This is a genomic window from Paenibacillus sp. SSG-1 (assembly GCF_002224835.1).
In the GTDB taxonomy this organism is placed as follows: Bacteria; Bacillota; Bacilli; order Paenibacillales; family Paenibacillaceae; genus Paenibacillus_AQ; species Paenibacillus_AQ favisporus.
This window is the reverse complement of sequence record NZ_MBRK01000001.1, coordinates 6,752,077-6,794,386: the sequence shown is the minus strand read 5'-3', so window position 1 is coordinate 6,794,386 and position 42,310 is coordinate 6,752,077. Positions and strand designations below refer to the sequence as shown.

Annotated in this window: 33 protein-coding genes and 1 pseudogene; 5 read left to right on the top strand and 29 right to left on the bottom strand. The window is 56.6% G+C overall.

Annotated elements, in window-relative coordinates; genetic code table 11:
• The 17 genes from BCV73_RS30905 to BCV73_RS30825 form a co-directional block, all read right to left on the bottom strand.
• Nucleotides 1–1,352, bottom strand: a 1,352-nt coding sequence (locus BCV73_RS30905) for a DEAD/DEAH box helicase (protein ID WP_481855814.1), incomplete at its 3' end; no start/stop codon positions are given.
• Nucleotides 1,353–1,556: 204 nt separating this feature from the next.
• Nucleotides 1,557–3,227, bottom strand: a complete 1,671-nt coding sequence (locus tag BCV73_RS30900; RefSeq protein WP_089549681.1) for an ABC1 kinase family protein — start codon at nucleotides 3,225–3,227, stop codon at nucleotides 1,557–1,559.
• A 1-nt stretch (nucleotide 3,228) separates the two neighbouring features.
• Nucleotides 3,229–3,558, bottom strand: a complete 330-nt coding sequence (locus BCV73_RS30895) for a phasin family protein (protein ID WP_076171846.1) — start codon at nucleotides 3,556–3,558, stop codon at nucleotides 3,229–3,231.
• A gap of 73 nt (nucleotides 3,559–3,631) precedes the next feature.
• Nucleotides 3,632–4,270 (bottom strand): ThuA domain-containing protein, encoded by a 639-nt coding sequence (locus BCV73_RS30890; protein ID WP_076171848.1) that lies wholly within the window; start codon nucleotides 4,268–4,270, stop codon nucleotides 3,632–3,634.
• 138 nt (nucleotides 4,271–4,408) lie between these two features.
• Nucleotides 4,409–5,221 carry a uroporphyrinogen-III synthase gene (locus BCV73_RS30885; protein ID WP_089549680.1) on the bottom strand — a complete coding sequence of 271 codons (813 nt, stop codon included), beginning with the start codon at nucleotides 5,219–5,221 and terminating at the stop codon, nucleotides 4,409–4,411.
• Between the two features lie 88 nt (nucleotides 5,222–5,309).
• Nucleotides 5,310–5,852, bottom strand: a complete 543-nt coding sequence (locus BCV73_RS30880) for a DUF2062 domain-containing protein (RefSeq protein WP_076171852.1) — start codon at nucleotides 5,850–5,852, stop codon at nucleotides 5,310–5,312.
• A 142-nt stretch (nucleotides 5,853–5,994) separates the two neighbouring features.
• On the bottom strand, nucleotides 5,995–7,086 hold the full coding sequence (locus tag BCV73_RS30875; protein WP_089549679.1) for a GerAB/ArcD/ProY family transporter: 1,092 nt from the start codon (nucleotides 7,084–7,086) through the stop codon (nucleotides 5,995–5,997).
• A gap of 30 nt (nucleotides 7,087–7,116) precedes the next feature.
• Nucleotides 7,117–7,332: a hypothetical protein gene (locus BCV73_RS30870; protein WP_089549678.1), complete on the bottom strand. Its 216-nt coding sequence runs from the start codon at nucleotides 7,330–7,332 to the stop codon at nucleotides 7,117–7,119.
• On the bottom strand, nucleotides 7,325–8,512 hold the full coding sequence (locus BCV73_RS30865) for a Ger(x)C family spore germination protein (RefSeq protein WP_076172527.1): 1,188 nt from the start codon (nucleotides 8,510–8,512) through the stop codon (nucleotides 7,325–7,327). The genes BCV73_RS30870 and BCV73_RS30865 overlap by 8 nt, the downstream gene beginning before the upstream one ends.
• 7 nt (nucleotides 8,513–8,519) lie before the next feature.
• Nucleotides 8,520–10,091 (bottom strand): spore germination protein, encoded by a 1,572-nt coding sequence (locus tag BCV73_RS30860; RefSeq protein WP_076172530.1) that lies wholly within the window; start codon nucleotides 10,089–10,091, stop codon nucleotides 8,520–8,522.
• A gap of 193 nt (nucleotides 10,092–10,284) precedes the next feature.
• Nucleotides 10,285–12,243 (bottom strand): methyl-accepting chemotaxis protein, encoded by a 1,959-nt coding sequence (locus BCV73_RS30855; protein WP_089549676.1) that lies wholly within the window; start codon nucleotides 12,241–12,243, stop codon nucleotides 10,285–10,287.
• Between the two features lie 359 nt (nucleotides 12,244–12,602).
• Nucleotides 12,603–13,019 (bottom strand): MerR family transcriptional regulator, encoded by a 417-nt coding sequence (locus BCV73_RS30850; RefSeq protein ID WP_076171861.1) that lies wholly within the window; start codon nucleotides 13,017–13,019, stop codon nucleotides 12,603–12,605.
• Nucleotides 13,020–13,169: 150 nt separating this feature from the next.
• Nucleotides 13,170–13,577, bottom strand: coding sequence for a ribbon-helix-helix protein, CopG family (locus tag BCV73_RS30845; RefSeq protein WP_089549675.1), 408 nt, complete (start codon nucleotides 13,575–13,577; stop codon nucleotides 13,170–13,172).
• 131 nt (nucleotides 13,578–13,708) lie between these two features.
• Entirely contained in the window at nucleotides 13,709–15,076 is a 1,368-nt protein-coding gene (locus BCV73_RS30840) for a glycoside-pentoside-hexuronide (GPH):cation symporter (RefSeq protein WP_076171865.1), read from the bottom strand.
• Between the two features lie 257 nt (nucleotides 15,077–15,333).
• Entirely contained in the window at nucleotides 15,334–17,619 is a 2,286-nt protein-coding gene (locus BCV73_RS30835; RefSeq protein ID WP_089549674.1) for a beta-glucosidase family protein, read from the bottom strand.
• Nucleotides 17,620–17,924: 305 nt separating this feature from the next.
• A complete protein-coding gene (locus BCV73_RS30830) occupies nucleotides 17,925–20,435 on the bottom strand; it encodes a GH39 family glycosyl hydrolase (RefSeq protein WP_089549673.1) in 2,511 nt (836 codons plus the stop codon).
• Nucleotides 20,436–20,676: 241 nt separating this feature from the next.
• Nucleotides 20,677–21,618, bottom strand: a complete 942-nt coding sequence (locus BCV73_RS30825; protein WP_089549672.1) for an aldo/keto reductase family protein — start codon at nucleotides 21,616–21,618, stop codon at nucleotides 20,677–20,679.
• A 212-nt stretch (nucleotides 21,619–21,830) separates the two neighbouring features.
• On the opposite strand from BCV73_RS30825, the gene BCV73_RS30820 reads away from it, so the two are divergent.
• Nucleotides 21,831–23,378: an FAD-dependent oxidoreductase gene (locus tag BCV73_RS30820; RefSeq protein ID WP_089549671.1), complete on the top strand. Its 1,548-nt coding sequence runs from the start codon at nucleotides 21,831–21,833 to the stop codon at nucleotides 23,376–23,378.
• Between the two features lie 41 nt (nucleotides 23,379–23,419).
• Nucleotides 23,420–23,740 (top strand): antibiotic biosynthesis monooxygenase, encoded by a 321-nt coding sequence (locus BCV73_RS30815; protein ID WP_089549670.1) that lies wholly within the window; start codon nucleotides 23,420–23,422, stop codon nucleotides 23,738–23,740.
• A gap of 150 nt (nucleotides 23,741–23,890) precedes the next feature.
• On the opposite strand, the gene BCV73_RS30810 is transcribed toward BCV73_RS30815, so the two are convergent.
• The 3 genes from BCV73_RS30810 to BCV73_RS30800 form a co-directional block, all read right to left on the bottom strand.
• Nucleotides 23,891–24,361: a hypothetical protein gene (locus BCV73_RS30810; RefSeq protein WP_076171877.1), complete on the bottom strand. Its 471-nt coding sequence runs from the start codon at nucleotides 24,359–24,361 to the stop codon at nucleotides 23,891–23,893.
• A gap of 122 nt (nucleotides 24,362–24,483) precedes the next feature.
• Nucleotides 24,484–25,608, bottom strand: coding sequence for a nitric oxide synthase oxygenase (locus tag BCV73_RS30805; RefSeq protein WP_076171878.1), 1,125 nt, complete (start codon nucleotides 25,606–25,608; stop codon nucleotides 24,484–24,486).
• Nucleotides 25,609–25,811: 203 nt separating this feature from the next.
• On the bottom strand, nucleotides 25,812–28,031 hold the full coding sequence (locus BCV73_RS30800; RefSeq protein WP_089549669.1) for an MMPL family transporter: 2,220 nt from the start codon (nucleotides 28,029–28,031) through the stop codon (nucleotides 25,812–25,814).
• A gap of 374 nt (nucleotides 28,032–28,405) precedes the next feature.
• Here BCV73_RS30800 and BCV73_RS30795 point away from each other — a divergent pair, with 374 nt between their 5' ends.
• A complete protein-coding gene (locus BCV73_RS30795) occupies nucleotides 28,406–28,966 on the top strand; it encodes a TetR/AcrR family transcriptional regulator (protein ID WP_240913409.1) in 561 nt (186 codons plus the stop codon).
• Between the two features lie 74 nt (nucleotides 28,967–29,040).
• On the opposite strand, the gene BCV73_RS30790 is transcribed toward BCV73_RS30795, so the two are convergent.
• From BCV73_RS30790 to cidR, 6 genes are all read right to left on the bottom strand, one after another.
• Nucleotides 29,041–30,015, bottom strand: a complete 975-nt coding sequence (locus BCV73_RS30790) for a DNA-3-methyladenine glycosylase family protein (protein WP_089549667.1) — start codon at nucleotides 30,013–30,015, stop codon at nucleotides 29,041–29,043.
• Between the two features lie 216 nt (nucleotides 30,016–30,231).
• Nucleotides 30,232–32,112 (bottom strand): ABC transporter ATP-binding protein, encoded by a 1,881-nt coding sequence (locus tag BCV73_RS30785; RefSeq protein WP_089549666.1) that lies wholly within the window; start codon nucleotides 32,110–32,112, stop codon nucleotides 30,232–30,234.
• Complete coding sequence (locus tag BCV73_RS30780) at nucleotides 32,109–33,836, bottom strand: ABC transporter ATP-binding protein (protein WP_089549665.1); 1,728 nt, start codon at nucleotides 33,834–33,836, stop codon at nucleotides 32,109–32,111. Before BCV73_RS30780 ends, BCV73_RS30785 begins: the two co-directional genes overlap by 4 nt.
• The gene (locus tag BCV73_RS30775) at nucleotides 33,830–34,372 is read right to left on the bottom strand and encodes a MarR family winged helix-turn-helix transcriptional regulator (RefSeq protein WP_089549664.1); all 543 of its coding nucleotides are present in this window, start codon (nucleotides 34,370–34,372) and stop codon (nucleotides 33,830–33,832) included. The genes BCV73_RS30780 and BCV73_RS30775 overlap by 7 nt, the downstream gene beginning before the upstream one ends.
• 157 nt (nucleotides 34,373–34,529) lie before the next feature.
• Complete coding sequence (locus tag BCV73_RS30770) at nucleotides 34,530–35,900, bottom strand: MATE family efflux transporter (RefSeq protein WP_089549663.1); 1,371 nt, start codon at nucleotides 35,898–35,900, stop codon at nucleotides 34,530–34,532.
• 276 nt (nucleotides 35,901–36,176) lie between these two features.
• Nucleotides 36,177–37,070: a cidABC operon transcriptional activator CidR gene (gene cidR, locus BCV73_RS30765; protein WP_089549662.1), complete on the bottom strand. Its 894-nt coding sequence runs from the start codon at nucleotides 37,068–37,070 to the stop codon at nucleotides 36,177–36,179.
• A 199-nt stretch (nucleotides 37,071–37,269) separates the two neighbouring features.
• Here cidR and BCV73_RS30760 point away from each other — a divergent pair, with 199 nt between their 5' ends.
• A complete protein-coding gene (locus BCV73_RS30760; protein ID WP_089549661.1) occupies nucleotides 37,270–37,641 on the top strand; it encodes a CidA/LrgA family protein in 372 nt (123 codons plus the stop codon).
• On the top strand, nucleotides 37,641–38,315 hold the full coding sequence (locus tag BCV73_RS30755) for a CidB/LrgB family autolysis modulator (protein ID WP_089549660.1): 675 nt from the start codon (nucleotides 37,641–37,643) through the stop codon (nucleotides 38,313–38,315). The genes BCV73_RS30760 and BCV73_RS30755 overlap by 1 nt, the downstream gene beginning before the upstream one ends.
• A gap of 4 nt (nucleotides 38,316–38,319) precedes the next feature.
• Here the strand turns inward: BCV73_RS30755 and BCV73_RS30750 are convergent, their stop codons facing one another.
• The 3 genes and pseudogenes from BCV73_RS30750 to BCV73_RS36005 form a co-directional block, all read right to left on the bottom strand.
• Nucleotides 38,320–39,294 carry a Gfo/Idh/MocA family protein gene (locus tag BCV73_RS30750; protein WP_089549659.1) on the bottom strand — a complete coding sequence of 325 codons (975 nt, stop codon included), beginning with the start codon at nucleotides 39,292–39,294 and terminating at the stop codon, nucleotides 38,320–38,322.
• Between the two features lie 174 nt (nucleotides 39,295–39,468).
• Entirely contained in the window at nucleotides 39,469–41,784 is a 2,316-nt protein-coding gene (locus BCV73_RS30745; protein WP_089549658.1) for an ATP-dependent DNA helicase, read from the bottom strand.
• A 162-nt stretch (nucleotides 41,785–41,946) separates the two neighbouring features.
• Nucleotides 41,947–42,310 (bottom strand): annotated as a pseudogene (locus BCV73_RS36005) (methyl-accepting chemotaxis protein); the annotation flags it as partial.

The window sequence follows — 42,310 nt, the reverse complement described above, 5'->3', positions numbered from 1 at the left end:
CCAGTGCGGGAGCGGCCGGCACCTGCACCGCCTGCGCCGGCTTCGCTTCCGGCGTAGGCGCCGCGCGCCCGCTTGGCCTCGCCGCGGGCGCCTCTGCCTTCACCGCCCGTGCGTGCGGGGCGGTCATCCCGGCGCGGGCGGCCTTCGCCGCGCCCGCCGTCTCTGCCGCCGCGTCCGCGGTCGTCACGCTCCGCATGGATGGAGCGCGCCTTGGTCCCTGCGGCAGTGATGCCGGCGCCCTTGTCATACCGGCGCCGTTCAATATTGTACTGGATGTGCTGCTCGATGTTTGCCAGCTCGCCTTTGTCTTTGGGGGCGACCAGCGTGATGGCCATGCCCTTTTCCCCGGCCCGGCCCGTACGGCCGATCCGGTGGATATAACTCTCCACGTCATGCGGAATATCGTAGTTAAACACGTGCGTGACGCCTTCCACGTCAAGCCCGCGGGCCGCCACGTCCGTCGCGACCAGCAGCTGCAGCTTCGCCTCGCGGAACCGCTTCATGACCGCTTCGCGCTTCGCCTGCGACAGGTCGCCGTGCAGCTCGTCCGAGTTGTAGCCTTGTTCGAGCAGCGCCTCGTTCAGCGTCGACGCCCGCCGCTTGGTGCGGCAGAATATGATCGCCAGAAACGGTCGGTACGTGTCGATCATGGACATCAGCGCCTCTTGCTTCGTCCGGTCCGTCACTTCCACGACGATCTGCCGGATATGGTCCAGCGGCACCGGCGATTTCTCCCCTTTGATCACTACGTCCTCCGCGTCCCGGGTATAGGCTGCCGCAAGCCGCTTGACCTCGGCAGGCATCGTGGCCGAGAACAGCATCGTCTGGCGCTTGTAGGGCAGCGCCTGAATCAGCGTCTCGACCTCGTCCAGGAAGCCCATGTGCAGCATTTGGTCGGCTTCGTCCAGCACGAGCATTTTGACGCGCCCGAGCTCCAGCGTACCGCGCCGGAGGTGATCCAGCAGCCGGCCCGGCGTTCCGATGATCAGCTGGCGTCCCCCTTCGAGCTTCCGCAGCTGCTTCTCGACGTCCTGTCCGCCGTAAACGGCCAGAATCCGGATATCGGTCCCTGCCGCCAGCTTGCGCGCCTCCTCGGTAATTTGCAGCGCCAGCTCGCGTGTAGGCGCAACGACAAGCGCCTGCGGGTACAGCTGTGTCGGGTCTATTTTTTGCAGCATCGGCAGCATAAAGGCCAGCGTCTTGCCGGTTCCTGTACGTGCCCTCGCAATCACGTCGCTACCTGCAAGCAGGAGCGGGATCGTCTCCGTTTGCACCGGTGTCGGGATGGCAATACCGTTCGCCCTCAGTGTATTGACCAATGATTCGTTAACGCCCAAACTTGAAAACTTCAACAAAAATGCACCTCATTCATTAAGTTCCGCCTTTAGCGGGATATATAGTGGATTAACTCGGTTCAGACGCTTGTACTTCTATATCTTAAAAAGGAGGACCGCCACGTGACCCGTGCAGGGCCGCCGGACTGACCTCCCTTAAAGGATGAAATGAAAAACGCATGAATAACAATGTATGGATCATAATGGCGGCAATACAGGCAGCTAAAACCTGCCGGATTTGAATATGGAAAACAGCAGCCACAGCACCATCAACAGCGCCACAATAAAACCGGTTCCGATCACCGGAAAATGCCACAGTACCGAAGATTGCTGATTCAGGGAAGAACCGATGATCAGCCCGACCATGATGATGCTGAAGGCAAGCAGCACGATGCTGAAAGACAGCCGGTTGCTGATCTGGTCGAGCTTCCTCATCAGGGCTTCCATCTCCGGAACGCTGATCTCAACCTTCAGCTTGCCCTTGCTGATTAACGATGAAATCTGCCTTGCCTGGTCCGGCAGGTCGAACAGCGCCCCCGCCAGCCCCGCCGCTCCGCCCAGCAGCTTCTTGCGCAGATTGCGGGTGCTGAAGCGGTCCTTGATCAGCTTCCGTCCAAACGGCTCCGCCATGTCGATGATGCTGAGCGTAGGGTCCAGCTTCTCGATGACGCCTTCCATCGTCAGCAGCGCCTTGCCGAGCAGCGTCAGATCAGGCGGAATCATCACTTTGTGACGCTGGGCGACCGCGAACAGATCGTTCAGCGCCGTCCCCATGCTGATTTCGGAAAAAGGAATATTATAGTACTGCTCCCGCAGACTGTTCAGATCCCTGCGCAGCTCGCGAATATCGCCGTCTTCCGGCATCATGCCCAGCCTCAGCACGGCGCGGACCATGCTGTCGGTGTTTTTCCGCATCAGGGCGATGATCAGCGAAGACAGATGATCCTTCATCTCCTCGCTAAGCCGTCCCACCATACCGAAATCCAGATAGGCAAGGCTGCCGTCCTTGCGCACGAGCAGATTGCCCGGATGCGGATCGGCGTGGAAAAAGCCTTCGATGAAAATCTGGTGCAGCATGCTCTCCACGAGCTTCTCGGCCGTTTCCTTCAAATCGTATCCCTTCGCCACAAGCTCCTCCTGATGGCTTAAAGAGATGCCCCGGACGTATTCCATCGTCATGACGCGTGAAGATGTATACTGCCAAAATATTCGCGGGATGCACACGGTATCATCGTTCTGAAACTGCAGTGCGATCTTTTCCGCGTTGCGGCCTTCCTGGGTATAATCCAGCTCAGCCCGCATGGAGCTCGCAAACTCTTCCACCAGGCGGGCGATCTGGTACTGCTTGACCCACACCCAGCGCTTCTCCGCTAGCGCGGTCAGGTCCCTGAGGATTTCCAGGTCTCTGACCACCATCTGCAGAGCGCCCGGACGCTGGACCTTAACCGCTACATCCTCGCCGGTCTTGAGCTTGGCGAGGTGAACCTGTCCAATGGAAGCAGCCGCGATCGGCGACTCCTCAAACCAGGAGAAAATATCCTCGATGGCATCGTCCAGCTCCTGCTCGATAATGCCCTTGGCCGACTCGGACGAGAAGGGCGGAACCTGATCCTGAAGCTTGATCAGCTCCTGGATTATCGGCTCCGGCAATAGGTCCGCCCGGGTGCTGGCCAGCTGACCCAGCTTGACGAATGTCGGCCCGAGGTCTTCCAGAACCAGCCGGATCCGTTCCCCCAGCGTCTTGCTCTGCGGCGTCTCATGGGTGATCCACCGTCTTGGGATAGACAGCATCTGGAACAGGCCCAGCTCCTCCACGATATAACCAAAGCCATGACGCATAAGCGCCATGGCGATCTCCCGGTAACGACCGGTATGTCTGATGCGCAGTGCCATCTTATTCCGCGGCCGGTCCGGAACGCTCTGCTTCGAGCTCCGCCACCCTCTTCTCCAATGTTGCAATGCGCTGTTCCAGACTGACGATATCCTGATCGGAAGGAACGTGAATGTCCGTTAATACACGCCGAACCTGGTCTTGAATCCACGTTTTAAATTGGGACTGCTCCTCCTCGCCGCGTTCCACCAGCCGGTTGACCAAATCTTTGGATTCCGACGGCGCCAGCTCGCCCCGTTTGACCAGATCGTCCACGATCTTCTCGACTTTCTCTTTGCTCACTATGGTAAGGCCCCATCCCAATGAAATTGCTTTTTTAAACAGATCACTCATGGTTATTCCTCCCAAAGCTATAGTCAATATATTATACCCCCAAATGATGGGTCATATAAACCCGGGAACCGCATTAACCCGGAAGATGCGCTGCCCACTGCGCTGCCTGCAGAATAAGCCGGCGGATCTGCGGATGGAGGAATGTCGGCTCGTGATGCCCCGGCATCAGAAAGGCGACTCTTCCCATACCGTAGCTATGCTTCCAGGCCGCCGGATGCCACGTTCCTTCCAGTTCGTATTCCAGCAGGACGGTTCTTTCGCCAAACGGGTCAAAATCAATCTGGTACGGCTCTTCGTCGAGTTCAAAAGGCTCGATGCCTTTCGTAACCTGGTCCTCTGCGCTCACCCGGAACGACAGCGGCTGGTACGGCGGATGACCGTTAAAACGGCCGCCGGCCAGCTGGGCCAGCTCATAGCGCCGGTTGCCGATAGACAGGCCGTTGTGGATGACAAGCAGGCCTCCTCCCTGGCTCACGTAAGACAGCAAACCCGCTGTCTGCTGCGGAGACACCTTCTCGTCCCACAAGTCGAAATAGCATATGCAAAGGTCAAACGGCTTCAAATGCTCCTCGAGCAGCAAATTTTTGTTTTCGCTGCATTGAACCGAAATGACATCGTTCAAAATATGGCTGATCTGCGCGTCTACCCCCTGCAAAGGGTGAAATTTCGGATGCGTGTAATCACCGAGTAAAATGCTTTTTTTCTTGTTCATTATGTTCCTCCTTGCTCGCTCTCGTTCCCTATAGCATTCCACACTTTCTGGAAAAAACCTTTAATTCCTTTCGTTTTGATGAAGGAAAAAGGGATGCAGCCAGCCGCATCCCCCGTCTGTATAGACATGTCCTTTCCTTCAATTTCGAACAAAATACCTTCCCAGTTCCACCATCATGCTGCCCATCCGCTCATCTTCCTCCGGCGAGCAGACGCGTTCGATGCCTTCTTCCCGCAGCGCCTGGGCCGTAATTTTGCCGACAGCCGCCGCGACCACCGGTCCGGAGAAAGCCGATACCAGCTTCAGGAGCTCACCCTTCGCCCGGGCGTACTCGATCAGGTTGCGCACCTGCGGCCCACTGGTGAACGCCACGGCGTCAAGCTCCGCCGCCGTAATTTCGGCGAGCAGCCGTGCAAGCTCCGCTTCCTCCGGAGCAATATGCTGATACGGCAGCACTTCCCGTACCTGGGCCCCCTGTTCCTGCAGCCAGGCCGTCAGCTTCGGGGCCGGATCGCCGTGCAGCTGTAGAATGACGTCCGCCCCTTGAAACGGATAAGACGCCAGCCCCCGGATCAGACCGGCCGTGCTCCCATCGTCGTCCCGTACGATCGGGATAAGCCCTCTCTTCTTCAGGGCATTCACCGTCTTGTACCCGCGGGCGGCAATGGACGAGCCCTGCAGCGCTTCGAGCAGTGCAGCGCCAGCCCCCATCTCCTCCGCCACCTGATCGATGGCGTCGAGCCCCATGCCCGTCGTCAATATGACCCAGGCGGGTGGATTGGCGATCCAGGCTTCAATATCCTTGCGCAGCTTCACATCGTCGAGGAATACCGTTCCCTGTGCGGGACGAATCAGCGGAATGCCTCCCATATTCTCCACAAGTTTGGCCATTTCGGCCGCTTTGCGGGGACCGGTTAACGCAATTTTTTTACCTGCCAAATTCCGAGCCATGCATCCTTCTCCTCATCAGGGTTCATGGAACCCGCCACTGTTTTATTAAACAGTATACTTGAAATTCCGCCCAAGGAGATGAAAAGATTCACAGACTTTTGACGGCAGCGGCGTTCTGGCGCTTGGCCAGGCGGTGCCTTTTACGCTGGTTATACAAGAATCGAACGACAAAAAAGGAAATGACGCCAAGCACCAGGCCGAACACCGACATGCCGATCAGCACGTGAAGACCGCCCTGCAGCAGATGCTTAAATATGGTAAAATCGCCGGACAGCAGGTTTCTCCAAGCATGCTCCTGGACCGGAATATCCACCATTTTTTTCGGGAAAAACCATTCTCCGATTTTCTTGGCAAAAGGGAGGAGGACGATAGGAAGGAAAGTGAGCTTGCCAATGACATTGCCTATAATAGCTGCCGGAAGCGAGCCGCCGGCCAACCTTACCGTAGGGTAAAAAATCAAATACACCAGAGATCCGGTGGAAATGACGATCATCTCGAGCCCGAACCCGAGTGCAAATCCGAGCGACACTTTGCGTGCTCCGCCCGGGGAACGGAACAGCTTGATCATGTTCAGCTTGATTTTCCGGTAAAACTTATGAAAAATGTTGTGCTTTCTCGATTTAGTTGTCATGTAATCACCCTTCAGGTATGCCTAGCAGGCAGGACATCCCCTTCAGCCGCAGGCTTCAGGGCCGCCCGTTCCTTCTATTGTATCACTTTTATCCCCTCTAATCTAACCGAAAGAGTCTGTTTTATTTTTATCGGCAGAAGGATCAGGTAGCGTCCTCCCGGGGTTCCTGCATCCGCGGTTTTCGATGGGGCCGATGGAACAAAAAGATGAAGAGCGGCAGCACGATGACAAACACCAGGGCCACGACCGTCCACTCCCTGTCGAACCGGAACACTTCGATCGAATTAGGATAGATCCAGAATGCTGTGACCGCGGCGAACAACCCGATGGGCGAGGTCATCATTTTTCCGGAAATCTGCGGGAACATTGTTTTTAATCCGTAACAAATGATGAACAAGCTGGTGGCGATATTCAGCAGAACCGCCGGAAACCAGAGGCCAACGAGCGGCATGTCGAACCGGTCGAGGAAATCCGTTATTTTAATCTGCCGGGACATTTCGTAAGACGGATACATCAGGCTTTCGGCAATGGGTATGCCTACCAGCAGCGAAATCATAATGACGATCAGCAGCAGCAGCCCTGTCGACAGGAGCAAAGCGTACATCCCGTCACGGATCCGGTAATCTTTGCTTGAGAAGATGAACGGGAGCGCCAAGATCTGGCCCAGATAAGAAAAGACGACCCAGCTCCCTTTGCCGACGCCCGCCCAATCGACATAAAAGTAAGGCTTGATATAGTTGAAATCAAAATCCTTGGCAACGATAAACGGTATGATGAGGACCACCGTTGTCATCATCGGCCCATACAGGTCGGCAATGCCCATCACCGTCTGCACGCCCCCTCTGGCAATAAAAATCACCGTCGCCGTAATCGCAATAGAAATGATGAAGATCGGCGTGAGCGGCAGCAGGACGACATTGGTAAAGTCGGCAACCATGCGGATATCCCTGGCCAGGATGATAAAGAAAAATATCAGGTACAGGATGGTAAGCACTCTTCCGATCACTTTATGCCGTCCGTTCAGCGATTGGAACAGGTCCTTCCCGGGGAACCGCTTGGCGCTTTTGGACAGCAGCAGAAACATCAGCGCAACGACGAGTCCTGCCGGAAAAAAGGACAGGTAGGCGTGCTGCTTGGCATAATTGGCCAGCTCACTCGGTACGTGGATTAATGTGGTGTTCAAAATATAGGTGATCCCGAGCATCCTAAACTGCCGGTTCGTCACTTTATTCACAGCCCTGCCTCCTTTATTGCGATTTCACATTCAAAAAGGAACGAATTTGTCGAGATAATGTCCCGCCAGTACCGATCCGTACACGACGTGGCCAAACTGCAGGCAGTAGGCCCATATTCCGAACCCGCCTGCGAGCAGAATATAGGCCAACCAGCGGTTAATCCCCGGAATTTCGCGCATGACCTTCCGATCGACCAGGATCACCAATATAGCGGCCAAGATATACAGCCCCAGAAGCTTAATCATTCCTGATTTCCTTTCTGCCGAAGGGCTTGCCGACGGCTCCGATATTCTCGATATGAAGCTCAGGTTTTACGATAACCCTGACCTCGGGATATGCTTTCTTCCAATTGCCCTTAAATCTCTGCCAAGCCTTAGGGTCATTCTCGTAGATCGACCTGCCGAATCCCAAAATATCCGAATTGTATTTATGCTGCAGAGAACGCATGGCGAGCTGCACTTTATCGACAATCTCCTCGCTGGCCCGGCGCTCCAGGTCCCGGAGGCTATGCTCATCGCTGATAATGCTGTTTGAATCATTTTCGTACACGGCGCCCTTGGCGTAAATTTCGATGGTCATCGTGATATCGTTGCCGCGGACAACCGGTTTCAGCTTGGCCTCATTTTCACTGAAACGGATGGAAATGTGGCCCTTGCCTCCGGGCCCGTCGACGATAATGTCCGGTGAGGGGGCCTGGTTCATGGCCAGATTGATGATTTTGCCTTCCTGCCCTTCCAGGGCTCCCACGAACTTGTCCTCGTCAAACAGGGCCAGGCCCGTAACCTGGATATTATTTTTGGAAGTGCCCACGCCCGGCGGCACCGCTTCTTGAATAGACAGGTACGGAAGAGCCACGTCCACGCCATCCGTCATGAGTGTGTTAACCAGCTGTTTCAGCGAATCGGGCCTTTTTGTGAATTCGTTGATCAGCTCCCGGATCATCTCGCTGGAGAATTGCTCCATCGGCGCTGCGGCGTCCAAAATTTTGTACGCCGATCCGCTTGTCACCGCCACCAGCGATGACAGGCGATTCTGAGGAATCCGGGCAAATTGGTCCAGCATCGGTGCAATGCCGTCCCTGGCGAAATCCTCGCCGATAAGCAGCACGCGCCGGTGGGAGAAGGAAAGGTTCCGGGAGTTGCCGGCCTGGATTTCCATGTTGGCGCTGCGCAGCGTAATGCCCGTTTTCGATTCCAGGTAGTAGGACTTTCCGCCGCTGGTGCCTCCGCCTCCGCCTTTGCTGCCTGCCCCGCCTAAATTCCCCGGCAGGGCGATCTGGAGGGCACTTCGGTACATCCCGTTTTCCTTGTCGACGGAAGATCCGATGACGAAGGCAACGTCGTTGATTTCTTTACGGTCCCAGCAGCCGGCCAGCGCGAGCGGGCTCAGGAGCAATAGACCGGCTACCGCCCATTTCTTGATCATGTCCATATCACCACACCTTGTTTGATTGCGGGGTACCGTTGATCTCCTTCTTCTCACGCACCCGGTCTTTCTTCGATGCCCAGGATGGGCGCCGCTTCATCTTCCACCATGGGGCGCGAACGAACACGTCCTTGTTATCCTGAACATGGAAAGGGCTGACGCCGGACATATACGGCACGCCAAAGGAGGTCAATTGGGTCACGTGGACCAGAATCCAGACCGTACCCAGCACGATGCCGAACAATCCGAGCACCCCGGCCAGAATCATCAGCGGAAACCGCAGCAGGCGGACCGTGATGGCCAGGTTGAACCGCGGAATCGTAAAGGAGGCGATCCCTGTCATCGACACGATAATGACCATCGGGGCCGATACGATGCCGGCCTCGACCGCTGCCTGACCGATAACGAGCGCCCCCAGGATGCTGACCGCCTGGCCGACGGTTTTCGGGAGCCTTACGCCAGCCTCGCGCAAGGCCTCAAAGGAAATCTCCATAATGAGCGCCTCGACGAGCGCAGGAAACGGTATTGCCTCCCGGGCAGCCGCGATGCTGAGCACCAGAGTCGAAGGAAGCATGTCCTGATGATAGGTCGTCGTAGCAATATACAATGCAGGTAAAAAGAGGGCGATAAACACGAATAAATACCGGATCCACCGGATGAAGTTCGTGATGAAGTACCGCTCGTAGTAGTCCTCGCTCGCCTGCATCAGTTGGAAAAAAGTCACCGGACCGATGAGAACGAACGGCGTACCGTCCGTGAATATGGCAAAACGTCCCTCCAGCAGCTGGGCCGCTGCGGTGTCGGGGCGCTCGGTGTACTGGAGCTGGGGAAAAGGCGAATACGGATGATCCTCGATCATTTCCTCGATATACCCGGATTCCAGTATTCCGTCGATTTCAATGTCCTTGAGCCGCTTCTCGACGTCCCGGATCATCTTGGGATTCGCCAGTCCCTCGATGTATGAAATGACCACATCCGTTTTGGTCTCTGTCCCGAGAACGATGCTCTTCATCTTCAGCCTCGGGGACTTAATTTTGAAACGCAGCAGCGCTGTATTGACGCGAAGCATCTCCGTGAATCCTTCGCGCGGCCCGCGGATGACCGCTTCGGTCTCCGGCTCGGATACGGTTCGGCGCAATCCGCCCTTTACATTGAACAGGTGGGCTTCCGAATACCCGTCCACCAGGATGACCGCGCTGGAATTCATCAGCCCCTCGATGACATCCCCCCACATGGTGGCGCTGTTGACCTGGGACAGGGATACGCGCGTATTTTCCAATGGTTCCAGATCAGGGTCTTGCTCCTTGCTCTCGTCCCCCTCATTCTTCAAGCGCACCAATCCCTGGATAATGGGCTGAATCATATGGATCTGGAGTTCTTCGGAGAACACGATCCCTTCCACATATACGAGCAGGCCCTCAACGCCCGGGGCAACCTCCATGCTCCGGTAGACCATGTCCGAGCAGTCATCGAAGATATCCTTCAGCATCTCTGTATTGACTTTCAGATCCTTCTGGATCGGCACTTTATCCAACGAAGGAGACGGCAGACCCAGTGCCCTGCCTGTTGGAAGGGCCATGCGCGGCTTATCCGGTGTTGCACCGCCTTTTTTCATCTCCACTAGTCACCTCGATTTCCGCTCCTTGCCAGCAAGAAGGAATTTAACCGTAGGTTGTGCCAGAATTGGATAAATTATGTGGATGGCTCGGGGAATGTACAAAAAAGGCGCCACCCGCTTGCAGCTTCGGGTGGCGCCTGCCTATTCATCGCCGTTAGATTTTAAATTGTGCAACCTGCTCGAGCAGCTGCTCAGCCAGCTTGTTCAGACTGGCCGCCGAAGAGGCAATCTCCTCAATGGAGGCAAGCTGTTCCTGGGCGGAAGCCGATACGGCCTGTGTGTTGCCTGCGGCTGCTTCGGAATACCCCTGAATGAGCCGAATCGACTGTTCGACGCTTTCGCCGCTCTGCGCAAGCGAGCGCGACGCCTCGGCGGCCGAGGCGATGTCCGCGCTGGCTCCTTTGACGGCCTTGCGGATCCGCGTGAACGACCGTCCTGTCAAATCCACCGCTTCGATGCCCTCGGACACCCTCGTCTTCGCGTCGTTCATGGCGGACAGAATCCGTGTCATCTCGCCCTTCATGCCGCTGACGAGCGCCTCGATCCGCTGGGCCGATTGCTCCGACTGCTCCGACAGTTTCCGCACCTCGATCGCGACGACCGCGAAGCCCCGTCCATGCTCTCCGGCCCTGGCCGCCTCGATCGACGCGTTCAGCGCCAAGAGATGGGTCTGCTGGGCAATGCCTGTGATCAAATTGACGATTTCGCCGATTTGGGCCGTACGCTCGTTCATCGTATCCACAATGCCGTCGAGATCGCTGACCGTCTCGTGGATGCTCTGGATTTTGTCCGTGACGCTGATCACGGCCGCGTTGCCTTCTTCCGCCGACTGGGTCGTCCGCTGCATCGTCTGCATGACATCGTCCATGTTGGCCCGAATCCGCTCGGACTCCTTGGACATGACCTCCATGCTCACCATGCTCCGCTCCACACTGCGAAGCTGCTGCTCACTTCCGGCGGCAACCTCCTGGATGGCTTCGGTCACATGCTCGATCGCTTTGGTCGTCTGATCAGCGCCTGCAGCCAGCCCCTTGGCGGACGCGTTCACGTGATCCGTGATTTCCTGGACACTGACGATCATCGTGCGGAGATTGTCCACCATCGTCTGGAAATGACGGCTGAGATTGCCGATCTCATCCCTCTTCGCCGTGTCCAGATCCTCCCGCAAATCCCCCTTGCTGATCCGCTCGGTCGCCAAGGTGAGCGCAGAAATCGGCTTAATGATCGAGCGGATATTGAACAGGATGATGGCCAGGGCGGCCAGAATGGATATCGAAATAACCAGGATCACCGTGTTGCGGATGCCGCTGACGGCACCGGCCACCTCTTTGTCGTACATCGTTCCGGCTATTTTCCACCCGGTGAGCTCGTTCGTCGTGAAGGACGCCCGCTTCTTCTCATTTTCGTATGTATAGCTGAATGTTCCTTCTTGGCCGGCAAACAGATGCTTGGTCACCACCTCTTCCGCGGGTTCCCCCGTCTTGTCCGGATGCACCACATAGTTTTTTGCCGTATCGACGATCACAATGTATCCGTCCTTGCCCAGCTTCATTTGGGTCAGGCTGCGAATCGTATCCAGATTGAGCTCGATCGACATGACGCCTTTGCCTGATGGGAGCATTTGGGCGATGGAAGCGGACATTTGGCCGTTGGCCGCTTTAAACACAGGCGAGATGGTCGCGCCCTTCCCCTGCTTGATCGCCCGGATATACCAGTCCTGCTTGCGGACGTCGTACCGTTCCGGCAGCGGGTCCTCGGAGGCCCGGACGAAATCGCCGCTATCCGTGCCCAGCAATATATCCTTGACCTCCTTATGCAGAATGAGATACTGCCTCAGCTGAGCCTTGAGCTCTCCTCCCTTGCCGGTGGGATCGCTTTCAGCACTGGCGACATAAGGCTGCTGAATCAGGTAAGCGAGATCATCCACCTTGGCCTGGATGTTCTGCGTGATGATCCGGTCAGCGGATTCGCTGCTCTCCAGAGCGTTGGTCATCAGCGTTCCCTCAATTTTCCCCTTGGCCGACTGGTAAGACAGCATTCCGATCATGACGCTGGGAATGATCAGCACGACGAGATACGATACCAGCAACTTTCGTTTAATGGACAGCGACATTCGTTTCACTAGCACTTTCCTTTCTACTGGGTAATCTGTATCTCCCACCCTCAAACTTGTTACTTGAGTCACGGTCTATATGAGCACATTATCATAGATTGTTCTCGCTCATCCCCATAACATTTCTACATATATCCATTTTCTTTAAAAATTTTGAACTTATCAATAGGTAATAAGAACTAGTAAGGGCATTTCTCAGGCGTCATTCATCCGAGAGAGTTCAAGGCATTTTCTCCGATGGATGCGCCGTTTTGCACAAAAAAACAGCCTGGTGCTTTGCACCCAGACTGCTTGCCGGCTTGCTGCTGATTATTGACTCCCGGTAAATAAAGTCATCGCTGTTTGCCTCTGAAGGCAGACTATCGTTTTAGCGCGTTCGTAATCCGTTCCTGCAGCGCCACGAGCTCTTCCCGAACGCGGGCGATCTCCTGGATTTTGACGTCCAGCAGGCCGATCTGCTTGGTAACCGCTTCTCCCATTTGCTCCAGCTCAGCCGTGCGCTGGTCGTCGTCGGACGAGGACGAAAACTTGCTGCGGTGGAGCTCCACCTGCTCATGAATCTGCAAATACTCTTGAATCTCCTGCAGAGAGAAGCCGAGCACCTTGCGGGCTAACACGATATTTTTCAAATGCTGCACGTCATCTTCTGTATATAAACGCATGCCTCCGTCCGAGCGCTCGGGTGATTTGATCAGGCCGATTTCCTCATAGTAGCGGATCGTGCGCTTGGTCAGGCCGGTTTCCTTCGCCACATCGTCAATTTTAAGCCAGTCCATTCCGTTCCTCCCATTCAAGGTTCTCCCCCAAGTATATCGTTCTCCCTAGCAGAATGCCAATGCGCAGACAGCGGCAGGCGGGGGACTCGGGGCAAATGAGAAAACAATCGAAACGCCGTCAGGCGCTCATGAATAGGGGGCAGAAAAGCACTAAACGCTGTCCTTCGGTTTTTCTCCGATCAAACCAAGCAAAAACATTTGGGAATAAGCAAACCCGCCATGAAGCTTCTGCACAATCGCGGGAACGGTCAGATCATGTTCCAGATACATCGAGAGGATGCGGTGCGTGAATTGTTTTTGATCCGTTAGAGAGAACTCCTGAAGCTGCTTTACAAAGTCCTTATCGATCTGCTCCCTCCCTCCTAAGTCCTGCTGCAGCCGATAACCCGCCACATACAAATCAGCCGCCGTTTCTTCGTCGGTTTTGCGGTGCTCGGCGACATAATCGGCAATCCAGTCCCTGACCAGGGTGGAAGTATCCTTATGATTATCCTTTGCCGCCTGCTGAAAGCTTTCTTTCAGCTCTTTCGGGAGACGGATATGCAAACTTGAATCCATTGGTCGTTCCTCCTATTTTGGCATCCATATACGTACGATTTTATACATAATGTATACACATTGTCAACACAAATGGCAAAAGCAGGGCAGCCAACCCTAAGATTGACTGCCTTGTCCAGCTGCATCGTAATTTAAGCCTGCTGCGCTTTGCGCTGCTCCAGCTCCTGAATGATTTCGGCGTATTTGCGGTCCGTCAAATTATAGAAGAAGATCAGGACCATCGCGCCCAGCGTCAGAATGGCCGGAGCCAGCGTGAGCGAAAAGGCGATGCCGTGCAGCGCGGTAACCGTCTGTGCCTGGTTAGCCACATACCCGGTCAGCGTAAGCAGAATACCAGAGAGCGAGCCGGCAAGCGCCGTCGCGACCTTCTGGGCGAAACTGAAGGAAGCGTAGCTGATACCTTCGGCCCGAACCCCGGTTTTCCATTCGCCGTAGTCAACCGAGTCTGCGGCCATCGTCCAGCCGACGACCCACGGCACGGTGAGAGTCAAGCCGATCAAAGCCGAGAAGATAAAGATCAGCGTAATGCTGCTGTAGCTCGTAAAGTACAGACACACGCTGCCGACGATCGTGATCAGAAAAGCAAGCTGAAGCGTGTTTTTCTTGCCGATTCTCTTTTCCACAAAAGGAACGCAGGCCATGCCGATCATGCCCATCAGAAGGACCACCGGGATGTAATACGCCGCAAGGTCCTCCCGGCCTACATTATATTTGAAATAATACGCCGGAATGGCGAAGAAAATCGTATTGGCTCCGCCGCTCAGCATCATCGCAAAGGACGAGAGCAGGAGCGGTCTGTTTTTCGCTAACGTTTTCAATCCGCCCTTGGTGCTGACTTCCTTCTGGATCGGAATCCGCTCCTGCGTGCTCTTGAAGCAGCCCAGCAGCAGCACGATCGCTACGATGGCATACAGCCCCACCGTGTATTGATAGCCTTTGGCGGTGTTGTCGCCGCCGAACCAGCTGGCCAGCGGGCTGGTGGCATACGATACGATGAGCGTCGCCACATTGGCGAAGATCATGCGGTATGTCATCAGCTTCGTGCGGTCTCTCTGATCCTGTGTAATGACAGGCGACATGGCCGAATAGGGAATGTTGACCAGGGAATACAGGAATCCGAGCAAAATATAAGTCACGTACGCATAAACCAGTTTACCGGTGTTCCCCATATCCGGCGTCGAGAAGCATAATACGAACATAACCGACAGCGGAATGCTGCCGAACAATAAATAAGGTCTGAAGCGTCCCCATCTTGAATTCGTTTTATCGACGATCATCCCGATGATCGGGTCAAAAATGGCATCCAAGAACCGGGCGACCAGAAACAGCGATGCGACGGCCGCCGGGCTGATGCCGTAGACATCCGTGTAGAAGAACATCAGGTATACCGACGTCATGCCCCACACGAAGTTGTTGGCCGCGTCGCCCAGCCCGTATCCCATCATTCTGAACGAGCTGAGCTTGCCGTACACTGATGCCGCTGATGTTTTAGCTCCCATGTGATTGCCCCACTTTCAAAAAGTCTTCATTCAGGATGTTTAGGTGAGCTCCTGATATATTCAATTATAGGAAACGCTTGATATCGCTTTCATCGCGTTTTTTGCTCAGAACCTTCACGTTTTTTGTTGAACCGGTCCGGCTGCATCCGGTCCCGGCGGCAGTTAGGGAAATCATGATACCCGAAATGCGCAAAAAATAAGGTACAGCCGTCCCAATGAACAGCTGTACCTTATAGAGTGAACGTTATGGGCTGTGCTTAAACCTTCGCCTGGTGAACCGAAGCAAGCAGCTCGTCGACCATCGATTCAGGCGAGCGCTCAATCAGCATTTCCTGCCCGTACAGCTGGATCAGCTTGATGAGCGGAAAGTCACCGAGAAGCTCAAGCGACTGTTCGTTTAGCGAAATCGGGTCGGAAATTTGCCCGTTCATACGTTCCATGAACCGCTCCAGCACTTCCCGGGACCGGGGCTCCGCCATCCAGTCGCAAAGGAGGCTGTACCGGTGCAGACTTGGACTCTGCTGCGCCTCAAAGGCCATGTCTACCCGTGCCGTCGCGCGGATATCCGCAGAGGAGCTGCCGGCCATGAGGGTGAACCAGCCGCTTTCCACCACCCATTGTCCCCGTTTGAGGTCATAGTAAGAGAAATCCCGCGGGGTCAGTGTAAAGACGGCAGTCTTCGTTTCCCCGGGCTCCAGCTGCAATTTGCAGAAGCCTTTCAGCTCCTTGACCGGCCGGATCAGGCGGCTCTCTTCGTCCTGAACATAGAGCTGGACGACTTCCTGACCCGAGCGGTCCCCCACGTTACGGATATCCACTTCGACCGTCGTCACCCCGCCGGCAGTGCGGGCGCGCAGGCCGCCGTACTCAAACGACGTGTAGGACAAGCCGTGGCCGAACGGGAACAGCGGCTCCAGCTCCTTTTTGTCGTAATAGCGGTAACCGGTAAAAATCCCTTCGCTGTACACCGCCTGCTGGTTGCCGTCGCCGAATGTAAGGTAGGACGGCGTGTCTGACAGCTTCACCGGGAATGTCTCGGACAGCTTGCCGGAAGGGTTCACCCGCCCGAACAAGATGTCCGCCACTGCCCGGCCGCTGCCCTGTCCGGACAGCCACATCTCCAGCACGGCCGGCACGCCGCCGATCCATTCCTGCATCGCCACCGCCGTACCGTTGCACAGGACGACGATGCAGTTCGGCTGAGCCGCGGCAACTTCCTGGATCAGCTTCACCTGGGCCGGCGGCAGGTCGATCGTCTTGCTGTCGTAACCTTCGGATTCCGTGCCTTCAGGCTGGCCGACGAAAAGGACAGCCGCTTCCGCCTGGCTGGCCAGCCGCACGCTCTCTTCGATCAGAGCGTCGTCCGGTTCGTTGTCGTTGCGGTACCCTTCCGCGTACGCCAGATGGCCCTCCCCGCCAACCATCGCCGCGATTTCATCGTACGGGATGTCTAGGCGGGTCGGCGTTACCCGTGCGCTGCCGCCGCCCTGGTAGCGCGGCTTCTTGGCCTTCTGGCCAATGACGGCCAGCCGGCGGAGCTTCCCGGCCGCAAGCGGCAGGAGGCCGTTCTCATTCTTCAGGAGAACGATGCTCTCCGCTGCGGCCCGGCGCGCCAGCTCATGGTGCGCGTCCACGTCCCAAGGCTGCCGCGCATCCTTGCTGCCTGCTGCGGCGGTGACCTTGGCAACCAGCTCCAGCATGCGCCGCACGGACGCATCCAGCACGCTCTCGTCCAGCTCGCCGCTCTGCACGGCGGAAACCAGCTTCACGGCGTTGTATTTCGCCGGCCCCGGCATTTCCAGGTCAAGCCCGGCTTGGAGGCTCTTCAGTCGGTCGTGGACCGCCGTCCAGTCCGACATGACGACCCCGTCATAGCCCCATTCCTCGCGCAGCACCTGGCGCAGCAGAAAATCATGCTCGCTGGTATAAGTACCATTCAGCAGGTTGTACGAGGTCATCACCGTCCAAGGATTCGCCTTCTTGACGATGATTTCAAACGCGGTCAAGTAGATTTCCCGCAGAGTGCGTTCATCCACAACGGAATTCGAAACCATCTTCTCGGTCTCCTGGTTGTTGCCGGCAAAATGCTTGACCGATGCGCCGACGCCCATGCGCTGCAGCCCGTTCACCATGGCCGCGCCCAGCTCCCCGGTCAGCACCGGGTCCTCGGAATAATACTCGAAGTTCCGTCCGCCAAGCGGAGAACGCTTCATATTGACGCCGGGTCCAAGCAGAATCTGCGTATCCAGCGCCAGACTTTCCCGGCCGAGGGCTTCGCCCACTTCCTCAATGAGCTTCGTGTTCCAGGTGGACCCCAGCGCCACGCCGGTCGGATAGCAGGTCGCCGGCATATTTTCCGAAAACAATCCCATTTCCTGCGTGCTTCCGGGCTTGCGGACGCCGTTGGTACCGTCAAACATCGTAATGGACGGAACGCCCGCCCGTTCAATCTCTTGCGTCTTCCACATGTCGGCCCCCGCGACGAGCGCCGCTTTCTCTTCCAGGGTCAGCGATTTCAGCAGCTTATCTATGGATGTATTCATGATGACTCATTCCTTTAATCATGGATTGTACATAGATTGAACTAAAGTTTTGCATGAAACTTCCTGTTATATTACGGTCCAATCGGGCCTATAACATTCATTTCTTTAGTTCACGCTATGTAGACGTTTGCAGAATCAACAAATGACTGCTTGTTCTCATTCTAACCCTGAAGCAAAAGCCCGTTCTTGTTCTCTTTTGCCTAAAAGCACCCCTTTTTTTGCGGTCATCCCCGGCTGCTGCAGGCATATCGCAAACAGCCCCGAATTTCCGTCCGGCACAGGAACGGGAAATTTCGGAGCTGTGTTCAATACTGTTTATGGAGCGTGATCAGCTGCACGCCGTGCGGCGGTACGGTGACCCGAACGGTATAGGAAGAAGCAGCCCGGATTTGGGAGACCTTCAAGTCAGGCCCGCTTTGGCGGCGCAGATAGGCAACCTCATCCTTACTGGGAAAGTCCGGCGCTCCCATCGCCTGCCATGCGTCAAACACCGATCCGTGCTCCCGGTCCAGGGTGTAATGCGACACCTTGTAATCTCCCTGCAAACCGCGAATGTCGAGGCTGACGTCCAGCGCCTCCTTGCTTTCAAACACGTCGTACCGGTTTTGCTCGCTGATGCCCGACCATTCGCCTTTGGCGTACAAGCTGTCCACATGTGTATAGTTGTACAGCAGCACCTGGATGTCTCCGTTCTCCTCGGTCGCGATATAATACGGACCCCTGGCCAAGATCCGGCGGCCGAGCTTGTTCAGCAGCGCAAAAGCGTAATAGGAGGGCTTCTTGAGCCCGTGCATGCTGATCAGCCCGAATCCGCCGTGAAACGGGCTGTCGCCCGCCCGCATCTCCTCAAAAATGTCGGTGAACGTCCAAAACCCGAGCGACTGCAGCAGGCCGATGGAATCCACCGCGTTTTTGATAATAAACGGCGCCATGAACATCGTGTCATGCAGCAGATTGTGCGGATACAAGGAAAAGTTCCATTCCGTCAGATGCAGCTCCAATGCCTCCGCCGGAGAATCGGCGATCCGTTCGCGGACTTTGTGGATCGTATCCACAAAAAATTCCGGCGGCTGTGTATGGGATAGACCACCGGAGTGCTCGTCCCCGGGCCAATATTCCGAATAGCTGTGGAAGGAAAAGAAATCGATATCCACCCGGTGCTCGTGGCAGTACTGCAGGAAGGTCTGAATCCAGTCCGTCTCCCACACGGTAATATAATTCAGCGCCGGCCCGCCGACCCGGAGATCCGGGGAGACCGACTTGATCGCCAGCGCGGTGGCGGCATAAAATTCGAAATATTCCTCCTTCGTCCCCGACCAGCAGATCTCGATGGCATCCGGCTCGTTCCACACTTCAAAGTACCACTGCCGCACCTCTTCCATGCCGTAGCGGTTGACCAGATGCCGGACAAACTGGCGGATGAGCTCCGACCACTTGGCCATATCCTTCGGCGGCGATATGTTCCCTTTCCACCAAAAGAGGGTCTCATCCGAACGCTTCAGCTTGCCGGGCATAAACCCGAGCTCAACGAAGGGACGTATCCCTTGACCCAGCAAAAAATCGTACAGCTCATCGGCATAGCTCCAATTGTACCGCGGAGTCCCGTCCCCCAATTCGTCGTAAATCATCATCTCGTCATTGAAAATGCCGTGGAACCGGATATGTTGAAACGGCTGCTCCGCCTGGATTTCCGCCAGCTGCTTCCGCCAGTCCTCTCGCAGCCCTTCGGCGGCCCTTCCCGCCGTCAGCAGCCGGTTCCAGTGAGGCTCGTACGATTCTCCGGGAGCGGCCGCATCCAGAACGAGGCTTTCCTCAACGCTCCGGGCAGGGGTGGGCGGCACGGACGGTGCCGCGGCTTCAACCTGCGGCAGATGCTGGTACAAGCCCTCCAGCACTTTTACCGTATCGACCTTGATGTAGGAGCCGCTCTCCGATGTATCCCTCGTAAAAGGAAGATGCTTGTCATCCGCTCCCCCAATCTGCCGCTCATGCTTCTGCCGGTACTCGGAAGGCGTCACGCCCATTTTTTCCTTAAAGCTCTTGTTAAACAGCTTTACATTGGCGAACCCGCAGTCCGCGGCGATGTCGATAATGTTGCTCGTCGTCTCCCTCAGCATCGTCTCCGCTTTTTCCAAACGGATGAGGGTCAAATATTTCTGAAAGGAGATGCCGATCTTGCTTTTGAAAAAGTGGGAGAAATAATAGAAGCTCAGATGCTCCTGTTCAGCCATCTGGTTCAGGTTGATTTTGTACATATAGTTCTCGTCCACGTATTGAATGATCCGGCGAAGGCGCTCGAGATCCACGTCGCTCGCATTCGCGCTGTCGTCCAGCCGCTCCGCGGTCGCGAAATATCGAACCAGCTGGCCCAGCAAGAGATGCAGATGCCCCATCACTTTGTCGCTGTAGCCGTCCTCCCGCTTGTTCAGCTCCCACATCATTTGGGCAAGGCCGGAGCGGATGGGCGCAAAGCGGGTTTCGTCCGCACCCCGGGCGTTCACGGAGCTGCAGTCGATCCGGTTTTTGGACTGCTGCGGCTGGGCCTGGACCGTCCCTGGATCGACCTGCAGGGTAAGCAGGACGTTGGCCTCGCCGGTCTTGTCGATTTTGTGCACGTCCATGCTGTTGATGACCAGCAGGTCCTCTTCCCGCAGAATCAGCCGCTCCTGGGCGACATGGATTTCCACCGAGCCTTTGAGGACGTAGATCAGCTCCAGCTCTTTATGCCAATGAAACGGAATATGGTCAATGCTGTTGATGAACAGCGTAAAAGGCATATGCTCATGGTGCTCGATAAACTCGTATCTGTGTTTCAATCCGATTTCCTCCACTTGGCTTTCTTGCCGCAACAGATTCAACGTAGAACTACTTTACAAGCTGCTCCGCCCGATGTAAAGCTGCAGCCCGGCGGGGGGCCCTTGGCGTATCTAGAGCATTCCCGTTATCCGGTTGCCATAGACGAGCGATATATTCTCGGTCTGGAGAAAAAAAGACCGCCCCCAGCGCGGTATCGGGATACCCGCTGCAGGACGGCCTTCGCCATGCCTTATTCGATCATTAGAAGTTCAAAATTTGTTCGATCCGTTCCAGCACGTCCGCCGATAGCTCAATGCCCGAGGCCTTCACGTTCTCGGTGACCTGCTCCGGACGGCTTGCGCCCACCAGCGCGCTTGCCACATTCGGCTGCCGCAGAATCCAGGCCAGGGCCAGCTGGCCTACCTTGATGTCCAGCTCGGCGGCAACCTTCTCCAACTGGCGCACCTTGGCGATCTTCTCTTCGCTGATGCGGTCTTCCTTCCAGCCGAGCTTGGCGGCGCGGCTGCCTTCCGGAGCCTGGCCGGGCGCCGTGTATTTGCCTGTCAGCAAGCCTTGCGCCAGCGGCGAGTAGACGACCTGGCCGATCCCCTTCGCTTCGCCGAGCGGAATAACCTCTTGCTCGATCTCCCGCTGGAACATATTGTACACCGGCTGGTTTACCACGATGCGGTCCAGCAGGTAGCGGTCAGCCGTGCCGAGCGCGGCCTCCATCTGCGCCGCGGTCCACATGCTGACGCCGACGTACAGCACCTTGCCCTGGCGAACCAGGTCATCCAGCGCCCGCAGCGTTTCGTCGATCGGCGTATCGGCATGATACCGGTGACAGTAGTACAGGTCCACATAGTCGTGGCCCAGCCGCTTCAGGCTGGCATCGCACTGCTCCATAATGTGCTTCCGCGACAGTCCCTGATCGTTGGGGCCGTCCCCCATTTTTCCGAACACCTTGGTTGCCAGCACGTAAGACTCCCGCGGGTACGCCTTCAGCGTCTGCCCCAACAGTTCCTCGGCCGCACCCCGCTCGTACACATTGGCCGTGTCAAAGAAATTTACGCCTTCGTCATAGGCCGTCCGGATCGCCAGAACCGCATTTTCGCGCTCCACGTATCCGCCGTAAGTCAGCCAGCTGCCCAGGCTGATTTCACTCACTTTCAGTCCGCTTCTTCCCAGTCTCCGGTATTTCATCGTTGTATCAGCGCCTCCTTGTTCATATCGGGATTCCCCAATTGGCCGCCCTAAGGCAAGTTTTCTGCCCGCCCGCAGGACGATTTAGGCTTTCCCTACTATATGTAAACAACCCCCGCAGGGAAGAAAAGCCGCCGCACGGGCAAGCTCGGTTTCTTTTTGGCGAAAAGTGGTAATAAATGAAATGAAAATACTTAGGAGGCTACGATGCTATGCAACCATCTGAACCGATATCCAATGAGCTGCCGCAGTACCCTGAATCTTTATGGAGAGCGACAACGGACCTCCCTTCCTTTCCGCGTCTGACGGAAGACATCAAGGTGGACGTTGCTATCGTAGGCGCGGGAATTGCGGGCATTACGACCGGGTACTTGCTTGCCCGGGAAGGGCTGAAGGTCGCCCTGGTCGAAGCGGGGAACGTACTGAACGGCACCACCGCACATACGACCGCCAAAATTACAGCCCAGCACGGTATGCTGTACGATGAACTGCTGAGCCATTTCGGGCAGGAACGGGCAACCATGTATTATCAGGCCAACCGGGATGCGCTTCAATTCATCCGGGATACGGCGTCCAAGCTGAATATCGACTGCGGTCTCCATGAAGAAGACGCCTATGTATATATGGAGAAGGATAAGGATCTCAATAAGCTGGAGAAGGAATTTGAGGCTTATGAAAAGCTGGGCATCCCCGGCGAATGGGTGAACAAGCTGCCGATTCCTCAGTTCGCATCGGGTGCCATCAAGCTGCCGGGACAAGCCCGGTTCCATCCGCTGCATTATTTGCGGCGCCTGCTGGAAGAGTTCGTGAAGGCTGGCGGACAAGTGTATGAGAATACGACGGTCCATAAGGTGGACAAGGAGGGACCGTTAACGGTCGTCACCTACCGCGGAAGCCACAAGATTCAATGCAGCCATGTCGTCGCCGCTACCCACTTCCCGTTCCTCGATGAAGGCGGCTTTTATTTCGCGCGGCTGCATGCCGACCGCTCGTATGCGCTGGCTATGAAGCCGGAAACGGCGTTTGCCGGCGGCATGTATATCAGTGCGGACAAGCCGACGCGCTCGCTGCGGGCCGCCTCCTGGAACGGTGAAGAGGTGGTCATCGTCGGCGGCGAAGGGCATAAAACCGGGCAGCATATGTGCACCTTCTCCTACTATGAGGCGCTCGAAGCCTATGGCGGCAAGCTGCTGGGCAGCAAAGGCATTCCTTTCCGCTGGTCCACCCAGGATCTGGTCACCATTGACAAGGTGCCGTACATCGGACAAATTACGTCCAAGGACGAAGGGATCTACGTGGCAACCGGCTTCAACAAATGGGGCATGACCAGCGGTACCCTCGCCGGGCGGATGTTATCGGATCAAATCATCGGCAGGGACAATCCGTACAGCGAGCTGTACACGCCGTCCCGTTTCCTCGCCGACCCGTCGATTATGAACCTGGTGAAGGAAAATGCCGATGTGGCTGGAGAGCTGATTTCCGGCAAAGTCGGCCTCGTCCACACCCGGATTGAAGACCTGAATCCTGACGAAGGCGCCGTCGTCCGCCATAACGGAAAAAAAGCCGGCGCTTATAAAGACCCGGAGGGCAATCTTCATCTGGTGGATAACACGTGTACGCATATGGGCTGCGAGACCGAGTGGAACGCGGCGGAGCGGACCTGGGACTGCCCTTGCCATGGCTCCCGGTTTTCCTATGACGGGGTCGTGTTTGAAGGACCGGCTATCAAGCCGCTTGAGAAACTGGATGCACACGAGTAGACTGAATTAAGGAACGATACCACAATCGGAGGCGATTCCTTATGATAGTCATCACCAATACGATTTTGATCAAGGAAGGGCACGGACAAGCCGTGGCCGAGCGTTTTGCGAATGCCAAGGGCGTGCAGGACATGCCGGGCTTTGTCCGGATGGAGGTATGGCTGGGCAAGAGCAAGGAGACGGAAGCCGAGGAACTGAAGGTGTCCACCGTCTGGGAAGACGAGGCGTCGTTTAAAAACTGGACGCAGAGCGAGTCCTTCCGCGCTTCTCACCGCGGGGCCGGAGGCAGCAAGGACATCCTTCTCGGCTCTACGCTGAACCAGTATGAGCTCGTCGTCAGCCCCTTGAACGCAGCGGAATAAGCAGTATGCTGTAGTGCAGGCGGGTTTTGCCCGACAACCAAAAAAGGATAGGTTCGAGAGATCCGAAGGGTCTGCCGAGCCTATCCTTTATTATTTTATAAGATGTTGTTGATCCAACTCTGACCCCGCGGCAGCCGGTTCCGACTGACATCAGGCGATGCCCGCCTCGGCTCCCGCTTCCTCCACCTGAAGCCGGTATGCATACAGCGACTCGTCGATAATGGCGCTCATCATGGGCAGATCCGCTTCGGGAATCAGCTCCAGCGCATAGTTCCATGCGTTCTCTTCAATCTGCAGCGCCACGCGCATCCGCTGTTCCTCAGTAAGATTCATGTCTTCCAGCGATTCGGAGAGCGCAGGCAGCTCCGGATCCGCGGCATGCCCCAGCTCATGGGCCAAGACAATCGTAAAATACTCCTCCACCCGGTCCAATGATCCGAACATCTGCATGCATTGTTCCTCGATCACACCGGTATACATCGTGATCCGCTTGGAAACCATCCCGTACTTGCCGCCGATCAGGCGTCCATCCCGGGACCGTGTTCTCAGTCGGACCTGAACGCCCAGTCCCGACCGTCCGACCAGCTCACGGATGATTTCGTTCAAATATATGGTGTTCAACGCTCTATCTTTATCCCCTTTAATGTCAAATAACCTAATAAATCATTATACGACGCAGCAGGCGAAAAGCAACAAGCAATCAAGCACTTTTTTCGGGTTTGCAGGGTGTCGGAGTCGATCAGCTAATGGTGAAATGGGCATCCCGCTTGTTTCGGCGTAGCGTTTGACGCCTCTCTCTTAAAGAAGTTTGGCGTCTTGACCGTGTTGTCATACGAATGGTGAAAAATATGGGTCGTCGCCGGCGATAACGGCGGGATCAACCACGTCCAGTTCCCGGTGACCTCTCTGCCGCTCCTGGCTTCCCGCTCTTCAAACAGCCGGAACTGGGAAGCCGCCGTATGGTGATCCACCATGCTGACCCCCGCCTGCTTGTAGGAATGCAGCACGGCGACGTTCATCTCGACGAGTGCGCGGTCCCGCCAGAGCGAGGTTTCGCTCGCTGTGGACAAGCCCATCAGCTCCGCCACCCGCGGCAGCATGTTATACCGCTGTTCATCGGCGAAATTTCGCGCACCGACCTCGGTCACCATGTACCAACCGTTAAACGGAGCGGCCGTATAGCGGATGCCGCCGATCACGAGTTCCATATCGGAAATGATCGGCACGGCGTACCAGCGCAGGCCCAGCTCGGCGAAGGCGGGCATATCCGGATGCGTGATCGGCACTTCCATGACCAGCTCCGGCGGAATGGGATGCAGCTCAGGCCCGCCTTTCCCGCCTTGAATGACAAGAGGAAGGACGTCGTAGGGCGTCCCTTCTCCCGTCCAGCCCAGCTTCTTGCACAGCCTCGTAAACAGAACGGAAGCCGGATCACCGGTGACCGTCCCGCCGTTTTCGTACCCCGCATAGCGGATCAGCTGGTGGTTCAGGATGCGGATATCGCTCATGCCGGGTACCGACGGCCTAAATACCGTGATCGTCGGCACGATTTTGCCGCCGCCCGTGCCGCGTTCGATATGGCGCAGCAGCGCCTCGGCAATGTCGCCGGGCCGCTCAAGGCCCCGCTCATCGATGACCTGCATCGAGTCCCAGAACAGGCGGCCGATGCAGCGGTTGCTGTTGCGCCATGCCATTTTTGCCCCGTGAACCAGTTCCTCGTACGTATGCTCATACGTTCCGGTCTCTTCAATGCTGGCCCTGATTTCCGCCAGCCTCCGGACGGTCTCGGCTTCCGTCTTGCCAAGCTCCTGATAACACAATAATATATATTCTTCCGCATCACTCTGCAGAACGTCATACACCTTCATGCCGCGTTCACCTCGTCGTTCGTAAAAAGGGTCTGTCTCTCCCTATTATAAGCCAGACGCTGAAGCCACAGCCGTGTAAGGCTTGAGCAAATGGTGAATCTTGCGGCAGGCTGGATGAACCGGGTTGGGCGGCGGACGAGAGATGTTCGGTGGCAGCACAAAAGAGGAGCCCCTGAAAAACAGGGACTCCTCTTTAGGATGAATCAGGACGGCATGCCAGCCTTGGTGTTCTCGGCCTCCGAATGGGAAGACGGCCAGAAAGCAAAGCGGCCCAGCAGCGCCGTAATGGCCGGCACGAGAAACGGCCGGACGATGAAAGTGTCCAGCAGGACACCCGCGGCGGTAATGATGCCGAACTGGACTAGCACCTGGATCGGCAGCGAGGCGAGCACCGCGAAGGTCCCGGCCAGAATGAGGCCGGCGGAGGTGATGACCGAGCCCGTCTCGGACACGTCCTCCTGGATCGCCTGCTTTAACGGCATATGCTTCCGTTTTTTCCAGATGCTCGAGATCATGAAGATGTTGTAGTCCTCGCCCAGCGCCACCAGGAACACGAATGAATAGAGCGGAATCGCTCCTTGGATGGCGTCCGCGCCAAGCCCGTAATGGATGATGAGCCAGCCCAGGCCAAGCGCCGAGAAATAAGACAAAATAACAGTCAAAATCAAATATACCGTTGCGGTGATCGACCGCAAATACACGAGCAGCAGCAGCGTAATCATCCCAATGACGACCGGAATAATGACCATCGTGTCGCGGTCGCCGGTCTCGCGGGTATCGTATTGTTCGGCGGTCTGGCCGCTGATCCACACTTTACCTGCCGGGGAACCCACCCCCGTCGCCTGAAGCGCCTGCTCTGCCGTGCTCCGCAGGTGGGGAATCTGGTCCATCGCTTCGCTGGAATAAGGATTCATGTCGAGCGTGACGTCGTAGGCGATAATATTGGCGTTTTGACTGCCCGGCTGCCCTTTCGACACCTCATCCACATATGGCAGCTCTCTCAGCTTCTGATCCAGGCCGTCCGGTTTGCCTTCCGTATCGACCATAATTTTCACCGGAGCCAGTTCCCCGGGGCTGAACTGCTTCCCGATCGTATCGAAGCCTTCACGCGAGGCCATGTCTTTCGGAAAAGATGACATAATATCGTAGGTAAACTTCACCTGGCTGGATACGGAAGCGAGCGCGCCCAGCACGATTACCGTCACAATGACGATCATCCAAGGTCTGCGGACCACGAGCCGGCTGGCAAAGCCGGGACGCTTCGGCTTGCGGGCGGGTGCCGGTTTGCCCTTCTTGCGGGCGCGTTCCTCTTCCATCTCCGGCGTACGGGGAACGAACGGATAGAACGACGTCCGCCCGAAAATCGCCAGCAGCGCAGGTACCAGCGTCAAGCTTGCGATCACCATCACAAGAATAGAAACGCTGAACGGAACCGCAAAACGGTGGTATGCCCCGTACTTCGCTAGCAGCAGGGCAAGCAGCGACAGGACCACCGTGAAGCCGCTCATGGCGATCGCGCCTGAGGATTCCGTCACTGCCCGCAGCAGCGCCCGGGTCTTGCTCTCTTCTTCCTTCAGCAAATGGCGGAAGTGCGAGATCAGGAACAGACAGTAGTCCGTCCCGGCCCCGAACAGCAGCACTGTCATGATCGAGACGGCTTGGGAATCGACGGTGATCCAGCCCTTCTGGGCCATCAGGCCGAGCAGGGGGCTGACTGCGCCATATGCAAAGCCGACCGCGATCAGCGGAATGAGCGCCAGAATCGGCGAGCGGTAAATGAGCAGCAGGATAACCAGCACCAAAATGACGGTGGACATGAGCAGCTTGAAATCCGCGTTCTTGAAGAGGCCGGTCGCGTCGATCGAAATGCCGACCGGACCGGTGACGCGGACGCTGAGGTCCGAACCGGAGTTATGGCTTGCGGCGAAGGGATCCTGCCCGGTTTCATGCGTGATCCCGGACTTCAGCTGCTCCACCCCTTCTTTCAGCTGGTCGCTGTCTGCGCTTTTCTCGAACAGCACGGGGGTGACCAGCGTGCTCTGGTCCTCGGACAGCATCGCTTTCAGCGCGGCCTCCGGCATTTGATGAAATGGTGCAACCGAATCCTGATAAGGCACCGGATTCGCGCTCCATTCGGCATACACCTTCTGCACATGCTGTAAATCATCGTCTTTCAGCCCGCCTTCACGGTGCCAGACCAGCAGGGCGGGAACCCCTGCATCGCTGCTGAACTGCTCCTCCGCGATGCGTTCAGCCTGAACCGAAGGCTTGGCGCCGTCCAGATTGGCCGCATTGTTCTGGACCTCGCTGTTGACCATCGGCCAGATGGCACTCAGCACCCCCACGATGATGACCCAAACGGCCAGCGTGATCCATTTGCTTCTTTTTCCGGCGACCCAGCGCCCGTATCCGGAATCCCCCATATTCTGCTCCTCCCCACCTGTTACAGGTGCCAAAATGGTATATTATAAGTACATGTTCATGCCGATAAAGTGCGGCTTCCGCAGGCTCCGTGATACAATATGGGACAGTACGGACCGCCGTACTTTTCAGCCTTATCAGGCGGCATACAATCGCAGAATTCAATGAAAAGCACATCCGCTATTACCATGCCACATTAATTATATATACCGGAAGGTTAATTATCAATCAGGATTTAGAACAGGATTGTGGAATTACTGGAGGACAACGATCAACTACTTAGATTATGGAGGACAACGATATGGAACAATCCCAGGGAAAACAACCGGCTAAACGCTCCCCAGGCCGGCCCAAACGCCGGCAGGAGGACACTCCCATGAACGAATTCATCCTGAAAACAGCTTCCGCCCTGTTCATGGAGTACGGCTATGAGCCGGTCTCGCTGCAGCAAATTGCCCAAGTATGCGGCGTAACCAAGGCGTCCATTTACTATCACTTTGAAAATAAAGCCCAGCTCTTTACGGCGGCTGTCACCGCCATGATGCAGAAGGCGCGCAATGCTTCCCTCCGGATTATGCAGCAGGACAAGCCGCTCTACGACCGGCTCGTGGAGCTAGCCGAGAACAAGCTTCGTTTCCCGCACGGAGACTTTGAAACGATCATGCGCGATGCCAGCGCCTCGCTGGCGCCCGAACAGCTGGAGGAAATCCGCGTCAGCGAGGACCAGATTCACGATGTGCTGACCGTCAGCTTCACCGAGGCGATCAAAAACGGGGAGGTGCGCTCCGCACACCCGCTCCTTATGGCGCACACGCTGGCATCCATGCTGATGATCGGCAACCGGGAGATTGCCAAAGAATTCGCCCCGTCCGCGGGCGAACTGGCCCAGGAGATCGTCAACATGTTCTGGAACGGGGTCGGCGTGCAGGAAGCGTAGCGGTTAGGACTGGCTGAAGGCGGCCTCGATGGGTTGGTAGCATGCGGCTCGATTATGGCGTAGGTCAGCCGCCGCTATTCTTCCGAGGCTTTTCGGGCCGACTTGCCGCGGACAGGCTTCTTCTGTTCCTTCTCCTGCTTCTGCCGCAGCTTCCACTCGTCGAGCCAAGCCCATAAGTAGTAAGCGGCGTAGCTCCGCCATGGCGACCAGCTGCGGCTGATCTCCAGCATGAGGGGAGAAGGCGGCTGGCTGTCAAAGCCCCACAGCACTTTCATCGCATTTTTCAGTCCGATGTCATCGGCCGGGAAGAAATCGGTTCGGCCCACGCTGAAGAGCAGGAAGCACTCGACCGTCCATTTGCCGACGCCGCGGATCGGGAGCAGCCGGTTGAAAATTTCTTCGTCCGCAAGGTCCGGCATGGCGTTAAGGTCGAGGGAGCCGTCCGCTACTTGCCGCGCCAGGCCGGTGATGTACTCGGCTTTACGCCGGCTGAACTGCAGCCGCAGCAGCTCGTCCGGTTCGAGCGTGGCCAGCGCTTCCGGCTTCGGGAAGCTGTAGAGCGTATGGTCCCCGATCGTCACGGGGGTGCCGTACTGCTCGGTGATTCGCGAGACGAGCGAAGCGGCAAAGCTCAGGTTCATCTGCTGGCCGATAATCGTCCGCACCAGATTTTGAAACAGATTCGGCTCCAGCAGTATTTTCAGCCCATGAAGCCCCGGAAGAATGGAGCCAATAACAGGCTCATCCTGAAGCTGCGCATAGAACGGCCTGAGGTCCACATGGTTGGACAGCATTTTGCCTACATACACCCGGATGGCTTCGGTTTCCTTCGAATTACAGGCCTGCAGCAGATCCACCTCCGCCGCCGGTCCCTGGTCGGTCTCCACCAAGGACACGGTGACCGGAATGTCGCGCCCTTCCGCCGGAATCACCTTCGTGAATACCGGGTATTCCGGATGAGCCAGCACGAGCCGGGGATTTTGCCCCCTGACCGCGACCATGGTTCGTTCGATGCTAAAGGGCGTAAGCAGCGGGATCGTTTCTTTCATGTTCCGTACCTCCTGACTCCTGTAAAGTGATCAAGCATTCACCGCAGGTTCGGTCTGCGTTTTATATTCCTGAATGAACTTCTAAGATCAATATTGACAAACACACGTTCGATATTCAAGCTTAAACTGCCAATATTCCAAAAAAAAGAGCAGCCGTCATGGCTGCTCTTTTGAAATGCGGATGATAAGGGGTCGCGGGTGGGGTCACCTTCACCCTCAGACAACCTCCTGAATGCTTCCGCCGGAAAACTGGCTGTTATACAGATCGGCGTAGAAGCCGCCTTTGGCCAGAAGCTCCTCGTGGTTGCCCTTCTCGATCACACTGCCCTGGTTCATGACCAGGATCAGATCGGCGTCACGGATCGTGGACAGCCGGTGGGCGATGACAAAGCTCGTTCTGCCCTTCATCAGGTCGTTCATCGCCTTCTGAATATAGACCTCCGTCCGGGTGTCGACGCTGCTGGTCGCTTCATCCAGAATGAGGATGGACGGATCGGCCAGAATGGCACGCGCAATCGTCAGCAGCTGCTTCTGCCCTTGGGAAATGTTCGACGCTTCTTCGTTGAGCACGGTGTCGTAGCCGTCCGGAAGCGTCCGGATGAAGTGATCGGCATGAGCCGCCTTGGCCGCCTCGATCACTTCCTCATTCGTGGCGCCGGCCCGGCCGTAAGCGATATTTTCCATAATCGTCCCGTTAAAGAGCCAGGTATCCTGAAGCACCATGCCGAAAATGCTGCGCAAATTGCCGCGCTTCAAGTGGGTAATGTTCACGCCGTCGATGGTGATCGCCCCGCCGTTCAGCTCATAGAAGCGCATGAGCAGGTTGATGAGCGTCGTCTTGCCGGCGCCTGTCGGCCCGACGATGGCGATCGTCTGTCCCGGCTTCACATCGATGTTCATGTCTTCAATGAGCATTGCGTCTTCCTTATAGCCGAACCGCACATGCTCAAACTCCACGGCCCCCTTCGGACTGTTCAGGACAGCCGCATCCGCCGCTTCCGGCACTTCCTCTTCTTCATCAAGCAGCTCGAACACGCGCTCCGCCGAAGCGATGGTGGACTGGATGATGTTCGCAATGTTGGCCGTCTGCATAATCGGCTGGGTGAACTGTCTGGCGTACTGGATGAACGCCTGCACATCCCCGATCGTAATCCGGCCGTGCGTGACGAAGATCCCCCCGACCACGCAGACCAGCACATAGCCGATGTTGCCGATAAACATCATCATCGGCATGATGATGCCGGAGATGAATTGGGCTTTCCAGCCGGAGCTGTACAGCTTTTCGTTGATTTTGTTGAAATCCTCGACGGACTCCCGTTCGCGGCCGAAGGCCTTCACGATTTTATGGCCTGTGTACATTTCCTCCACATGGCCGTTGAGCTGTCCTAGAGAAGCCTGCTGGGCCATGAAATGCTTCTGGGACCGGGAAGCCACCGCTTTGATAACAATGAAGCTGAGCGGCAGCGTCACGATCAGAATCAGCGTCATCCATGGGCTGATCGACAGCATCATCACGATGACGCCGACCAGCGTCACGATCGACGTGATCAGCTGCGTCAAGCTCTGCTGAAGCGTGGTGCTGATGTTGTCGACGTCGTTGGTCGCGCGGCTCAAGATTTCCCCATGCGTCCGGGAATCAAAATATTTCAGCGGCAGGCGCGACAGCTTCGCGTTGATCTGCTCCCGCATATCGTACACGACCTTCTGCGCCACGCCAGCCATCAGATACTGCTGAATATAGCTGAACGCTGCGCTGAACAGGTACAGACCAATCAGAATCAGCAGGATTTGGGTGATATAGGTAAAGTCAATGCCGGCGCCCGGCGTCCCCTTCGCCATCGCGATGACGCCTTCCAGCAGCTTGGTAATCGCCTTGCCGAGAATTTTCGGGCTCGCGATGCTGAACACTGTACTAAGAATCGCCGTCAGAAAAATAACGATCAACGTCCCCCGCCGCGGCCGCAGATAGCCGACCAGCCGCTTCAGGGAGCCCTTGAAGTCCTTGGCCTTCTGCGCAGGCATCATTTGGCCGGGATGGCCGCCGGGATGCCGGGGTCCTCCCATCCGGGGTCCGGGTCTTCTTGTTTGCTCACTCATGCGATCTCCTCCTCTGACAGCTGTGAGGATACAATTTCGCGATAAACGTCACTGGTCTCCATCAGCTCGCGGTGGGTGCCGATGCCGGCAATCCGCCCTTCGTCGAGGACGATGATCCGGTCGGCGTCCATGACCGTGCTGACCCGCTGCGCCACGAGCAGAACGGTTGCGTCCCGCGTCACCGGCTTCAGCGCGCTGCGCAGCTTCGCATCCGTCTTGAAATCAAGCGCCGAGAAGCTGTCGTCGAACGCATAGATTTCCGGTCTGCGTACCAGCGCCCGCGCGATGGATAAGCGCTGCTTCTGCCCGCCGGACACGTTGTTTCCGCCCTGGGCAATTTCCGACTCAAAGCCGTCTTTCATATTCATAATAAATTCGGTCGCCTGGGCGATATCCGCCGCTTCGCGGATCTCTTCATCGGTGGCGTCCTTATTGCCGTAGCGGATATTGTCCGCAATCGTCCCGGTGAACAGCAGCGCCTTCTGCGGCACGAAGCCGATCTTGGCGCGCAGCTCCTCCTGCGTCATCTCGCGGACATCGACCCCGTCGACCAGCACGCTGCCTTCCGCCACATCATAGAAGCGCGGAATCAAGCTGAGCAGCGTCGACTTGCCGGAACCGGTGCCGCCGATAATCGCCGTGGTCTCCCCCGGCTTGGCGGTGAATGAAATCCCCGACAGCGCCGGCTGCTCCGCGCCCGGATAACTGAACGTCACGTCCCGGAATTCCAAATAGCCGCGTCCTTCTTCAGAGGATTGTGCAACGAGCGGATCGTCGATATCCGGCGTAATGCTGAGCACCTCGTTAATCCGCGCAGCGGATGCGGAAGCGCGCGGTACCATGACGAAGACCATAGAAACCATGATCAGGGAGAACATGATCTGCATGGCGTACTGGATAAAAGCCATCAGGTCCCCGACCTGCATATGTCCGTCCCTGATGCGCAGGCCGCCGAACCAGACGATGGCGATGGTCGATAAGTTCATGACGATCATCATGATCGGCATCATGGCCGCCATGATTTTGTTCACCCGGACCGCTGTGCTGGTCAGATCGTAGTTGGCTTCCTTGAAACGCTCCTGCTCATGCTGAATCCGGTTAAACGAACGAATGACCCGGATCCCGGTCAGGTTTTCGCGGAGCACCCGGTTCAGTTTGTCCAGCTTGACCTGCATCGCCTTGAACAGCGGCATTCCCATACCGGCTATGAGGGCGATGGAGCCCGCCAACACCGGAACGATCACGACGATGATCAGAGACAGCTTGGCGTCCTTGGACACCGCCATAATAATCCCGCCGATACACATCATCGGCGCGCTGATCATCATCCGCAGCATCATGGTCAGCACCTGCTGGGTCTGGGCGATATCATTGGTGGTACGGGTAATGAGCGAAGCCGTGCCCAGCTTGTCAAATTCCTGCAGAGAGAAATTCTGGACATGCTGGAATACCCGGCTGCGCATCGATCTGCCGAAGCCGCCCGCCACTTTGGCGGACAGGTAGCTCGCGGCGATGGAGCAAATGGCTCCCCCCAGAGCTACGGCCAGCATAAAGCCGCCGATTTTCCAAATGTAAGGAATGTCTCCCTCGATGATGCCCTTATCCACGATGTCCGACATCAGCGTCGGGAGATACAGGTCCGACATGGACTGCAGAAACACAAGCACAAATGTGAACAGGATCAGAAGCCAGAACGGCTTCAATGAACGAAAAAGCTTCAGCATGTTGGCACTTCACCTCCATCCGATGAATCATTCTGTGTCTTGCTTTCATAATACTTATAAGCCTTGGTCAGCAGCTCGGACAGCTTCTCACTCTCCTCGATGCCCAGGTGATCGACAAGCCCCTTGAAGGAATGGATCGTCGCCTTACGGGCTTGGATAATCGCTTCCCGCCCCTCTTCGCTGAGCTTGATCCGGACCACCCTTCGGTCCGCCTCATCCGGCGTCCGTACGATCCATTTCTTCTTCTCCAGCGCTTTGACAAACTGGGTGACGGTCGGAGAAGTGACCCCCAGCATCGCACTGATCTCGGACACCTTCAGTCCCGGGCTATCCGGCTCGACATGACGCATGAGCAGAACCATCAGCCCCATCTCGCTCATCTTCAAGCCTTCGATTACCCGGTGGCGAAACTCACCCCTGTTAAATCGCATGACTGCCTGAAGCAGCTGGACAACGGTTTCGTGGTGCTGGTCATGCTCCTGCGGTTCACTACCCTGGCAGAAGGCTTTCTGTCGGTTGTTGCCATCGTCGTTCATGACGCCAATAATCCTCCTTTCTCAAACGTGCTATGAAGGATGAGATCCCGCACAAAAAAATAATTAGGTTACCAATTAAATAGGCAACCTAATTATATGATCTTTCCGATTTATATGTCAATTAAAACATATCTAATAAAGTCCAACAATATTTTGTTCATGGATCAGCTGTGCTTGCATGACCAGAATTCCGCAGCAGACGTTTGACCGTCGCCGCAAACAATATGCAGCAGGTGACCGCTGCGCAGGCGTCTGCAATCGGCTCGGCCATAATGACGGCATCGGCTTTGGGCGATATGAACTCCGGCAGCACAAAAACCAAAGGAATCAGCAAAATGATTTTACGCAGGACGGCAATAAAGATGGACACCTTAGCCTGCCCAAGCGCAAGAAACATCTGCTGCAGCGCCAGCTGAATGCCGTAAATGCACGTCCCCAGGAAAAAGACCGGCATCAGCCTTTCCGTCAGCGCAATCAATTCAGCCTGATCCGTGAAAATCATGGCGGGAAACCGCGGGATGAACACCGCTACCGCCCACATCACGATGCCGAGGACACCGCAAGCGGCCGTACAAAACCGGATCGCCGCCTTCACCCTTGCATAGTCTCCCGATCCATAATTGTAGCCGATGACCGGCTGCGCTCCCTGCGCAAAGCTGGATAAAGGCAGGGAAAACAGCTGCATGAGGCTGGTCAGAATGCTGATTGCGCCTACATACAAATCGCCGCCATACCGTGCTAGGGAAATATTAAATACGATCTGGATCAGGCTTTCCGTCGACTGCATGATAAAAGGGGACAGTCCCAGCGCAAGGATGCGGCACGCCATCCGGGGGTTCACCCGCAGGTTGCGGAGCCGAAGGCGGAGGTGGCTGCGCCTGGATGTAAGAAACGACAGCACCCATATAGCGGACGCAGTCTGGGAAATGACGGTTGCCAAAGCGGCCCCGCGAACTCCCATATGCATCGGAAATATAAAAAGGGGTGCCAGGATGGCGTTCAGCACAGCTCCCGCACAGACCGTGGCCATTGCCGTTTTCGCAAAACCCTGAATGGAAATAAAAGAATTCAGCCCAAGGGACATCAGCACGCTGACCGTCCCCAGCAAATAGATGCCCATATAATCACTGGCATAGGGCAGTGTTGTACCGCTCGCTCCGAAGGCGATCAACAGGGGACGGTGAAAACACAGCAGCACCGCCGTCAGCACTCCCGAGACGAGCAGGAGCATCAGACAGCAGCTGCCCAGCAGCTTCTCCGCTTCCTTGGGTTTCCCTTCCCCCAGCTTCATGGAGGCCAGCGGAGCGCCGCCAAGGCCGATGAGGGCCGCAAACGCCGAGATGGTCATGATCAGCGGGAAGGCAATGCCCAGTCCGGTTAATGCAAAGGTACCGCCTCCCGGCATCCTGCCGATCAGCATCCGGTCGACGACATTGTACAGCGCGTTGACGATTTGAGCCGCAATCGCCGGAAGTGCAAGAGACAACAGCAGCTTGGGGATGCTCCCCGCGGCAAACCGGCTGCTCATTTCATCATGGTTGATTGTAAATCATTCCTTTTCGCTCGTAGTTTCCGTAGAAATGCGCATTTCCATCTTTCATTATATCAGACTGAAATCGCATGAAAACACGAGTTTTAAGGCATCTATGCGGCCGTGTAAGGGTTGTAAAATATAAAAATAATGAGGAGATACACGTCTGAATTCAAAACGCTTTAAAAGCAAAAATAGGAGGTCTGAGAGGGTGCAGGTTTAATGTATTTTTTCTTGTAACCTCATTAAAATAATGCGTTCCAGTCTGCCCGGTTACCCCCTGTCATCCATCAATTTCCCCTGCGTAAACGCGATCCATTCCCGCGCGGCATAGGACAGGTAACGGTCCCTGCGCCAGATCATCCCCAGCTGCCACGGAATAACCGGTTCCACCAGCGGCATAATACGGATCCGCTCCCGGTTGATTTCCCGGCAGATCGTTTCCGGCAGCAGGGCGATGCCCAAATTGGCGGCGACCATGCCGCTGATCAAGTCCCATTGGGAGCTTTCGTAGACGATATGCGGCTGGAAGCCGACCTTGACGCATTCCGTAATGATCCGGTCATGCAGCGCAAAGTCCTCCCGGAACAGCACGAAGTTCTCTTCCGCCAGATCGGCAAGACCGGCGCACTCGCGATGCGCAAGACGGTGAGACGGGTGCACCAGCAGCATCAGGTTTTCCCGGACGAACGAAAACGAGTGGAACAGCGAGTCGTCGGTCGGCAGCACCACAACGCCAATGTCGAGCAAACCGCTTTCTACGTCGACCTCCACCTTTTTGGCGCCGTCCTCAAAGATTTGCATCGTCACCTGCGGGTATTTCTGATGGAACTGCCCGATCACCTCAGGGAAAAAGCTCGATCCGACCATCGGCGGCAGGCCGAGGCGGATATGGCCCTTCTTCAGATTTTTCAAATCGCCGAGCTCGGAGGACAAGCTCTGGAACGACTTCACGATCGGCTGCGCCTGCTCGTAAATAATCCGGCCGGCATCGGTCAGCACCACCTTTTTGCCTGAACGGTCAAACAGGGTGACACCAAGCTCCTCCTCAATGTTGCGGATCGTTTTGCTGATCGACGGCTGCGTGATGTAGAGCGATTCCGCCGCCTTCGTAAAACTCTGCAGCCGGGCGACCTCCATAAAATACTGCAATTGGCGGATGTCCATACGTCGTTCTCCTTTTCCTTGAGTAAGTCTATCGGGGACATTTTACGTACTTGCCCATCATCCATTTCGATTTTCAACTTATACGTCATCCTTATGCCATAGCCAAATGGAATGATATCCATTCGATATATGCATTTTACCTATGAAAATTAATGCTGTAAAATTTTCATTATAAATGAAAGGAAGGCGAAAACAATTGATGAAGCATGCCGTCAAAGGGACCTTTCAGGTCGCCGTTTTAATGCTGTTTTCATATGCGATGAACCAGCTGGCCGGTCTGCTGCATCTGCCGGTGCCGGGCAGCATTCTCGGAATCATCGTGTTGTTTCTTTTGCTCGAATCCGGCGTCGTCAAGCTCGAATGGATCGAAGTCGGAGCAAACTGGCTGCTCGCCGAGCTCCTGCTCTTCTTTATCCCGGCCGCCGTCGGGGTGATGAAATATTTTGCGATGCTGGAGAGCGACGGGGTGCGAATCCTGCTCGTCGTTATTTTCAGCACGGTCGTGGTCATGGCCAGCTCCGGCTTGACCGCCGCACGCATTGCCAAACATAAAGAACGGAAGGTGTCATGATGATCGGTCTCATCTGTCTGCTGCTAACCCTCGTGATCTACATGGCAGCCAAACGATTGTATAAGCGGTATCCCAAAGTGTATCTGTCGCCGCTGCTGGTGACGCCCTGCATCATTATTATTTTCCTGCTGTGCACGCATATTCCCTATGAACATTACAATGCCGGCGGGAAATGGCTGAGCGATATGCTCCAGCCTGCGACAGTCGCCTTTGCGGTGCCGCTCTATAAAAATTTTAAAGTACTCAAAAAGCACGCCGTCGAAATCGTCGTCAGCGTGCTTACCGGTTCCTTCATGGCTATGATCTCTTCGGCGGTGCTCGCCAAAGGGCTGAAGCTGGACACTTCATTAGTGACCAGCCTGATCCCCCGCTCGATCACGACGCCGATCGCCATGAACGTATCGCAGGTCATCGGCGGGGTGCCGAACATTACGGCGGTCTTCGTCATTATGACCGGCCTGCTCGGCTCCGTGCTCGGGCCGATGATTCTGCGCCTTCTGCGGATCGAGAACGAAATCGCCCGCGGCGTGCTGCTCGGCACGAGCGCCCACGGGACGGGGACGTCCGTGGCCTTCGGCTTCAGCTCGATGAGCGGAGCGATCTCCAGCGTCTCGATGATTCTGGCCGCCTTGTTCACGCTCGGCGCGGCGCCGCTGCTCATGCTGATGTGGTAAGGAGTTAGAGGCGGACCGGCTTGCCGGTAGATGCCGAGGCCAACGCGGCACAAGTCACGGCCTGCGTCCGGCAGGCATCCTCATAGCTTGAAAGAATACGGGAGCGGTCTCCGGTGCGCAGCGCATGGAGAAACGCTTCCGTTTCGCGTACATAGGGGCTCCCCTGCTCCGCATATTCCGTCTTTACACCGGGCGCCGCCAGCTGCAGCCGCTGCGGGTTCCAATCGACGATCCCCCGGTCCGTATAGAATGTCAGTCCCGTCTGGCTCAGACCGCCACCTTCCGGCAGGACGCATGTGTTGGAGATGTTCGCTACCACGCCGCTCGCCAGGCGGAGCGTGACCGTTCCCACGTCGGCAACTTCCACCCCGTCCACCTGGCTCCGCTTGACCCGGTCCCCGTAAAGCGCATACACTTCTTCCACTTCGCCGGCTGTATACCGGAGCATGTCGACCATATGCGTCGTCTGCTCGATGAACTGCCCGCCGGAGCCGCTTTGCCGTCTCCACCAGGACACGCCCGGCATGCTGTCCATCCACCGCCCCAGCACCATGCCGGTCGTATGATTCGACAGCTCCTCCTTCAGCCGCGCCGCATTGTGCTGGTAGCGGAAATGGTAACCCACCGACGTCAACAGCCCCGTCTCGCGGACCCGGGCCAAAATTTGTTCCGGCAAGCTGGTGTCGAGCCCAAGCGGTTTTTCCACCAAAAACGGAATACCGCGCTCAATCAGCTTCATTTCGATTTCGCCGTGTGCCATCGGCGGCACGCAGATATACACCGCGTCGAGCGGCCCCGCGTCCAGCATGGCATCCAGATCCCCATATCCCTCGGCGCCGTAACGCCGCGCCATCCGGTCTGCTTTCTCCAGGCTTGTACCACAAACCGCCGTCAGCTTTACTCCATCCATCGCCGCCAAGTTGTCGGCATGTACACCGCTGAACCATCCGGTTCCGATCAATCCGATACGAAGTGTCATCCTGCGCGATCCCACCTTTATCCTGTTTTCTCCACTATACCGGGGGCCGTCCCGTTTGGCTACGATTTGTTGGGAACGCATCGCACGCCCTCGTATCCATCCCGTTCGCGGAACCAAATCCCGACGAGACCAAGCGGCCCGGAGGACCACTTCGCCGTGCCGCGTCTCGCCCGTCTAAGGCCTCCCGACTTTGAATCCCTTCCACTCATCCGGGAGCAGCCCCTGATAGTGCCGCTGGAGAAATCGGTCGTCGACCAGCACCAGCATGCCCGTATCCTGCTCGGAGCGGATCAGCCGCCCTCCGGCCTGCAGCACCTTATTCATCCCGGGGAATACGTAGGCGTAATCATACCCGCTTTTCCCGTTTTCATTGAAGTAATCCCGAATCAGGTTCCGTTCAAAACCGAGCTGCGGCAGGCCCACACCGACTACGACCACGCCTCCCAGACGGTCCCCCTGCAGGTCGATGCCTTCGGAGAAAATACCCCCGAGCACAGCGAAGCCGACGAGCGTATCCGCATTGTCCGCCTGGAACGCCGCGAGGAACCGCTCCCGCTCCTCCTCGGCCATTCCGGTATCCTGCACGATGATGCCAACCTCCGGGTGCAGCTCCGCAAAAGGCTCGACCACCATACGCATATATTGGTACGACGGGAAAAAGACCATGTAATTCGCTTTGCGCTCCGATATGAGGCCATGCAGCAGCTTCACCAGCGCGTCCCGGGTGTCGTCCCGGTCCCGGTACCTGGTGGACAGCGGCTCGATGCGCACATCCAGCTGCTCCCGGCTGAACGGCGACGGCACGGACAAGCTGTAGTCCTCCTCGCCGGCGCCCAGCATGTCCCTATAGTAGGACAGCGGAGACAGAGTGGCCGAGAAAAACACGGTCGAGCGGAAACCTTTTCCCGCCTGGGTGAGCAGGTAGGACGGATCCATGCAGAACAGCTTCAGCACGCAGTCGCCACCGTGAATCTCGGCATACGTCAAAAAGCGTTCGTCATACAGCTTGGCGATCCGGATATAATGCTGCGACACAAAATAAGCATCCAGCAGCTGCTCCTGCAGCCCGGGATCGCCTTTGGGAGCCAGCAGCTCCCGCTCGGCTTCGGCTATGAACAGCTCCAGCCGCTCACCCAGTTCCCGAGGCTGTTCCTGCCACTGCTTCTGGCGGACTTCGCCCATTTCCTTTTTCAGCTCGATAAAAAATTTATTGACCGCATCCGCCGCCTTCTGAACCCCGGCATCCACGCCCTTGTATCCGCGCTTCAGCTCGAGAAATGCCGCCTTGCCGATCTCAGCCGAGAACATGTCCCGGCCCCGATCAACGAGGTTATGGGCTTCGTCCACGAGCAGCACCGTCCGCCTCTTCTGCTCCTCGGGCAGCCGTTTGAACGAAACCCGCGGATCAAAGATGTAATTATAGTCGCAAATGACCGCATCCGCTGCGTAGGCCGCATCCAGCGAAAACTCAAAGGGACATACCTGGTGCTTGCGAGCGTAACGCTCGATGACGGCGCGGTCCATCACCGTTTCCTGGGACAGCATGTCCAAAATAGCCCCGTTGACCCGGTCGTAGTAGCCGTCCGCAAACGGGCAGGCGTCCTTCCGGCAGACCGTCTCCTCCTGAAAGCAGACTTTGTCCTTGGCCGTAATCGTCACCGTCTGCATTCGCAGCCCTTTGGCCTGCATCAGCGCAAAGGCCTGCTCGGCGGCCGTTCGGGTGATCGTCTTGGCCGTCAAATAAAAGATCTGTCCAAGCAGCCCCTCCCCGATCGCCTTCACGGACGGGAACAGCGTGGACATCGTCTTGCCGATCCCCGTCGGTGCCTTGGCAAACAGCTTCCGCTTCTCCTTCACCGCCTGATAGACCGCTCCCGCCAGCTTGCGCTGTCCTTCCCGGTAAGTGTCGAACGGGAACGGCAGCGCGCGGATGCTCTCATCCCGGAGATGCGCATTTTTCAGCCGGAGCGCGGCATACGGGGTATAGACCTCCAGCACCCCCATCACAAAGGCTTCGAGCTCCGCCAGCGTCAGCATCCGCCGGAAACGGCGCTCCGTGCCGGTATGCGTCTCGACGTAGGTGAGCTGCACCGTCATCCGGTCCAGGCCGTGGTCCATGGCATAAATATAGGCGTAAACTTGGGCCTGTGCCCAGTGAACCGGCTTTCCGTCCCCCTCCATCGCATCCAGGCTCGCAGCGGTCGATTTGATCTCATCGATCATCCAGCCGTCATCCGTTTGGATCAGGCCGTCGCATCTTCCTTCAATGACATAAGTCAGGTCCCCGAAGGATATCTCCCGCTTCAGGAACACCTCCTTCTGGTCGCCTTCCCCGTAAGTTTTCTGCACCTGCTGGTGAATTCGTGTGCCTTCAACCATGGCGGTGGCCGACCGGAATCCGGAATCGATATCCCCGCTTGAGAAAGCATATTCCACCAGCGGCCGGACCGATATCCGAACCTCCGCCCGCTCCCGGTTTTCTTCAGACATAGGATCACCCGTTCCCCTTGTTTTTCCCATCATACCATAATGGAGCGGGCAGTCCCAATGCGCTATCCACGAAAAAAGCCCGTGCCGCCCTGAAAAAGTGGCACGAGCTTTGTCTAATGAACTCATCCGGCAGCGGCAGGTCACGACGCCACCGTCTTCCTGCTATCTTCTCCGCGTCTCGGTCAGGCGGAACTGGTTGACAAGCTGAAGCAGCGATCCGGTGATGGACTCCACATTTTCCGATGTGCCGCGGACGTGCTGCATGTCCTCCTGCAGCTCCTGCAGGGTGCCTTCCACCTCTGCCGAAATGCTGCGGTTTTCGATGCTGACGGCGGCTACCTTTTCCATGATGCCCACCACTTCACCGACCATCTTGGTCTTGAGGCTGTCCTGGCTGCCAGCCTGTCCCAGCATTTCAGAGGCCGAAGCGACGATTTTCGTACCCTCCTCCACCGCCCGGCTGCCTTCGTCCATGGAGGCAAAGGCCAGTTCCACCTGCCCGCCGATCTGCCGCAGTGTCCGCTGG

Bases quoted from the DNA above. Each gene is read 5' to 3' on its own strand.
- BCV73_RS30900 (WP_089549681.1), bottom strand. From the start codon at position 3,227: ATGGCACTGCGCATCAGACATACCGGTCGTTACCGGGAGATCGCCATG.
- BCV73_RS30895 (WP_076171846.1), bottom strand. From the start codon at position 3,558: ATGAGTGATCTGTTTAAAAAAGCAATTTCATTGGGATGGGGCCTTACC.
- BCV73_RS30890 (WP_076171848.1), bottom strand. From the start codon at position 4,270: ATGAACAAGAAAAAAAGCATTTTACTCGGTGATTACACGCATCCGAAA.
- BCV73_RS30885 (WP_089549680.1), bottom strand. From the start codon at position 5,221: ATGGCTCGGAATTTGGCAGGTAAAAAAATTGCGTTAACCGGTCCCCGC.
- BCV73_RS30880 (WP_076171852.1), bottom strand. From the start codon at position 5,852: ATGACAACTAAATCGAGAAAGCACAACATTTTTCATAAGTTTTACCGG.
- BCV73_RS30870 (WP_089549678.1), bottom strand. From the start codon at position 7,332: ATGATTAAGCTTCTGGGGCTGTATATCTTGGCCGCTATATTGGTGATC.
- BCV73_RS30865 (WP_076172527.1), bottom strand. From the start codon at position 8,512: ATGATCAAGAAATGGGCGGTAGCCGGTCTATTGCTCCTGAGCCCGCTC.
- BCV73_RS30860 (WP_076172530.1), bottom strand. From the start codon at position 10,091: ATGGCCCTTCCAACAGGCAGGGCACTGGGTCTGCCGTCTCCTTCGTTG.
- BCV73_RS30855 (WP_089549676.1), bottom strand. From the start codon at position 12,243: ATGTCGCTGTCCATTAAACGAAAGTTGCTGGTATCGTATCTCGTCGTG.
- BCV73_RS30850 (WP_076171861.1), bottom strand. From the start codon at position 13,019: ATGGACTGGCTTAAAATTGACGATGTGGCGAAGGAAACCGGCCTGACC.
- BCV73_RS30845 (WP_089549675.1), bottom strand. From the start codon at position 13,577: ATGGATTCAAGTTTGCATATCCGTCTCCCGAAAGAGCTGAAAGAAAGC.
- BCV73_RS30840 (WP_076171865.1), bottom strand. From the start codon at position 15,076: ATGGGAGCTAAAACATCAGCGGCATCAGTGTACGGCAAGCTCAGCTCG.
- BCV73_RS30835 (WP_089549674.1), bottom strand. From the start codon at position 17,619: ATGAATACATCCATAGATAAGCTGCTGAAATCGCTGACCCTGGAAGAG.
- BCV73_RS30825 (WP_089549672.1), bottom strand. From the start codon at position 21,618: ATGAAATACCGGAGACTGGGAAGAAGCGGACTGAAAGTGAGTGAAATC.
- BCV73_RS30820 (WP_089549671.1), top strand. From the start codon at position 21,831: ATGCAACCATCTGAACCGATATCCAATGAGCTGCCGCAGTACCCTGAA.
- BCV73_RS30815 (WP_089549670.1), top strand. From the start codon at position 23,420: ATGATAGTCATCACCAATACGATTTTGATCAAGGAAGGGCACGGACAA.
- BCV73_RS30805 (WP_076171878.1), bottom strand. From the start codon at position 25,608: ATGAAGGTGTATGACGTTCTGCAGAGTGATGCGGAAGAATATATATTA.
- BCV73_RS30800 (WP_089549669.1), bottom strand. From the start codon at position 28,031: ATGGGGGATTCCGGATACGGGCGCTGGGTCGCCGGAAAAAGAAGCAAA.
- BCV73_RS30795 (WP_240913409.1), top strand. From the start codon at position 28,406: ATGAACGAATTCATCCTGAAAACAGCTTCCGCCCTGTTCATGGAGTAC.
- BCV73_RS30790 (WP_089549667.1), bottom strand. From the start codon at position 30,015: ATGAAAGAAACGATCCCGCTGCTTACGCCCTTTAGCATCGAACGAACC.
- BCV73_RS30785 (WP_089549666.1), bottom strand. From the start codon at position 32,112: ATGAGTGAGCAAACAAGAAGACCCGGACCCCGGATGGGAGGACCCCGG.
- BCV73_RS30780 (WP_089549665.1), bottom strand. From the start codon at position 33,836: ATGCTGAAGCTTTTTCGTTCATTGAAGCCGTTCTGGCTTCTGATCCTG.
- BCV73_RS30775 (WP_089549664.1), bottom strand. From the start codon at position 34,372: ATGAACGACGATGGCAACAACCGACAGAAAGCCTTCTGCCAGGGTAGT.
- BCV73_RS30770 (WP_089549663.1), bottom strand. From the start codon at position 35,900: ATGAGCAGCCGGTTTGCCGCGGGGAGCATCCCCAAGCTGCTGTTGTCT.
- cidR (WP_089549662.1), bottom strand. From the start codon at position 37,070: ATGGACATCCGCCAATTGCAGTATTTTATGGAGGTCGCCCGGCTGCAG.
- BCV73_RS30760 (WP_089549661.1), top strand. From the start codon at position 37,270: ATGAAGCATGCCGTCAAAGGGACCTTTCAGGTCGCCGTTTTAATGCTG.
- BCV73_RS30755 (WP_089549660.1), top strand. From the start codon at position 37,641: ATGATCGGTCTCATCTGTCTGCTGCTAACCCTCGTGATCTACATGGCA.
- BCV73_RS30750 (WP_089549659.1), bottom strand. From the start codon at position 39,294: ATGACACTTCGTATCGGATTGATCGGAACCGGATGGTTCAGCGGTGTA.
- BCV73_RS30745 (WP_089549658.1), bottom strand. From the start codon at position 41,784: ATGTCTGAAGAAAACCGGGAGCGGGCGGAGGTTCGGATATCGGTCCGG.